Genomic DNA, 57,671 nt, shown 5'->3' with positions numbered 1-57,671 from the left:
GCCCATCACCAGCCAGATATCCAGCACGATGTTCAGCAGGTTGCCGACAATCAGCAGGATCACCGGCGCACGCACATACTGCACGCCGAGCAGCCAGCCCAGCAGCACCAGATTAGCCAGCGCCGCCGGCGCGCTCAGCCAACGGATCTCAAGAAAACGCCGCGCCTGTTCCAGCACCTCGCCATTACCACCGACGATCCGCAGCGCCAGTTCGATCAGCGGATAGCGCAACAGGACGATCGCCACCCCGGCCAGCAGCGCCAGCAGAAGCGGCTGCATAAAGGCGCGCGCCAGCGCCTGCGGGTTCTGTGCCCCCAGCGCCTGCGCCGCCAGGCCGGTGGTGCTCATGCGCAGGAACAACAGCAGCATGAACAGGAAGCTGGTCGCCACCGCGCCGATCGCGACGCCCCCCAGGTAGATCGGGCTGTCGAGGTGGCCGATCACCGCGGTGTCCACCAGCCCGAGCAGCGGTACGGTGATATTGGAGAAAATCATCGGCAGAGCCAGACGCCACAGGGCTTTATCGGTGTCGCTGGTGAAGGCGGAAATCAAGCGCATGATGAGATGTTCCCGTAGCAGTGGCGAAGGGCAAGGTCAGAAACAAAAACGCCCCAGAACAGGGGCGATTGATACAAGAGGCGGCACTGAGAGTGCGACGATTAAATCCAGTCACCGTTGCGGATCACGCCGACCGCCAGCCCTTCGATAGTGAAATTCTGCTGGCGCAGATCGACCACGATCGGTTGGAATTCGTTGTTCTCCGGCAGCAGCTCGACCACGTTGCCGTGTTTTTTCAGGCGCTTGACCGTCACTTCGTCTTCGATGCGCGCCACCACGACCTGGCCGTTGCGCACGTCTTGCGTTTTGTGCACCGCCAGCAGATCGCCGTCCAGAATGCCGATGTCACGCATCGACATGCCGTTCACCCGCAGCAGGAAATCGGCGCTCGGTTTAAACAGGGAAGGATCCACCTGGTAGTGCCCTTCGATGTGCTGCTGCGCCAGCAGCGGCTCGCCGGCGGCGACGCGGCCGATCAGCGGCAGCCCTTCTTCTTCTTCCATCAACAGGCGGATACCGCGCGAGGCACCGGAGACGATTTCGATCACGCCTTTGCGTGCCAGCGCCTTCAGGTGTTCTTCGGCGGCGTTAGGCGAGCGGAACCCCAGACGCATCGCGATCTCGGCACGCGTTGGCGGCATGCCCGTTTGCGAAATATGATCGCGAATCAGATCGTAGACCTCTTGCTGTCTGGTAGTTAGTGCTTTCATTCCGCCCCCTGTTTGTTTATACAGTCTTGCTGTGAGTATATACAGGTAAGCGCGGATTGGGAACCGAAGAATAAATAAAAATCAGTCAGTAGGCGCCTTTCGTCAGCCAAAATGCTGCCATAAGACCGTGCCCCAAACGAACAGCGCCAGCACGATCGCCAGCGACACCGCCGCCGATCCCATGTCCTTGGCCCGGCCGGACAGTTCGTGATGTTCGCTGCCGATGCGATCCACCACCGCCTCGATCGCGCTGTTCAGGATCTCGACGATCATCACCAGCGCTACCGATCCGATCAATAAAATGCGCGCTATCGCACCCACATCCAGCCAGACAGCCAGTATGATAGCCAGCAGGGTGACCACCAGTTCCTGGCGGAAAGCCGCTTCGTGCTGCCAGGCGGCGGAAAGCCCTTTATAGGAATAGCCGGCGGCCTTGATGATGCGGGTCAGTCCGGTTGCTTGGTTTGCCATGTTTTCGTGCCTTTCTCAGAGGTCGGTCATAATAAAAAGAGTCTAGAACAGTCCGCGCTGACGGCTCTCGGTTTTCGAACACCACAGATCTGCTACCCGGTTTCTGGTATGCTTGCGGCGCATTGCTAACAAGAGGCTTCACGTTGTTTATGTCAGGTTGGCGTAAAATTTATTATAAAATATTGAATTTACCACTTAAATTGTTGGTAAGAAGTAAGGTCATCCCTTCAGATCCGGTTACCGAGCTAGGGTTGGATCCCTCACGGCCGATTTTGTATGTTTTACCTTACAATTCCAAGGCGGATTTGCTGACGCTGCGCACCCAGTGCCTGGCGCAGGATCTGCCCGATCCGCTCAACTCGCTGGAGATCGACGGCACCGTGCTGCCGAGCTACGTGTTCATTCACGACGGCCCGCGCGTGTTCCGCTACTACACCCCGAAAGAAGAGTCGGTAAAGCTGTTCCACGACTATCTGGATCTGCACCGCAGCAATCCGGATCTCGACATTCAGATGCTGCCGGTTTCGGTGATGTTCGGCCGCTCGCCGGGCCGCGAAGGCCACGGCACGCCGCACCTGCGTCTGTTGAACGGCGTGCAGAAATTCTTCGCCGTGCTGTGGCTCGGCCGCGACAGCTTCGTGCGTTTCTCCAACACCGTTTCGCTGCGCCGCATGGCCACCGAGCACGGCACGGATAAAACCATCGCGCAGAAACTGGCGCGCGTGGCGCGCATGCACTTCTCGCGTCAGCGCCTGGCCGCGGTAGGCCCGAGCCTGCCGGCCCGCCAGGATCTGTTCAACAAGCTGTTGGCGTCCAAAGCGATCGAAAAAGCGGTCGAGGACGAAGCGCGCAGCAAGAAGATCTCGCACGAGAAAGCCCAGCAGAACGCCATCGCGCTGATGGAAGAGATCGCCGCCGATTTCTCCTACGAAACCGTGCGCCTGTCCGACCGCGTGCTGAGCTGGACCTGGAACCGGCTGTATCAGGGCATCAACGTCACCAACGCCGAGCGCGTGCGCCAGCTGGCGCAGGACGGCCACGAGATCGTCTACGTGCCCTGCCACCGCAGCCACATGGACTACCTGCTGCTGTCCTACGTGCTGTATCACCAGGGCCTGGTGCCGCCGCACATCGCCGCCGGCATCAACCTCAACTTCTGGCCGGCCGGCCCGATCTTCCGCCGCTTGGGCGCGTTCTTCATCCGCCGCACCTTCAAGGGCAACAAGCTGTACTCGACGGTGTTCCGCGAATACCTCGGCGAGCTGTTCACCCGCGGCTACTCGGTGGAATACTTCGTGGAAGGTGGCCGTTCCCGCACCGGGCGTCTGCTGGAGCCGAAGACCGGCACCCTGTCGATGACCATCCAGGCGATGCTGCGCGGCGGCACCCGTCCGATCACGCTGGTGCCGATTTACATCGGTTACGAACACGTGATGGAAGTGGGCACCTACGCCAAAGAGCTGCGCGGCGCCACCAAGGAAAAAGAGAGCCTGCCGCAGATGCTGCGCGGCCTGCGCAAGCTGCGCAATCTGGGCCAGGGTTATGTCAACTTCGGCGAGCCGCTGCCGTTGACCGCTTACCTCAACCAGCACGTGCCGCAGTGGCGCGAGTCTATCGATCCGATCGAAGCTCAGCGCCCAAGCTGGCTGACGCCGACGGTCAACGATCTGGCCGGCCAGATCATGGTGCGCATCAACAACGCCGCCGCGGCCAACGCCATGAACCTGTGTTCCACCGCGCTGCTGGCTTCGCGCCAGCGTTCGCTGACCCGCGAACAGCTGGTCGAACAGCTCGAGTGTTACCTGCAGCTGATGCGCAACGCGCCTTACGCGCATGACGTCACCGTGCCGACGCAAACGCCGGACGAGCTGCTGGATCACGCGCTGAACATGAACAAGTTCGAGGTGGAGAAGGACAACATCGGCGACATCATCATCCTGCCGCGCGAGCAGGCGGTGCTGATGACCTATTACCGCAACAACATCCACCACCTGCTGGTGCTGCCGTCGCTGATCGCCAGCATCGTGATGCATCATCGCCGGGTATCGCGCGCCGAGCTGCTGCGTCAAATCGGCATGATCTACCCGATGCTGAAAGCCGAGCTGTTCCTGCATAACGACAAGGAACAGCTGCCGGAGGTGCTGCAGCCGGTGATCGACGAGCTGATCCGCCAACAGCTGATCTGCGACAAAGGCGACGAGCTGGTGCTGAACCCGGCGCGCATTCGCCCGCTGCAGCTGCTGGCCGCCGGGGTGCGCGAAACCCTGCAACGCTACGCCATCACCATGTCGATCCTCAGCGCCAACCCGAGCATCAACCGCGGCGCGCTGGAGAAAGAGAGCCGCATCATGGCGCAGCGTCTGTCGGTGCTGCACGGCATCAACGCGCCGGAGTTCTTCGACAAGGCGGTGTTCTCCACCCTGGTGGCGACGCTGCGCGAAGAAGGCTATATCAACGATAGCGGGGATGCGATCCGCGAGCACACCCTTGAGGTGTACAACATGCTGAGCGATCTGATCACGCCGGAAATCAAGCTGACCATCGAAAGCGTCAACATGCCGGCAGAGACCAACGCCCTGCCGCAAGCCGACGCGGAAGAAGAGCAGGACGAGTGATGTCGTCCGGCACCGAAACACAAAAGGCACCCCCTGGGGTGCCTTTTTTCTTGCTTTGCGAAACCGTTACGCCGGCAGATAGCTCAGCGCGATGCCGATAAATACCACCAAGCCGACATAGTTGTTCTGCAGGAAGGCCTTGAAGCAGGCTTCGCGCTCGCGGCCGGCGATCTGTTTTTGCTGGTGAATGAACAGCGCGCCCGCCAGCAACAGCGACCAGTAAAACGCCCCGCCGAGCTGCGCCAGATAACCGACCCACACCAGCAGCAGCAGCGTCGCGAACTGCAGCAGCCCGACGATCAGCTTGTCATAACGGCCGAACAGGATAGCGGTGGATTTGATGCCGATCTTCAAGTCATCGTCGCGATCGACCATCGCATACAGCGTGTCGTAGGCCACCGTCCAGCAGATGTTGGCCAGCAGCAGCAGCCAGCAGCTGAGCGGCAGCGATTCGCTGACCGCCGCATACCCCATCGGAATGCCCCAGCCGAACGCGGCGCCCAGCACGAACTGCGGCAGGTTGGTCACCCGCTTCATGAACGGATACACCCAGGCCAGCGCCAGCGCCGCCAGCGACAGCCAGATGGTCATCGCATTGAGCGTCAACACCAGGCAGAACGAGATCAGCACCAGCACCGCAAACAGCACCTTGGCCTCTTTCGCGCTCACCCGACCGCTCGGCATCGGCCGCCCGGCGGTGCGTTTCACGTAGCCGTCCACCGCGCGATCGGCGTAGTCATTCACCACGCAGCCGGCGGCGCGCATCAGGAACACGCCGAGCACGAACACCAGCAAAATCGACAGCGGCGGCACGCCTTTCCCGGCCAGCCACAGCGCCCACAGCGTCGGCCACAGCAGCAACAGCGTGCCGATCGGTTTATCAATGCGCATCAAATGGCTGTAAGCCCGCCATTTACTTTGAGTCACGCTTCCCTCCAAGGTCTTGCTCTCCTCTCTTATGCAGGAACCGCTGAATACAGCGGCGAAGCCGGTAAAAACAATTCGGTCAGCAACAGCGGTTTGCCCGCCAGCCGCAGCCGTGAACGGCGCGCCCACAGCGCATCCTGTCGGCCGATATGGATATAGTCGCGGGTCAGATCGCCGCTGCTGAACAGGTAGCGCCCCAGCGGCAGCGTGCCCAGATCCACCAGCGCCTGGTCGGGGCCGGTCAGCGTATTTTCCGGGATCACCGTGCGCCCCAGCAGCCAGGGCTGGTCGTCGCCCAGCAGCACCACTTCGCGCAGCCAGTAGCGCGGGCTGTCGGGCAGGTGATTCGCCTCGTCGCCCAGCGCCTCGCGCGTGACGAAGCATTCGCGCTGCGGTTCGACGCGCACCTGGGCGCAATGGCGTTCAAATCGGCGGGTCATGGAGCCTAACTCCATCAGCCAGTCGCTGACGGCGGCGGGCGCCGGAGGATCCTGTTCGGACAACCACTCCAGCGGCGGCAGGATGGAATCCCTGATGCCAGACATTGCTTTACTCCTCGCCTGAACCGCGGCCGGTACGGCGCGCCAGACGATACAAACTGTTAACAGGCCCCCATTGTAGCGCAGAAATACGAAAGCGGCAGGCTGATTCGTGGCGAAAACGGCGGTGGCTTCCGCCGGAAAAACCGGGTTCCTGTCATCTTTTTGCCATCCGCGTTCTCTATCTTCGTTCCCCGGCACGATGACGATTCTGTGATCGCCTGCAAAGTTTCATCTTTGTCGCGTTGTTTTATCTACGCGCGTAGATACTCTGACACCGCAGCGTTGAATCGCCATGCGTCCGACATCATTTGTCGGCACACCTTTGTTGCCGGCACCAGGGAAACCATCTTTAACCGCGCCCCTCCAGGCGCAGAACAAAAGAGGATAGCACTGCCATGAGCGAAACAACGCTTGCCACTCCACAGACCGCCGACGCCGCGCTGGCGGCCGATGAACGCCTGGCAACCAAAGAGGGGCGCAGCCAATTTTGGCGCGCCACCTTCTCCTGCTGGCTCGGCACCGCCATGGAATACGTCGATTTCGCGCTGTACGGCCTGGCGGCCGGCATGGTGTTCGGCGACGTGTTCTTCCCCGAGGCCACGCCGCTGGTCGCCCTGCTGGCCAGCTTCGCCACCTACTCCGTCGGCTTCGTCGCGCGGCCGATCGGCGCGCTGGTGTTCGGTTGGATCGGCGATCGCAAAGGCCGCCGCGTGGTGCTGATCACCACCGTGGCGCTGATGGGCCTCTCCACCACGCTGATCGGCCTGATCCCGTCCTATGCGCAAATCGGCGTCTGGGCACCCACCTGCCTGGTGATCCTGCGCTTCGCGCAGGGGTTCGGCGCCGGCGCGGAGCTGTCCGGCGGCGCGGTGATGCTGGCGGAATACGCGCCGGCCAAACGGCGCGGGCTGGTGGCGTCGATCATCGCCATCGGCTCCAACAGCGGCACCCTGCTGGCGTCGCTGGTGTGGCTGCTGGTACTGCAGCTCGACAAGGAAGACCTGATGAGCTGGGGCTGGCGCATTCCGTTCCTCGCCAGCATTCTGATCGCCGGCGTGGCGCTGTACCTGCGCCGCCACGTGCGGGAAACGCCGGTCTTCGAGCGCGAGCTGCAGCAAAACCACCAGCGCATGCTGGACGCCGCCCAGGCCGCACCGGATACGCGCAGCTACCTGCAGCGCACCAAGGCGTTCTGGGTGATGCTCGGCCTGCGCATCGGCGAAAACGGCCCTTCCTACCTGTGCCAGGGCTTTATCGTCGGCTACGTCGCCAAGGTGCTGATGGTCGATAAATCGGTGCCGGCGCTGGCGGTGCTGATCGCCTCGCTGTGCGGTTTTCTGGTGATCCCGCTGGCCGGCTGGCTGTCCGATCGCTTCGGCCGCCGCGTCACCTACCGGTGGTTCTGCCTGCTGCTGGTGCTGTACGCCTTCCCGGCGTTCTGGCTGCTCGACAGCCGTGAACCGGCGATCGTCATCTCGGTGATCGTGGTCGGCATGTGCATCGCGTCGCTGGGGATCTTCGGCGTGCAAGCGGCCTATGGCGTCGAACTGTTCGGCGTGAAGAACCGCTACTCCAAAATGGCGTTCGCCAAGGAGCTCGGCTCGATCCTCTCCGGCGGCACCGCGCCGCTGATCGCCACCGCACTGCTGTCCGGTTTCGGTCACTGGTGGCCTGTCGCCTGCTATTTTGTTGTAATGGCGGGCATCGGCTTAATCACCACCTTCTTTGCTCCCGAAACCCGCGGCCGCGATCTCAACCTGCCGCAGGATGCCGCGTAGCGAGAAGGCGAACAGGACCTCAATGTGGATAATCACTCCGCGCGACGCGTTACCCGCGCCGACGTGGCTCGCGTAGCGGGCACCTCCGTCGCCGTAGTCAGCTATGTGATCAACAACGGCCCGCGCCCGGTGGCGGAAGCCACCCGGCTGCGCGTGCTGGCGGCGATCGAGCAGACCGGCTACCGGCCGAACGACATCGCGCGGGCGCTGGCCTCCGGCAGCACACAAACCTACGGGCTGGTGGTGCCGGATATTTCCAACCCGTTCTTCGCCACCCTGGCGCGGGCACTGCAGCAGGAAGCCTTCAGCCGCGGCCGTGTGCTGCTGCTGGGCGACGCCGGCGACGATCGTCAGCGCGAGTATGAACTTATCAACAACCTGCTGCGCCGCCAGGTCGAAGGCCTGCTGTACACCAGCGTCGATCGCCACCCGTGGTTCGATCTGATCCGCGCCTCCGGCACGCCCTGCGTAATGATAGACACCATCGACAGCCAGGCCGGCGTCTGCGCCATTCGCGTCGACGAGCGCGACGCCGCCTGCCAGGCAACCCGCCATCTGCTGCAACACGGCTATCGCGACATCGGCATTTTTATCGGCCCGCTGACCATGCTCAACGCGCAGGATCGCCTGAACGGCTGGCGCGATGCGCTGCTGGAGGCGGGTATCGCGCCACGCGACGAGTGGATTTTCGAAGTGCCCTACACCCGCCAGGGCGGTTACCAGGCCACCCAGCGCCTGGTGCAAGGCCCACGCCCGCGCGCCGTTTTCACCTCTAACGAGCAACAGGCGCTCGGCTGCCTGTCGGCGTTGGCGGAGCATGGGCTGCGCGCGCCGGACGATCTGGCGCTGATCTGTTTTAACGGCACGCAGCAATCCGAATTCAGCGTGCCGCCGCTCAGCGCGGTCGAGCAGCCGATCGACGCCATGGCCAAGCGGGCCATCGCCATGCTGGCCGCCGGTGCCGCGCCCGCCGAGCTGCATGAATTCGCTTTTCAACTGCGCATCCGCCGCTCCTGCGGCTGTTAGCGGTTTTTCAGGACACCTTATATATATGCGTTTAATCATTGATTGCGATCCCGGCAACGGCGTGCCCGGCGCCAACGTCGACGACGGCCTGGCGCTGGCCCTGGCGCTGGCGGCCAAACCGCAGCTGCAGCTGGAGCTGATCAGCATCGTGGCTGGCAACACCCCGCGAGAAGTGGGCTTCGCCGTCGCCACCGATCTGCTGGCGCAGAGCGGCTATCAGGTGCCGGTCGCCCTCGGCGCGGCGCGCGCCCTGAGCGAGCCGCCGGAGCCGTGGCGCGCACATCTGGACCGCCCGATCGCCGATCCGAAGCTGGCGGCGCTGTGGCGTGACCTGCCCGCGCCCTCGCTGGCCTACGCGCCCGCACCGGACGCCGCCATCGCCATCGGCGAGCTGATCTGCCGGCATCCCGGCGAGATCACGCTGGCGGCGATCGGCCCGCTGACCAACGTTGCGCACGCCATGCAGCTTTACCCGCAGATGGCGCAGGCGGTGAAAGAGATTGTGATCATGGGGGGCGTATTCAACGTCGACGGGTACATCAAGGACACCAATTTCGGTTTGGATCCGGAAGCGGCGCGGCTGGTGTTGAACAGCGGCGCCACCATCACGCTGGCACCGCTGGATGTCACCACCCAGACCATGCTGACCCAGGCGGATCTGGCCGAGTTGACCCAGCCGGACACCCCGCTGTGCCGCTATTTACGCGCCACCACGCGGCCGTGGATCGACTATTCGCGCCATACGCGGCACCTGCCGGGCTGCTGGATCCATGATGCGTTAGTGATCGCCTGGTTGCTGGCGCCGCAGCTGGTCACCACCGAGATGTTCCATGTGGATGTGGCGCTGGAAGGGGCGTTGACGCGCGGCAGCTCACGCCGCTGGCGGCCGGACAGTCTGCGCCTGACGGTCGGCATGCCGCCGCCGCAGGGCAAGCCGGTGCGTGTCATGCAGCAGGTAGACAACGCCCGTCTGTTGGCGTTGATCGGCGCAACGCTGGCCCGCGGATGAAAAAAGGTGCGCCAAAGCGCACCAATCATCGAGCCAGCATCGGCAGCGCCGGGTGTTACCCCTTGCCTTTAACGCTGCTGATAAACGTTTTACGCGCGGTGGTCGAGCCCAGTTTCTCGGCCTCATTCATCAGTTTCAGCGCCTTGTCGATATCGCCCGCCTTCACCGCCTGTTTGATGCCGTTATTGAAGTAGCTTTCGGTATCGTTGAGCATCGGCTCCGCCGGTTTCTCCGGCTCCGGTGCCGGTGCCGCCACGGCGGCAGGGGCGGTCGAGCCCACCACCACCGGCGCCACGGTCGGCGCAGGCTGCAGCATGCCGATCATCACGTTGCCGGTGCCCTGTTCAGCGGTGACCTTAAGCTTCAGCGTGCCGGTCGTCGCGTGGCCGGCGATCGGATCCGGGATATCCGGTACCGCGTTGCCCACGCCCTGCGCATAGGCCTTGGCCGGGTTGGTCAACTGCGTGGTTTTCGCCAAGTCCTGGCGGGTGGTGTACACCAGCAGGTAAATCTGTTTTTGGCCGAGCGCCGGCGTCAGTTTCAGCGTGCCTTCGAGGCGATCGGAGGACATCGCCCCCGGCGGCTGATACGGGAAGTAGCTGCTCGGGTAATACGCCGCCGGGCGCAGATGCTCGTCCAGCACCAGCACGCTCGGCGCATAAAGCGAATTGTTTTTGGCAAGGCTGCTCAGCGTCACTTCCAGCGAACCGCGATCGGCCGGCAGCGTATAGGCGGCGATCGCCCCCTGAATCTCGCCCTGATTGAGCTGCGGGCTGACGGCGTCGAGCTTCACCTCTTGCGACACCGGCGGCTGCAGCGGCTGCCACGGCAGGCTTTGCAGCGTGGCGGTGCTGATGGCCGGCGCGACGGAAACGTTGGCCGGCGTCTCGGCGTTGGCCGCCAAAGGCGCGCCGACGGTCAGCGCCAGCGACAGGCAGAGTGACAGCAGATTCTTTTTCATCGTTATATCCTCTTTCAGCGCTGCGGCGGATCAGGCAAGAGATCCGGCCGCGGCGAATGCGGTTGGGGGAGAGCCGCTGGCCCTCCCCGCCCTGTCGTCGTTACCACCAAATTTCCATCTGGGCGCCGAAGGTGACTTCGTCATCCTTGCCGCGGCTGAAGGTATGCATGCTGGTGTCGTTGTAAGCGGTGCCGGCGTTATACCCGGTGTCGTCACCGGTGGCGTAGCCCCACTTCTCATCCCACTTGGCGTAGGTGGCGAACAGACGGATGGCCGGGCGCGACCAGATGCTGTTGCCCGCCTGCCACTGCTGGGCCAGGGTCACTTTATACTGGCCGTTGCGATCGCCGGTGCGCTGGGATTTGACGTTGTCGTAGCCCGCTTCCAGCAGGGTGCTCATGATCGGCGTCCATTTGTACATCGGGCGCACGCCCACGGTGTACCAGGTGGTGCCGTTGTTGTTGTCGCGGTCGATGTCCTGGAACATGGCGACGTACATCAACGCCCATTGATCGTTGAAGTCGATGGCGCCGTGATCCAGCACGCGGATCATCTTGCCGTTGTTATCGATGGTGGCGCCTTCGTTGCGGCCGTTGTTCTGCGAGGTCATCGAGTCGGTGGCGTACTGCACCACAAACTTGTTGTAACCGTTCAGGATGCTTTGGGTGTGTTCCGCGGTGAACATCCAGCCGTCTTTGCTGGCGCCGTCGGCCAGGTGGTAGTGGTCCTGCGCATTGGCGCGACCGTAGTCCACGCCCAGCTCCAGGGTGCCGCCCGGGTTCAGCTCCAGGCCGGCCAAGCGCACGTCGAAGGTGTCGTTGACGGTCGGACGCTGTTTCCATTCGTTATCCAGGTAGCCGTAAGAGCCGCCGGACTCCGAGTTGCGGGTCACGGCAGCGGAAAGCTTGCCGAAGCCCAGATCGATGTTTTCCAGACCGGCGCCCGGGCCGGAGATATCCCAGTAGTAGAAGTCGATCATGTGAACGTCATGACGCTGATAGAAGCGCTTACCGGCCCACAGCGTGGAGCCCGGCAGCCAGTCGATCAGGTTTTTACCCTGCACGTTGACTTCGCGGAAGCCCGGAGTCACGTCTTCCCAGTCGGAACGTTGCGAGACCGAATAGGCCAGGTTGGTGTCGAAGTAGAAGCTCTTGTCGCCTTCTTTCCACACTTCCTGCCCCAGTTTGAGCTCGGCGTAGGTTTCGCATTCGTTGCCGAGACGGTATTTGCTCGCGGCACCGGTGGCCTTGAAGCACTGTTGCTCACCGCCGCTGCCGGTCCAGCCGATGCCGGAACGGGCGTAACCGTGGAAATCCACGGCCAGCGCCTGGGTAGAGAGAACACCGGCGGCGACAGCCAGTGCCAGAGGAAGTTTGCGCAGAGTAGTCATCATTATTCTCCTGTTATACCGACTTTGATGCTTTAAACGCCCGGCTCCTGGTGCAGCCGTTTACATGCCGTACCGTCTTCACGGAATAGGTGGCAGCGGTGAGGCGGCAGGCCGATGGCGAATGTGGCACCTTCTTCTACCAGCACCACGTCATTCTGGCGGTACACCAGGTTTTGACGGATAGCCGGGATTTGGATGTGGATTTGCGTCTCGTTGCCGAGTTGCTCCACCACCTGTACGTCGCCGGTAAGCCGCACTTCAGAGGCTTCGCCAGGCAGCAGATGTTCAGGGCGAATGCCCAGTGACAGGTTGGCGCCGGGCTGAACGCCCGCGCCTTCCACCGGCAGCCAGACCAGCTGGCGGTTGGGCAGTTCGACCTGCACCTGTTGCGGCTGCGCCGCGGTCACCTTGACCGGCAGGAAGTTCATCTTCGGCGAGCCGATAAACCCGGCGACGAAGCGGTTGGCCGGGTAGTGGTACAGTTCCAGCGGCTTGCCGACCTGGGCCACGCGACCGGCGTCGAGCACCACGATCTTGTCGGCCAGCGTCATCGCTTCGACCTGATCGTGGGTGACGTAAATCATGGTGCGCTGCAGGCGCTTGTGCAGACGGGAGATCTCGATGCGCATCTGCACCCGCAGCGCGGCATCGAGATTGGACAGCGGTTCGTCGAGCAGGAACACGTCCGGCTCAGCGACCAGCGTGCGGCCGATCGCCACGCGCTGACGCTGCCCGCCGGACAGCGCCTTCGGCCGCCGATCGAGCAGGTGTGCCAGCTGCAGCACCTCGGAAACCTGGTTCACCCGTTGATTGATTTCCGCTTTCCTGGCGCCGGCCAGCTTCAGGCCGAACGACATGTTGTCCGCCACCGACAGGTGTGGATACAGCGCATAGGATTGGAACACCATGCCGATGCCGCGCTCGGAAGGCGGCACCTCATTCATACGTTTCTCGCCGATCAGCAGCTCGCCGGAGGTGATGTCCTCCAGCCCGGCGATCATGCGCAGCAGCGTCGATTTACCGCAGCCCGACGGCCCGACAAACACCACAAACTCGCCGTCTTCGATGGTCAGATTGACGTCTTTGGAAATCACGGCCTCACCGAAGGCCTTATAAACGCTGCGCAGTGTGACGCTAGCCATGCGTTACTCCCCTGCTTTCGCAGTTAACATGTCGTGTGAAAATGGCGGAGGCAAAGCCCGCCAAAACCCATTGATGACCCTCTTGCTGCGCGCCGTGCTGCCATGCCAACGGCAAGGTCGCCTCAGACGGCGCGGCCGCCTGAGTATAAGGCTGCAGGTTTATCAGCGCTTCAAGGCATTGATCCTGATGGGTAATAAGTAAGCGCACCACGCCGTCTCGCTGGCTGACCGCGCTCAGCTCGCCGCGCTGAATTAGCGGCGAACGGCGCAGGGCCAACAGCGCCTGGCAGTAACGTAAGGTGGAGTGGCTGTCATGCTGTTGGCGGCTGATGGCCAGCGCGCGGTGTTCGATCGCCACCTGCTGATACCAGCTGATTTCGCCGGCGGTGACCTGTTCGGGGGCCTCATGCCACGGCATCGGCGTTTGCGCGCCGCGCGGATCCTGCAGGCCAGCGGCATGCGGCAGCCCCAGCTCTTCGCCCTGATACAGGCAGATCGGCGCCGGCAACATCGCCAGCAGCGTCAGAAAAGCGGCGGCGGAGCGCAAATCGCCCTGCCCCCAGCGGCTGACCACTCGGGGCTGATCCGCGTCGCCGGTGCTCCACAGGCTGTCCGCCAACGAGGCGCGGCGGGCATGCAGCACCGCCACCAGCTTCTCCGCGCTGAACGGCATCACGTCCAGCGCCAATGCGCCGTGGGCGAACCGCTGCGGCGCGGCCGCATTGCGAACGCGGTTGGCTTCATCGGCGTACCACAGCGTCAGCCCTTCGCCCGTCACCGTCGCCTCGGTCTCCGGCGCCAGCGTCTGCGGCAGCAACAGGCCGTCGATCGACAGCGCTTTCAGGTACGGCAGCGCCGCCAGCATGCCGTGCGCGTCGCCCACGCCGTCCCCGTTTCCGTCACGGAAACTGGCCGGATGGATCCGGTACAGGGTGGGCTGGGTGGCGATAGGCATTGACGACATAAATCCGGTATCCCTGCTGCGCGTGGCGTTGAAAATCAATGGGCCGATAGTGCGGGAGTCGCCGGAAAGGGTAATCATCCGTAACAGGATTTTTCATGGGGGAGGAGACGGGAGGATGAGAGAACGGCCACAGCGATGAGAAGTTCCGCGCTTAAGGCAAATCTGTGATCCGGCTGGCAAAAATCGCTCCCCTATTTTGTGCCTGACGCCACAGAATAGAGCGCAACGTTAACTGGATCACACTCCTCATCACAGGGGCGTAGAGGGGGGGAGGATGAGAATATGTCGCGTTGTGACCCACTATTACCGCGAAACGTCTCTCCTTGATTTATGTGCCCACAAAAAGAAGGACTGGATTATGACTCGCAGCATTACCCTCGCCCGCACGCTGGCGCTCTCGGCACTGGCCACCCTGGTACTCTCTTCTTCCGCCTTCGCCAAGATCGAGGAAGGCAAACTGGTTATCTGGATCAACGGCGACAAGGGCTATAACGGCCTGGCCGAAGTCGGCAAGAAATTCGAAAAAGACACCGGCATCAAGGTCACCGTCGAGCACCCGGACAAGCTGGAAGAAAAATACCCGCAGGTGGCCGCCACCGGCGACGGCCCGGACATCATCTTCTGGGCCCACGACCGCTTCGGCGGCTATGCGCAGTCCGGCCTGCTGGCCGAAATCCACCCGTCCAAAGCCTTCCAGGACAAGCTGTTCCCGTTCACCTGGGACGCCGTGCGCTATGACGGCAAGCTAATCGGCTACCCGATCGCCGTCGAAGCGCTGTCGCTGATTTACAACAAAGACCTGGTCAAACAGCCGCCGAAGACCTGGGAAGAGATCCCGGCGCTGGACAAGCAGCTGCGCGCCAGCGGCAAAAGCGCCATCATGTGGAACCTGCAGGAACCCTACTTCACCTGGCCTATCATCGCCGCCGACGGCGGTTATGCCTTCAAGTATGAAAACGGCAAATACAACATCAAGGATGTCGGCGTCGCCAATGCCGGTTCGCAGGCCGGTCTGCAGTTCATCGTCGATCTGGTGAAAAACAAGCACATCAACGCCGATACCGACTACTCGATCGCCGAAGCCGCGTTCAACAAAGGCCAGACCGCGATGACCATCAACGGGCCGTGGGCCTGGAACAACATCGAGCAGAGCAAAATCAACTACGGCGTGACGCTGCTGCCAACCTTCAAAGGCAAACCGTCCAAGCCGTTCGTCGGCGTGCTGACCGCCGGCATCAATGCCGCCAGCCCGAATAAAGAGCTGGCGACCGAGTTCCTCGAGAACTACCTGCTGACCAACGAAGGGCTGGCGGACGTCAACAAAGACAAGCCGCTGGGCGCGGTGGCGCTGAAGTCCTATCAGGAAGCGCTGGCCAAAGATCCGAAGATAGCGGCCACCATGCAGAACTCGCAAAACGGGGAAATCATGCCGAACATCCCGCAGATGAGCGCCTTCTGGTACGCCGAACGCAGCGCGGTGATCAACGCCGTCAGCGGCCGTCAGACGGTGAAAGCCGCGCTGGACGACGTGCAGACCCGTATCACCAAGTAACGACGTCGTGCGGGATTAACATCCCCGAAATAATTGGAGTTACACCGCGACGGCAAGTACGCACATCCCCGGGAGCATAGATAACTATGTGACCGGGGTGAGCGGACGCAGCCAACAAAGGTGTAGCTTCAAGTATGAAGGGGACAAGTGCCCCGCCGTTGCTTCACAGAAAGGAACGCCCTATGCAATTCGCTCACGCCGGGACGCCTGCGCGTAAAAAATCGAAGTGGTGGCAAAGCGACGCGCTGAAATGGCTGGTGGTCGGCCTGTTCAGCCTGGTGACCTGCTACCTGATTGTGTTGATGTATGCACAGGGTGAATACCTGTTCGCCATCCTGACGCTGATCCTGGTCAGCGCCGGGCTTTACGTCTTCGCCAACCGCCGCGCCTATGCCTGGCGCTATGTGTATCCCGGCGTCGCCGGCATGGGGCTGTTCGTCCTGTTCCCGCTGATCTGCACCATCGCCATCGCCTTTACCAACTACAGCAGCACCAACCAGCTGACTTTTGAACGCGCGCAATCGGTGCTGATGCAGCGCCAATTCCAGAGCGGAAAAACCTTTACCTTCGGCCTCTACCCGGCGGAAAACCAACAGTGGCGCCTGCAGCTGACGCCACCGGACAGCGAACAGCCGCTGATCTCCGAACCTTTCCGCCTCGACGCCGCCGCGCCGCAAACCCTGAAGCTGACGGCGCAGAGCGCCGCGCTGCAGGGCGAACGCGCCACGCTGCGGGCGATCACCCAGAACCGGCAGGCGCTGAGCCAGCTGGTGGCGCAGCTGCCCGACGGCGGGGAATTGCGCATGAGCTCCCTGCGCCAGTTCTCCGGCACCCGCCCGCTGTATGCGCTGGACAAAGACGGCAGCACGCTGACCAATAACCAGACTCAGGTGCGCTACCGGCCGAACGGCGACACCGGCTTCTATCAGGCGATCAACGCCGACGGCGGCTGGGCGCAGGAAACACTGAGCCCAGGCTATACCGTCACCACCGGCTGGAAGAACTTCCTGCGGGTGCTGCAGGACGAGGGCATCAAGAAACCGTTCGTGTCGATCTTCATCTGGACCATCGTGTTCTCGGTGATGACGGTGATCCTCACCGTGGCGGTCGGCATGGTGTTGGCCTGCGTGGTGCAGTGGGAGGCGCTGAAAGGCAAGGCGATCTACCGCGTGCTGCTGATCCTGCCCTATGCGGTGCCGTCATTCATCTCGATCCTGATCTTCAAAGGTTTGTTCAACCAGAGCTTCGGCGAGATCAACATGATGCTCAGCCATCTGTTCGGCATCAAACCGGCCTGGTTCAGCGATCCGCTCACCGCCAAGAGCATGATCCTGATCGTCAACACCTGGCTCGGCTACCCGTACATGATGATCCTGTGCATGGGGCTGCTGAAGGCCATCCCGGACGATCTGTACGAGGCCTCGGCGATGGACGGCGCCAACCCGTGGCAAAACTTCTTCCGCATCACCTTACCGCTGCTGATCAAGCCGCTGACGCCGCTGATGATCGCCAGCTTCGCCTTCAACTTTAACAACTTCGTGCTGATCCAGCTGCTGACCAACGGCGGCCCGGACATGATCGGCACCACTACGCCGGCCGGCTATACCGATCTGCTGGTCAGCTACACCTACCGCATCGCCTTCGAAGGCGGCGGCGGGCAAGACTTCGGGCTGGCGGCCGCCATCGCCACGCTGATATTCCTGTTGGTGGGCGCGCTGGCGATCCTGAATTTGAAAGCCAGCAAGATGAACTTCGATTAGGGAGAATAACGATGGCCATGGTTCAACCCAAGTCCCAGCGCCTGCGCCTGTGGATCACCCATATTTTGATGCTGTGCTTTATCGCCCTGATCATGTTCCCGCTGCTGATGGTAGTGGCCATCTCGCTGCGCTCCGGCAACTTCGCCACCGGCAGCCTGATACCGGAAACCCTCTCCTGGGATCACTGGCGGCTGGCGCTCGGCTTCAGCGTCACCCACGCCGACGGCAGCGTGACGCCGCCGCCGTTCCCGGTGCTGCTGTGGCTGTGGAACTCCATCAAGATAGCGGCAATCACCGCCATCGGCATCGTGACGCTATCCACCACCTGCGCCTACGCCTTCGCCCGCATGCGTTTTCGCGGCAAGAGCACGCTGCTGAAAAGCATGCTGATATTCCAGATGTTCCCGGCGGTGCTGTCGCTGGTGGCGCTGTACGCGCTGTTCGATCGCCTGGGCCAGTACATTCCGTTTATCGGCCTGAACACCCACGGCGGCGTGATCTTCGCCTACATGGGCGGCATCGCGCTGCACGTCTGGACCATCAAGGGCTATTTCGAAACCATCGACAACTCGCTGGAAGAGGCGGCGGCGCTGGACGGCGCCACGCCGTGGCAGGCCTTCCGTCTGGTGCTGCTGCCGCTGTCGGTGCCAATTCTGGCGGTGGTGTTCATTCTGTCGTTTATCGCCGCCATCACCGAAGTGCCGGTAGCGTCGCTGCTGCTGCGCGATGTGAACAGCTACACGCTGGCGGTGGGGATGCAGCAATATCTCAACCCGCAGAACTACCTGTGGGGTGACTTCGCCGCCGCCGCGGTGCTGTCGGCGATACCGATTACCGCCGTGTTCCTGCTGGCGCAGCGCTGGCTGGTGGGCGGCCTGACGGCCGGCGGCGTGAAGGGGTAATTTGTGCCACTGCAGTGCGTTTGATGTCTTTCCTTATCTTTTACCCTATGGATTTCAAGTTACAGCGAGTACAGTCAACAACGCTGTAGCTTGAAAGACGACGGGTAATGATATCCTGTGTCTTTGGCGGCCATTGGCCGCCATTTTTATCTCCGCTATTCCCGTTTCAGCCGATCGGTGTTGGCCAGATAGAGCGTCACCACCAGTACCAATATCGCCGCGGCGTAGATCAGGGTATCGATGGGATTCTTGTGGTCCACAATAATCAAACGAATAATCGCGGTAATGCCGATATAAATAAAATAGCGCAGCGGGAAATGATAACCCGACTCAAAATACTTGACGATCAAGGCGATAAATTCAAAGTACAAGAAATAAATCACGATGCCTTCAATCAACAGGTATGAAGAAGACTCTTCGTTGTTGATAAATAACACCTTCGCCAGGTGGAGGGTCTCCTTGACCAGAAACACCACCAGAATTGCCGCCAGCAGCAGCAAACCTACGTTCAGTACCCGCTGCAGCCCTTTCGCTATCATGATCGAACGCGACGTTTTTGCCATAAAACCTCTCTCTGAATACCGCTAATATGATTCAACCGTGCCAATATAGGCATTGTCTTAAAAATTATGCCCCGCGCGAAAGCACTTTAAACCCCATTTAATTCATAAAGTTATAATAAGATGTTTCTGGCTTATAGATTTGTAGCAAATCGAAATGTCAACTATCATGGGTCACAGAGATCTTTACATAAAACTAATAACCTCGAATTAACAAGGGAATTCTTTATGCGCGCTAAACTTAACGGACTGGTCGCTGCGGGCCTGTTTACCTGTGCATTGTCCGGCCACGCCGCCGGCCTGGTAACCCCTGACAACGATCTGCGTAACGATCTCGCCTGGTTGTCTGACCGCGGCGTCATCAACGTCAGCCTGTCCACCTGGCCGCTGAGCCAGGAAGAGATCAGTTCCGTTATCGCGCAGGCCAAACCGGTGACCAATACCGAGAAAAACGTCATCGACCGCGTGCAGCGCCGTGTCGATGCCTTGAAAGCCAACATCCGCGTCAGCGGTTACGCGTCGACGGATAAACCCGGTACCCCGCAGGGCTTCGGCCAAAATGAGTACGCCGACGATCGCCTGACCATCGGCGCCGGCGCCAACGGCGAGTTCTGGGACGTACGTCTGCAGGGCTCGGTGGAAGGCGATCAGCGTGTCAGCGACGGCTCCAAATTCAATATGAACGGCTCCTACGGCGCGGTGAAAATCTGGAACCAGTGGCTCTCCTTCGGCGAAGTTTCCCAATGGTGGGGCCCTGGCTACGACGGCAGCCTGATCCGCTCCGATGCCGCACGCCCGGTGGCGGGCTTCATGCTGCAGCGAGCCGACCAATCGCCGTTTGAAACCCCGTGGCTGTCGTGGATCGGCCGCTGGCAATACCAGCTGACCGCCGGCCAGCTATCGCAGTACAGTTCAGTACCGCACACCAAACTGATCGGCGGTCGTTTCACCATGATGCCGACCGATTTCCTGGAATTAGGCGCCTCACGCATCATGCAGTGGGGTGGTGAGGGCCGTCCGCAATCCTGGAGTTCGTTCTGGAAAGGCGTTAGCGGCCGTGATAATGATGATTCCGGCAAGGGCAACGATCCGGGCAACCAGCTCGCCGGCTTCGACTTCAAACTGAAGATGCAGCCGCTGATCGGCCTGCCGGTCAGCCTGTACGGTCAGCTGGTGGGGGAAGATGAAGCGGGCTATCTGCCTTCGCAAAATACCTATCTGCTCGGCCTGGAAGGCCACCCGGAATGGGGCCCGACGACCATCAACTGGTATATCGAAGGGGCGGATACCCGTTCCGATATGAGTCGGGAACGTTATGTCTACACCCACTATATCTATAAGGGTGGGTATTATCAGCAAGGTTACCCGCTGGGCCACGCCATGGGCGGCGACGGCCAGATGCTGTCCGGTCGCGTAGAGCTGGTGCTGGACGACAGCCAGCGCTGGAGTACCCGCCTGGTATACGCCAAAGTGAACCCGAACAATCAGGCGATCAACCAGGCGTTCCCGAAATCCGATACGCTGAAGGGCATTCAGGTCGGTTGGGGTTACACCTTCCCGTCTCAGGTTAAGTTCGATACCAGCCTGTGGTACACCGATAACGATCACAGCACCGCCGATGACGTGGGCGCGGGCGTCAGCTTCGAAGTACCGATCAATCTGTAATTTGTTGCAGACGTAAAAAAACCCGCCGCGGCGGGTTTTTTATTGGCTTCAGCTCAGGCGATTAGCGCCATTCCTTGAAGCGGTTGATCAGCGCATTGGTCGAGCTGTCGTGGCTGCTGATTTTCTCGCTGCCCGCCAGCTCAGGCAGGATGCGGTTAGCCAGCTGTTTGCCCAGCTCCACGCCCCACTGATCGAAGGTGAAGATGTTCAGGATCGCGCCCTGAGTGAAGATTTTGTGCTCGTACAGCGCGATCAGGCTGCCCAGGCTGAACGGGGTGATTTCGCGCAGCAGGATCGAGTTGGTCGGACGGTTGCCTTCAAACACTTTGAACGGCGCCACGTGCTTGACCTGCTCAGGAGTTTTACCCTGCGCCGCGAACTCGGCCTCCACCACTTCCAGCGACTTGCCGAACGCCAGCGCTTCGGTCTGGGCGAAGAAGTTGGACAGCAGTTTGGCGTGGTGATCGCCCAGCGGGTTATGGCTGATGGCCGGCGCGATGAAGTCGCACGGCACCAGCTTGGTGCCCTGGTGGATCAGCTGGTAGAACGCGTGCTGGCCGTTGGTGCCCGGCTCACCCCAGATGATCGGCCCGGTCTGGTAATCCACCGGATTGCCGTTGCGATCGACGTACTTGCCGTTGGACTCCATGTTGCCCTGCTGGAAGTAAGCGGCAAAACGGTGCATGTACTGATCGTACGGCAGAATGGCTTCGGTTTCGGCGCCGAAGAAGTTGTTGTACCAGATACCGATCAGCGCCAGCAGCACCGGCAGGTTTTTCTCCGCCGGCGTTTCGGCGAAGTGCTTATCCATGGCGTGCGCGCCGCTCAGCAGCTGCTCGAAGTTGTCATAACCGATGGACAGCGCGATCGACAGACCAATCGCCGACCACAGGGAGTAACGGCCCCCTACCCAGTCCCAGAACTCGAACATGTTGTCGGTATCGATGCCGAATTCGGCCACCGCTTTGCCGTTGGTAGACAGCGCGGCGAAGTGCTTGGCTACGTGCTGTTGATCGGCGGCGCTGCTCAGGAACCAGTCGCGCGCGCTGTGGGCGTTGGTCATGGTTTCCTGCGTGGTGAAGGTTTTGGAGGCCACCAGGAACAGCGTGGTTTCCGGGTTCAGCGGCTGCAGCGTTTCGGCGATATGGGTGCCGTCGACGTTGGAGACGAAGTGCATGTTCAAGTGATTTTTATATGGGCGCAGCGCTTCGGTCACCATGTAAGGGCCGAGATCCGAACCGCCGATGCCGATGTTCACCACGTCGGTGATCGGCTTGCCGGTGTAGCCTTTCCACTCGCCGCCGATGACTCGCGCGCAGAACTGTTTGATCTTGGCCAATACCGCGTTCACTTCCGGCATCACGTCTTTGCCGTCGACCAGGATCGGGCTGTTGCTGCGGTTGCGCAGGGCAATGTGCAGCACCGCGCGATCTTCGGTGCGGTTGATTTTCTCACCGGCGAACATCGATTTGATGGCGCCTTGCAGATCGGTTTCTTTCGCCAGCGCCTGCAGCTTCTCCAGGGTTTCCTGCGTGATACGGTTCTTGGAATAGTCCACCAACATTTGGTCGTTGAAGGTCGCGGAGAACCGGGAGAAACGATCGCTGTCCTGGGAGAACAGGTCGGCGATCCGTACGTCTTTCATCTGTGCATAATGTTGCTGCAGGGCTTGCCAAGCAGCGGTTTGACTAGGATTGATATTTTTCATAGCAACACTCTTAGGCTTGAGAATAAAAATGACGCGTTTGTCCGATTGTAGCCTGTTCGACTGTGATTATGATCTCTTTTCTTGCGATAGGCGCTAACTGTCAACGCATTGCCGCCTCGTTTCAGCTTTCACTCTATACTTTGGGCTAACGGCCTGTTATCGGGGTTGCCGAATTGTCATCAGGCTGTGTCATCGTTGCTTATTTCGTCATTTGAAAGGGATCTCGCTTATGGAATTATCCGCCCCGCTCATGTTGGTGCTTATCGGCCTGGCGTCGCTGCTGGCGCAGTGGCTGGCCTGGCTGCTGCGCCTGCCGGCCATTTTGCCGCTGTTGCTGTTCGGCATCGTGCTCGGCCCGACGGTGCATCTGGTGCAGCCGGATCTGCTGTTCGGCGATCTGCTGTTTCCGCTGGTGTCGCTGTCGGTGGCGATCATCCTGTTCGAGGGGGCGTTGACGCTGCGTTTCGAGGAGATACGCGGCCTCGGCGGCGTGGTACGCAATCTGGTCACCGTCGGCATGCTGGTTACCTTTCTGGTCATCAGCCTCGCCAGCTGGTGGCTGCTGGATTTCCCGCCGGAGCTGGCGGCGCTGATCGGCGCGGTGACGGTGGTGACCGGGCCGACGGTGATCGCCCCGCTGATGCGCGTGGTGCGGCCGAACGCCAACATTAACCAGGTGCTGCGCTGGGAAGGGATCGTCATCGATCCGGTCGGCGCCATCTTCACCCTGCTGGTGTTCGAATTCATCGTGCTGAAACAGAATGCGGAGTCCTATACCCACCTGTTTTGGACGCTGGGCGTGACCGCCGCCGTCGGCCTGATCGCCGGCGCGCTGTTCGGCTACCTGCTCGGCCTGGCGCTGCGCCGCGTCTGGCTACCGCGCTACCTGCAGAACCTGGCGGTGCTGGCGATCATGCTGGCCGCCTTCGGCGTTTCCAACGCCATCGCCGACGAATCCGGCCTGCTGACCGTCACGGTGATGGGCATCTGGCTGGCCAACATGCGCGACGTCGATACCAGCGATATTCTGGCGTTCAAAGAGGAGTTGTCGGCGATCCTGATCTCGGCGCTGTTCATCATTCTGGCGGCGCGGCTCGACATCCAGGCGCTGTGGAACATGGGCTGGCCGCTGCTCCTGCTGCTGCTGGCGGTGCAGTTCATCGCCCGGCCGCTGTGCATCGCGGTGTCGACCTGGCGCTCTTCCCTGCACTGGCGCGATCGGCTGCTGCTGTGCTGGATCGCCCCGCGCGGCATCGTCGCCGCGGCGGTCAGCTCGCTGTTCGCGCTGACGCTGCAGCGCAGCGGCTATCAGGGCGCGGACCGGCTGGTCACCGTGGTGTTCGCCATCATCATCGGCACCGTGGTGCTACAAAGCCTGACCAGCGGCATGATGGCGCGCTGGCTGCGGGTACAGCAGCAAAAGCCGCGCGGCGTGCTGATCGTCGGCGCCAACAGCGTGGCGCGCATGCTGGCGCAGGCGCTGATCAAGCTGAACGTGCCGGTGATCGTCACCGACAGCAGTTGGGAATACTACCGCCAGGCGCGCATGGACGGCATTCCGGCCTACTATGGCCACGCCTACTCCGAACACGCCGAGAACTATCTCGACCTGAGCAATATCGCCCAGGTGTTGGCGCTGTCGCCCAATCGCCACCAGAACGCGCTGGCGGTCTACCACTTCGGCCATCTCTTCGGTGAGGATCACGTGTTTGCCATCCGTTCGGGGGCGCCGCTGAAAGGGCGCGGCGCCAGCGCGGAAAGTTCGCGTTTCCGCCGGCATGAAATTTTATTTAATCAGGAAGCCACCTACGGCCGCCTGAGCAGCCTGCTCGCCAGGGGGGCCACCATCAAGGCGACCAAATTGAACGAAAATTTCGGTTGGCTGGAGTATTTGGAGAAACATCAGGGCGTTATCCCGTTATTCAGCCAAAAGGAAGACGGTTCTCTGCAACCGATTGGCGCCGGTTCCACGCCCGCGATGCCCTGTACGCTTATCGCGCTGGTACAAGATGAAAATCCCTCACCGTCTGTACGTTGACAGAATGGCGATAACCGGCTATTCCTAACAGCCTACTTGCGCACCCGGTGCGCAAGCCAGAAGAGGCGCGTCGCCCAGGTAGAGTGTCAGAGGAGCCGTTTCTCCGTTGACGGCACCCGAGGGGGAGCGACGCCGAGGTACGATAATGGCCGGCCATTATCGTATCGACTACAGGGGCTGAATCCCCTGGGTTGTCACCAGGGGATCGCCCACAGGGCGATCGACAAGGTGGGGCGCTTCTGGGTGTATCGTAGCCTGACCTCTACGCCTGCCCCCTGTTTACCGCTCTCCCCTTGTGCCAAGGCTATGGAATTACAGTGCCCCCAAACGGGCATCCCTGACACGAGGTTTCTAGATGAACCAAGCAGCACCCCAGAATTCCACCGTGGTAGCCAAGTTCGGCGGCACCAGCGTCGCCGACTTTGAAGCCATGAACCGCAGCGCCGACGTCGTGCTGGCCAACCCGCAGGTCCGCCTGGTGGTGTTGTCCGCTTCGGCGGGCGTCACCAACCTGTTGGTCGCCCTGGCCGAGGGTTGCGAGGCCGACAAGCGCAATTACCAGCTTGATGAAATTCGCCGCATCCAGTACGCCATCCTCGATCGCCTCACGGCGCCGGCGGTGATCCGTGAAGAGATCGACCGGCTGCTGGAAAACATCGCCATGCTGTCGGAGGCCGCGTCGCTGGCCACTTCGACGGCGTTGACCGACGAGCTGGTCAGCCATGGGGAGCTGATGTCCACCCTGCTGTTCGTTGAAATCCTGCGCGCCCGCAACGTGCAGGCCGAATGGTTCGACGTGCGCAAAGTGATGCGCACCGACGATCACTTCGGCCGCGCCGTGCCGGACAGCGCCGCGCTCAGCGAACTGGCCCGAGCGCAGTTGCAGCCGCGCCTGCAGGAAGCGCTGGTGGTCACCCAAGGCTTTATCGGCAGCGAGCCGAAGGGCCGTACCACCACGCTCGGCCGCGGCGGCAGCGACTATACCGCCGCGCTGCTCGGCGAGGCGCTCGGCGTTGGCCGGGTGGATATCTGGACCGACGTGCCGGGCATCTACACCACCGATCCGCGCGTGGTGCCGGCGGCCAAGCGCATCGACAAAATCGGTTTCGAAGAGGCGGCGGAAATGGCCACCTTCGGCGCTAAAGTCCTGCACCCCGCCACCCTGCTGCCGGCGGTGCGCAGCGATATTCCGGTATTCGTCGGCTCCAGCAAGGATCCGGCGGCCGGCGGCACGCTGGTGTGCAACACCACCGAAAACCCGCCGCTGTTCCGTGCGCTGGCGCTGCGCCGCAAGCAAACGCTGCTGACGCTGCACAGCCTGAACATGCTGCACGCGCGCGGTTTCCTGGCCGAGGTGTTCAATATTCTGGCGCGCCACAACATCTCCGTCGATCTGATCACCACCTCGGAGGTCAGCATTGCGCTGACCATGGACACCACCGGTGCCACCTCCGTCGGCGGCAGCCTGCTGACCACCTCGCTGCTGACCGAGCTGTCGTCGCTGTGCCGGGTGGAAGTGGAAGAAAACCTGGCGCTGGTGGCGATCATCGGCAACCAGCTGTCGCGGGCCTGCGGCGTAGGCAAAGAGGTGTTCGGCGTGCTCGATCCGTTCAATATCCGCCTGATCTGCTACGGCGCCAGCAGCTATAACCTGTGCTTCCTGGTCCCGGGCGAAGAAGCCGAGCAGGTGGTGCGCGCCCTGCACCACAACCTGTTCGAATAAGTCATTATCCCTGATTGCGGGCGCAGCACGCTGCGCCCCTGCGTCTAAAAAATTCGTTCAAAACCTGCAGGGGTTCAGCATGTTGAACCCGCAAAAAACACAACCACACCCACCGTTCTCAATCTGGCTAAGGAAAACCTGCATGTTGGCACTCTTCACGCGCTTATTCCCCCTGTGGGCGATACTGCTGTCCGTCACCGCCTATTACACGCCGACCTCCTTTACCGGCATCGGCCCCTACGTCAGCCCGCTGCTGATGCTAATCATGTTCGCCATGGGCGTCACGCTGCGGCTGGACGACTTCAAACGCGTGCTGGCGCGCCCCGGCCCGGTGGCGGCCGGCATCTTCCTGCACTATCTGATCATGCCGCTGGCGGCCTGGATCCTGGCGATGCTGTTCCGCATGCCACCGGATCTGTCCGCCGGCATGGTGCTGGTGGGCAGCGTGGCCAGCGGTACCGCGTCCAACGTAATGATCTACCTGGCCAAGGGTGACGTGGCGCTGTCGGTGACCATCTCAGCGGTCTCGACGCTGGTGGGGGTGTTCGCCACGCCGCTGCTGACCCGCCTGTATGTCGACGCCAAGATCAGCGTCGATATCATGGGCATGCTGCTGAGCATTCTGCAGATCGTGGTGATCCCGATCGGCCTTGGGCTGATCGTCCACCACACCCTGACCAAGGCGGTGAAACGCATTGAGCCGCTGCTGCCGGCGCTGTCGATGGTGTGTATCCTCGCGATCATCAGCGCGGTGGTGGCGGGCAGCCAAAGCCACATCGCCTCGGTCGGTTTGGTGGTGATCGTCGCGGTGATCCTGCACAACGGCATCGGTTTGCTCAGCGGCTACTGGGGCGGCAAGCTGTTCGGCTTCGACGAATCCACCTGCCGCACGCTGGCGATCGAAGTCGGCATGCAGAACTCCGGGCTGGCAGCCACGCTGGGTAAAATCTACTTCTCACCGCTGGCCGCTCTGCCGGGCGCACTGTTCTCGGTCTGGCACAACCTCTCCGGTTCGCTGCTGGCGGGGTATTGGTCCGGCCGCCCTATCAAGAAAAAATAAACCGCCTGTAGGGACGCAAACAATTGCGTCCCCGTTCTTCTCTGCGAAATTTCGTATTTCCCACTGGTCGGATTGTCATAATTCCTCTCATCCCCTATCATCCGTGAAAAATAAAAATTCAGATTCTTCCTAACCATGCCGATAATGTTGGCAAGAGGAAGAGACGTTCTACTTTTTTTAATTAATTAAGTCACCAGGGTTGCCCACCATAAAAGAAGCAGCCTAATTATTATTTAGATCTATACCCACCGTCTTATTTGCCGCGGCAAATCAAGATACCTCGCAATGTGCATGTCGCTCATTATTTCGGGCCGGCCGTCGGCCGCCCGTGGTTAACCTCATGGATTGGGCGGGCTGCCCCGGCGGCCTCTCATAATGGATTACAATGATAAAAAAAATAACCGCCTTGACGCTGTTGGTCAGCACGGCCCTTTCCGCCGAAACCCTGCCGGACGCCCACATGATGCGGGATATGTCGATGGGGGAGTCGCGCCGTGCGTTGCAAGACAGCACGCGTGAAGTCAACCAGTTGATTGAGCAACGCCGCTACCAGCAGCTGAAGCAGCAACGTTTGCTGGCGGAGCCGGAACCGCCCGCGCCCGCCCTGCCGCAGTCCGCGCAGTGCCTGCCGATCGCCGGCGTTTATCTGCAGGGCGTCACCCTGCTCTCGCCGACCGATTTATCCGCCCTGAGCGCGCTGCCGGAAAACTGCATCAGCAGCAATGATATCAATCGCCTGACCCGCGAATTAACGCGCCTTTATGTGCAGAAAGGCTATATCACCGCGCGCGTGCAAATTGTTCGCCCTAATTCACAGGGAGAATTGGGGTTAAGCGTTACCGAAGGATTCATCGAGAAAATAGAAGGCGGCGATCGCTGGGTCAACAGCCGTTTATTATTTCCGGGGCTGGAAGGCAAGCCGTTGAAATTAACCGAGCTCGACCAGGGATTGGATCAGGCCAACCGTTTGCAATCGAATACCACCAAGCTGGATATATTGCCCGGCCACCAGGTTGGCGGTTCGGTCATTCGTTTGCGCAATCAACATGCCAAGCCCTGGCTGATTACCGCCGGCACGGATAATTACGGCCAAAAAAGCACCGGCCAGTGGCTGGCGCGCACCACCGCCACGCTGGACAGCCCGTTCGGCCTGTCGGACTTCGTCAGCCTGAACGCCAGCAGCACGCTGGAAAACCCGGCTCACCGCTATAACCGCGCCTATACCCTGCTCTATTCGCTGCCGTACGGCGCGTTCACCTTCAGCGGGTTCGCCAGCTTCTCGTCCTATGAGAACCACCAGCAACTGCCGCACAACGTGGTCAAACTGCACGGCCAGACCCAACAGTACGGGCTGCGCAGCGACTATGTGTTTTACCGCGATCGCGATCAGATAGACAGCCTGAGCGGCCAGTTGACCTACAAGCGCATCGACAGCTACTTCGAAAGCGTGCGCCTCGAAGTCAGCAGCCCCACGCTGACCCTGGCCGAGCTGAGCGCCAGCCACCTGCAGATTCTGCCCAACGGGGTGTTCAGCGCCAATCTCAGCGTCGAACAGGGTCTGCCGTGGTTGGGGGCCGATCGCCACCCGAGCTCGGTGCACCTCGACAGCCAGTTCACCAAGGGCAAGCTGTTCGCCAACCTCAGCCAGCGCCTTCACCTGGGCGAGGCGACCTATCAGCTCAACAACCTGTTCTATGGCCAGTACAGCCGCGACCCGCTGCCCGGCGTGGAATGGCTGAGCCTTACCGATCGCAGCGCCGTGCGCGGCTTTAGCCGCAGCACCCAGTCCGGCGACAACGGCTGGTATCTGCAGAACACGCTGTCGCGCAGCTTCAATCTGGGCGCCACCACGCTGACGCCGCGCCTCGGCGCCGACGTCGGCCGCATTTTGCCGCGCCAGGACAACTCGGGGTGGCGCAGCAGCACCGGCCTGAGCAGCGGCGCCACGTTGCGCTATCGGCAGGCGCTGGTCGATCTCGAGGTCAGCCGCGGCTGGATCTTGTCAAATCACGCCACGCCGGAAGATCCCGTTCAGGTACTGGCGCGCTTTTCTTACACCTTTTAATTAATCAGCAGTTTTGCAGGACCCCACGGCAATATACGGAGAGACATGGATGAAAAATAATAACTTCAGGCTTTCAGCAGCGGGCAAACTGGCCGCCGCGCTGGCGATTATTCTCGCCGCTTCCGCCGGCGCCTATGCCGCGGAGATCGTGGCGGCCAACGGCGCCAACGGCCCCGGCGTTTCCACCGCCGCAACCGGCGCGCAGGTGGTCGACATCGTCGCGCCGAACGGTAACGGGCTGTCGCACAACCAGTATCAGGACTTCAACGTCAACCAGCCCGGCGCGGTGCTGAACAACTCCCGCGAGGCAGGGCTGTCGCAGCTGGCCGGTCAACTGGGCGCCAACCCCAATCTGGGCGGGCGCGAAGCCAGCGTCATTCTCAACGAAGTGATCGGCCGTAACCCTTCTCTGCTGCACGGCCAGCAAGAGATCTTCGGCATGGCGGCCGACTACGTGCTGGCCAACCCGAACGGCATCAGCTGCCAGGGCTGCGGGTTCATCAATACCAGCCGCTCCTCGCTGGTGGTCGGCAACCCGCTGGTGGAGAACGGCCTGCTGCAGGGCTACAGCACCCTGGACAACCGCAATACCCTGAGCCTCAACGGTACCCTGAACGCCGGCGGCGTGCTGGATCTGATCGCACCGAAGATAGACAGCCGCGGTGACGTGATCGTACAAGACTTCACCCACCGCAACGGCAGCGTAACGCCGGCGGCGATCAACGCCATCAGCGGCCATAACCGCGTGGCGCGCGACGGCAAGGTGCTGGCCAGCGTACAGCCGACCACCGCGCTGGACAGCTACTACCTCGGCAGCATGCAGGCCGGACGCATCAACATCATCAACACCGCGCAGGGCAGCGGCGTGAAGCTGGCGGGCACGCTGGCCGCCCGCGACGATCTCAAGGTGAAAGCCTACGATATTCGCAGCGAAAGCCGGGTTGACGACGCCAGCAGCAACCGCAACGGCGGCGACAACTACCAGAACTACCGCGGCGGCATCTACGTCAACGACCGCAGCAGCAGCCAGAAGCTGACCCGCACCGAGCTGAAAGGCAAGAACATCAGCCTGGTGGCGGATAACCACGCGCACCTCACCGCCACCGATATTCGCGGCGAAGACATCACCCTCCAGGGCGGCAAGCTGACGCTCGACGGCCAGCAGCTGAAACAGACCCAGGGCCACACCGACGACCGCTGGTTCTACTCCTGGCAATACGACGTCACCCGTGAGCGCGAGCAGCAGCAGCAGGCAGGCAGCACCGTCGCCGCCAGCGGCAGCGCCAAACTCGTCAGTACCCGGGAAGACGTGAACCTGTTGGGCGCCAACGTCAGCGCCGATCGGGCGCTGAGCGTCAAGGCGGCGCGCAACGTGCACCTCGCCGGACTGGTGGAGAAGGATAAGTCCACCGAACGCGGCTACCAGCGCAATCACACTTCCAGCCTGCGCACCGGCAGCTGGAGCAGCAGCGACGAAAGCGAAAGCCTGAAGGCCAGCGAACTGCGCAGCCAGGGGGCGCTGACGCTGGAGGCCGGCAACAACGTCGCGACCCAGGGCGCCAAGCTGCACGCCGGCCGCGATTTGACGGTCAATGCCGGCAACCAAATCCAGATCGGGGTGCAGAAAACCGCCAACGCCAAAGCGGTGCGCGATGACAAAACCTCCTGGGGCGGCATCGGCGGCGGCGACAACAAAAACAACAGCAACCGTCGCGAGGTCAGCCACGCCTCCGAACTGACCAGCGACGGCACCCTGCGCCTGAACGGCCAGCAGGGCGTCACCATCACCGGCAGCAAGGCGCGCGGCAAGGAAGGCGGCCTGGTCACCGCCACGCAAGGTGGCCTGCGCATCGACAACGCGCTGAGCACCACCGTGGACAAAATCGACGCGCGCACCGGCACCGCCTTCAACATCACCAGCAGTTCACACAAGGCCGACAACAGCTACCAGAGCAGCACCGCCAGCGAGCTGAAGTCTGATACCAACCTGAAGCTGGTCAGCCGTAAGGATACCGACGTCATCGGCAGCCAGGTCACCAGCGGCGGTGAGCTGAGCGTGACGTCACAGACCGGCAACATCAACGTCAAGGCCGCCGAACAGCAGCAAAAAATCGATGAGCAGAAGACCGCGCTGACCGTCAACGGCTACGCCAAAGAAGCCGGCGACAAGCAATACCGTGCCGGTTTGCGCATCGAACACACCCGCGACAGCGAAAAAACCACCCGCACCGAAAACCGCGCCTCGACCCTCAGCGGCGGTAGCGTGAAGCTCGAGGCGGAGAAGGACGTGACCTTCAGCGGCTCCAAACTGGTCGCCGACAAAGGCGACGCCAGCGTCAGCGGCAACAAGGTCTCGTTCCTGGCGGCCGACGATAAAACCACCTCGAACACCGAGCAGACCAAGATCGGCGGCGGTTTCTACTACACCGGCGGCATCGACAAGCTCGGCAGCGGCGTGGAAGCCGGCTACGAGAACAGCAAAACGCAGGCGCAGAGCAGCAAGGCGGTCACCTCCGGCAGCGACGTCAAAGGCAACCTGACTGTCAACGCCCGCGACAAGCTGACCCAGCAAGGCGCGCAGCACAGCGTCGGCGGCACCTACCAAGAGAACGCCGCCGGCGTCGATCATTTGGCCGCCGCCGACACCGCCAGCAGCAGCACCACCAAAACCGACGTCGGCGTGAACATCGGTGCCAACGTCGATTACAGCGCCGTGACCCGCCCGGTCGAGCGCGCGGTCGGCAAGGCGGCCAAGCTGGACGCCACCGGCGTCATCAACGACATCGGCGGCATCGGCGCGCCTAACGTCGGCCTGGATATCGGCGCACAGGGCGGCAGCAGCGAAAAACGCAGCAGCAGCTCGCAGGCGGTGGTCAGCTCGGTGAAAGCCGGCAGCATCGACATCAACGCCAAAGGCGAAGTGCGCGATCAGGGCACGCAATATCAGGCAAGCAAAGGCGCGGTCACGCTGACGGCGGACAGCCACCGCAGCGAAGCTGCAACGAACCGCCAGGAAGAGCAGAACCGCGATACCCGCGGCAGCGCCGGCGTGCGCGTCTACACCTCCACCGGCAGCGATCTGACCGTGGACGCCAAGGGCGAAGGCGGCACCCAGCGCAGCAACAGCAGCGCCAGCCAGGCGGTGACCGGCTCGATCGACGCGGCCAACGGCATCAACGTCAACGTGAAAAAAGACGCGGTCTATCAGGGTACCGCGCTGAACGGCGGCAGCGGTAAAACCACCGTCGACGCCGGCGGCGATATCCGCTTTGATCAGGCCAGCGACAAACAGAGTGAGAACCACAGCGGCTTTAACGTCAAGGCCTCGGCGAAGGGCGGCTTCACCGCCGACAGTAAAAACTTCGGCGCCGGCTTCGGCGGCGGTACCAACAAAGGCGAAAGCAGCGGCAGTACCGCACAGGTCGGCAACGTCAGCGGCCAACAGGGCGTTGAACTGAAGGCGGGCCGCGATCTGACGCTTAAAGGCACCGACGTTAAAAGCCAGGGCGACATCACCCTGAGCGCGGGCAACAAGGTCGCGCTGCAGGCGGCGGAATCGACCCAAACGCGCAAGGAAAGCCAGCTGTCCGGCAATCTCGATCTGGGCGCCGGCAGCAGCGACAGCAAGGAAAAAACCGGTGGCAGTCTCTCCGCCGGCGGCGCGTTCGACATCGCCAAGGTGAATGAGTCCGCGACCGAACGCCAGGGCGCTACGCTCGCCTCAGACGGCAAGGTCACCCTGTCCGCCGGCGGCAAAGGCGATGACGCGCTGCATCTGCAGGGCGCCAAGGTCAGCGGCGGCAGCGCCGTGCTCGAGGCGAAAAACGGCGGTATCCTGCTGGAGTCCGCCAAGAACGAGCAGCATAAGGACAACTGGAGCCTGGGCATTAAAGCCAACGCCAAAGGCGGCCAAACGTTCAACAAGGACGCCGCCGGCAAGGTCGATCCGAACACCGGCAAAGACACCCATACGCTGGGCGCCGGTCTGAAGGTCGGCGTGGAACAGCAGGATAAAACCACCCACGCCAACACCGGCATCACCGCGGGCAATGTGGCGCTCAACAGCGGCAAGGACACCCGCCTCGCCGGGGCGCGCATCGATGCCGACAGCGTACAGGGCAAGGTGGGCGGCGATCTGCACGTTGAAAGCCGCAAAGACGTCGAGAAAGGCGTGAAGGTGGATGTGGATGCCGGTCTGAGCCACAGCAACGATCCGGGCAGCAGCATCACCTCCAAGCTGTCGAAGGTGGGCACGCCGCGCTACGCCGGGAAAGTGAAAGAGAAACTGGACGCCGGGGTGAACAAAGTGGCCGACGCCACCACCGACAAGTACAACAGCGTGGCGCGTCGCCTCGATCCGCAGCAGGACACCACCGGCGCGGTCAGCTTCAGCAAAGCCGACGGTAAAGTGACGCTGCCGGAAACGCCGGCCGGCGAGAAACCGCAGGGCCCGCTGTGGGATCGCGGTGCACGCACCGTCGGCGGCGCAGTGAAAGACAGCGTCACCGGGCCGGCGGGCCGCCAGGGGCAGCTCAAGGTCAATGCCGAGGTGGTGAACAACAACGCGGTCGGCGAGCAATCGGCGATTACCGGTAAGCACGGCGTGGCGCTGCAGGTCGGCGGCCAAACCCAACTCACCGGCGGCGAGATCCGCAGCCAGCAGGGCAAGGTGGAACTGGGCGGCAGCCAGGTCAGCCAGCAGGACGTCAGCGGCCAACGTTATCAGGGCGGCGGCCGCGTCGATGTGGCGGCCACGGTAGGCGGCCTGGCCGCCGGTGCGGCGAAACAGGGCGTTGACGGCAACGTGCCGTTCGCCAGCGGCCATGCCTCAACGAAACAGGCGGACGCCAAAGCCGGCGTGTTCAGCGGCAAATAACGCACCTCTCCTAGGCAATGCCCCCGGTGAAAACCGGGGGCATTTTTTTACAGCGTGCTTGGGGTGTCTTCCCAGTCGCGATCGTCGTCCTTCGCATCCTGATCCAACACGTTGTAAGCCACGGCGCAAAACAGCGAGTTCAGGCGCTTCATGTCCCCCAACAACCCCAAATGCAGCGAACTGGTCTCGATGCTCTGCACGTTTTGCTGGTGCAGGCGATCGACGTGCGCGTGCGCGTAGCGGCGATCCAGAATGCGGAAGCGGTGCTTGGAACGGCGCAGGCGCTTGGCGCTGGTAACGTCGCCGGACAGGAACACCGACAGCCCCAGACGCAGGTTGCCGATCAGCCGCTCGTGCAGCCCATCCAGCTCCGCCAGCCCTTCCGTCGAGAAGGCCCGGCGCGCGGCGTGCGACTTGGCGCCCACGTCGCCGGCCATGCGTTCGATGATGTCGCCCGCCTGTTCCAGGTTGAGCGCCATTTCGATGATCTCCGCCCAGCGGCGCGAATCTTCCTCGCCCAGATCCTCCTTCTGGATCTGCGCCAGATACAGCTTGATGGCGGTGTACAGCACGTCGACGTCGTCATCCAGACGCCGCACCTCTTTATCCACCCCTTGCTTGCCGTGCAGCACTTCGCGCTGCAGGATCATCATGTGTTCCACCACGTCGCCCATCCGCAGCGTTTCGCGCGCCGCGTTGGCCAGCGCCAGCGTCGGCGTGTCCAGCGCGCTGGCGTCCAGATGGCGCGGCCGCATGCGCGGATCGTCGGCCGCCACGTCGACGATCAGTCGCTCGCACAGCGTCGCCATCGGCCCGGCCAGCGGGATCATCACCAGACAGCGGATCAGGTTGTAGAACACGTGGAAATAGATCACCAGTTCTTCGCTGCCGCCAGGCAACTGAGCCATCACATCCGCCAGATAGGCGACGAACGGCAGCACCAGCACGCACCCCACCAGCTTGAACAGCAGGCTGCCGAGCGCTACGCGCCGTCCGGCGGCGTTCTGGCCGCTGGCGTTGATCATCGCCAGCAGGCCGCTGCCGAGGTTGGCGCCGATCACCAGGCAGAGCGCCACCTTCAGCGAAATCACGCCGGACGCGGTCAGGGTAGCGGTCAGCAGCACCGCCGCCAGGCTGGAATAACTAACGATGGCAAATAACGCGCCGGTCAGGGCGTCCAGCATCACGTCGCCGGTCAGCGACGAGAACAGCACTTTGACCCCGGCCGCCTGGGTGATCGGCGTGGCGGCGGCCACGATCAGCTCCAGCGCCAGCACGATCAGCCCAAGGCCGATCAGGACGCGCCCGATCTGGCCGATCCGCATCTGTTTGCGGCTGAGGAACAGGAAGACGCCGACCAGGATCAGCAGCGGCGACAGCCAGGAAAGATCGAAGGTCAACACGCGCGCCATCAGCGCGGTGCCGACGTCGGCGCCGAGCATGATCACCAGCGCAGGCGCCAGCCCCACCAGCCCCTGAGCGACGAAAGAGGTCACCAGCAGCGCCGTGGCGTTGCTGCTTTGCACCAGCGCGGTCACGCCAATGCCGGAAACGAACGCCAGCGGCTTTTTCTCAACGCTGTCGCTCAACACGCGCCGCAGATTGGCGCCGTAAACCCGCATGATCCCGGTGCGCACGATGTGGGTACCCCACACCAACAGCGCCACGGAGGAAAGCAGGTGAAGAAGGGTCAGCACGGAAGATACGCTCCATTAACGCCCGGCCAAAGGAGGCTGATACCCGATGCCAGTCAGGCGGTGCGGACGGACGGAACGGTTCTGTTCGCCTTAGCCGCAGCCGGTAGGCCAAAAGATGACGGGTACAGCGCGCGGTCCCGCCTGCCGGGCGTAGGTCTGGCAGGACAGCGAGCGGGCGGCAGACCGCAGAAGAGAAGGGTTAATGCGGCGGCGGAAAGGCCCCGGCGCCGCGCTGCGAAGTCATGCAACTTCCCGCAATACAACAGGTTCCAAGTGTAGCCCAATTTCCGCGCCGTCGGGCCGCAGGTCGGCCACCGACCGGTTGAGCACGTCAACCAGCAATTCTACACCGCGAACCTGAATCCGATAGCGTACCACATTCCCGAGCAAACTGTGGCCCAGGATCACCCCGCCGATCCCCTGCCCGGCCGGCAACAGGCCGATAGACTCGGGCCGGATCGCCACCTTGCCGGCATAGCTGCGCCCGGTCAGCTGGGCGGCCTGTTCGGCGGTCAGCAGGTTATAGTTGCCGATAAACCCGGCGGCGAAGGCGTCCGCCGGCTGGGTATACAGGGTTTCCGCATCGCCGCTCTGCACGATCTGCCCCTTGTTCATCAGCACGATGCGATCCGACAGGGTCAACGCCTCTTCCTGATCGTGGGTAACGAAGATCGCCGTCAGGTTCAGCTCGCGTTGAATGCGCCGAATCTGCTCGCGCAGGTGTTTGCGGATACGCGCGTCCAGCGCCGACAGCGGTTCGTCGAGCAGCAGCAGCCGCGGGCGGGTGACCAGCGATCGCGCCAGCGCCACGCGCTGACACTGGCCGCCCGACAGCTGATGCGGATAGCGCTTCGCCAGATCGCTCAGCTCCACCAGCGCCAGCACCTCCTGCACCCGCTGGCCGATCTGCCCGGCCGCCAGCTTCTGCATTTTCAGCCCGAAGGCCACGTTGCCTTCCACCGTCATATTGGGAAACAGCGCATAGCTTTGGAACACCATGCCGATGCCGCGCTTTTGCGGCGCCAGCGGCACCAGATCCTGGCCCTGCAGCAAAATGTGCCCGCTGTCGACCGGGGTCAGGCCGGCCAGGCAGCGCAGCAGCGTCGATTTGCCGCAGCCGCTCGGCCCCAGCAGGGTGACGAACTCCCCCTCTTCGGCGGTGAAATCGATATCCTGAAACACCTGGGTCTGGCCATAGTGTTTGTTCAGGCGGGTGACGTTGAGATAAGCCATCGGGTTAACCCTTGTTTTTATTCAGCAGGTTCGCCAGCCAGGTGACGAGCAGTACCACGGCGAAATAGGAGATGACCAGCGCGCTGGTGAAATGCCCGCTGCCGTTGCGCATGTTGAACAGGTAGACCTGCAGCGTTTCATACTGGCTGCCCACCAGCAGGTTGGCGAACACGAACTCGCCGATCAGAAACGAGAACGACAGCAGCACGGCGATCGTTCCGCCCTTGCGCAGGTTCGGCAGCACCACCAGCAGCGCCGCCTGCCAGGTGCTGGCGCCGAGCAGGTGCGCGGCGTCCATCAGATCGCGCAGATTGATCGCCTGCATGTTATTGCTGATGGCGCGGTAGATAAACGGCAGCGCGATGGTGAAATAGCAGCCCACCAAAATCCACGGAGTGCCGAGCAGCGGCAGCGGATCGGCGGCGAACAGCTGCATCAGCCCCACCGCCGACACCACCGGCGGCACGGCGAACGGCAGCAGAATCAGCACGTTCATCACCGCGTCCAGCTTGGGAAAGTAGTAAGCGATCACAAACATCGCCGGCAGGATCACCACCACCGACAGCAGCAGCGTGCCGAAGCAGATCAACAGCGAGTGCCACAGCGCCTGCAAAAAGCGCGGGTCGCTCCACAGCGCCGTCAGCCACTTCAGGGTAAAACCGTCCGGCAAAATGGTGGCGCCCCACTGGGTGGCCAGCGCATAAATCAGCGTCGCCGCCAGCGGCAACAGCAGGATCAGCAGCAGCAGGCCGGTCACCGTGCGATGGTACAGGCGTTCAGCACGCGACATGAGCATTCTCCATCCGATTATGAGCGCGCATTGAGGTAGCTCCTGCGCAGCATCCATTGGTGGATCACCGTGATAAACGCCATCATCACCACCAGCAGCATCGCCAGCGCGCTGGCCAGGTTCGGATCGAGGGAGATGTCCCCCGCCACCAGCGCCGAGATACGGATCGGGATCACGTTGAAGTTGCCGGTGGTCAGCGCGTAGACCGTAGCGTAGGCGCCCAGCGCATTAGCCAGCAGAATGACGAAGGTGCCCATCAGCGCCGGCGCCAGCACCGGCAGGCCGATATGCCGCCAGTAGCGCCAGGGGCCGGCGCCGAGCAGCGCCGCCGACTCACGCCAATCGGCGCGCAGCGCGTCGAACGCCGGATACAGCAACAGCACCCCCAGTGGGATCTGGAAGTAGGTATACAGCACGATCAGGCCGCTCTTCGAATAGAGGTTGAAACTCTCCATCAGACCGTATTTGCGCAGCAGCAGCGTCAGGCAACCGTTCAGCCCCAGCAGGATGACGAAGGCAAACGCCAGCGGCACCCCGGCGAAGTTGCTGGTCATGTTGGTGAACGACATCACGAAGTCATGAAATCGGGTTTGGCCGAGCTGGCGCAGCGAGTAACTGCCCACTAACGCAATCAGCAAGCCGTAGACGCTCGACCACAGCGAGATCTCCAGCGAGAACTGAAAGGCCTGCAGGTAGAACGGCGACGTGAGGATATCGACATAGTTGCCCCATCCCCAGCCGCTGCTCTCGCTGAAAAAGCTGTGAACGGCGATCCATACCAGCGGGGCGATCTGAAACGCGCCGAACAGCACGATAAACGGCAGCAGGCACAGCGCGGCGATCCATTTGTTTTTGCCGTTCATCGCGCATCCTGCGCCAGCAGCGCGCGGCAGCGCGGCTTGTCGTGCGGCGCCTGCAGCAGATCGCAAATCGTGCCGCACAGCTCGGTTTGCTGCGGATCGGCGTCGTCCAGGCTGAAGCCCGTGCCGAACACGAACAGCGGCACCTGGCGCTCTTCCGGCAACACACCGCCGTGGCTGCGATCGTCGTTCATGCCGTGGTCGGCGGTAACCAGCACCTGATAACCGGCGGCCAGCCACTCGGGCAGATAGCGCGACAGCGAACCATCGGCGCGGCGTGCCGCATTGCGGTACTGCGGCGAAGAGAGGCCGAAGCGGTGCCCGGCGTCGTCGATGTTCATCGGATGGACCAGCAGAAAGTCCGGCTGATGACGCAGGCGCAAGCTTTCGGCGTCGTCGAACAGATGGCTGTCGGGATAGCCGTCGTCGTAATAGAAATGCCCGTGCTGGATCGGCAGCTCAGGCGCGTCGGTATGGCGGTCGCGCGCGGCGTCGAACGGCGTGCGGTTATACAATTCGCTGAACCAATGATACGCGGCGGCGGCGGTGGTCAGCCCGGCGGCGCGCGCGTAATGAAACACGCTTTGTTGATGAGAAAGGCGCGAGACGTGGTTGTGCACCACGCCGCTCTCCACCGGCGTGACGCCGGTGAGGATGCATTCATACAGCGGCCGGGAGAGCGAGGGCAGCTCGCTCTCCAGCAGGTACAACCGTCCGCGTCCCGCCGCGCATTCGGCCTGCAGATAGCCCATGGCGTCGTGCGCCACCCGGTAGTTGAGGCCGTCCAGCAGCACGAGGATCGTTTTCATGGTGCGTTAACTCACTGCTGCATAAACATAATGACGTTTTCCTGCCACAGACGCGGCAGCGCTTTGGCGCTCTGTTCCCAGGCCGCCGGATCGGCGATCGGGTGCGCGTTCTTGTACTGCTCGGCCGGCAGCAGCTTGGCTTTGACGTCGTCCGGCAGCGTCAGATGTTCGGCGCGGATCGGGCGGGCATAGCCGCGCGCCAGGTTGATCTGGCCAGCGTCGGAGAAGATGTATTCGCGCGCCAGCTTGGCGGCGTTCGGGTGCTTGGCGTATTTGTTGATGATGGTGGTGTAGCCGGAGGTGATCGAGCCGTCCGACGGGATCAGCACTTCAAAGCGGGTTTTGTCGATCTGGTCGCGGTAGTTCAGGCCGTTGAAGTCCCACACCACGCCGACCTGCACTTCCCCTTTCTCCAGCGATGCGATCACCGGGTTACTCAGGCTCAGGCGGCCGGCCTTGGCCAGCTTGCCGAAGAATTCCAGGCCCGGCTTGAGGTTTTTCTCGTTGCCGCCCATGGCGTAGGTGGCCGCCAGCACGCCGCTGGCCGCCTGCGACGCAGTGCCGACGTCGCCGATGGTGACCTGATAGCTGCCCTTCAGCAGATCGGCCCAGCTGTGCGGGATATCTTTCACCTGCTGTTTATTGATGATGAAGGCGATGGTGCCGGTGTAAGCCAGCGCCCAGTGGCCGTCTTTGTCTTTCGCCCAGTCCGGCACCTGATCCCAGGTGGAGGGTTTGTACGGCTGCGTTACGCCCTTCTGCACCGCCACCGGGCCGAAGGCCGCGCCGACGTCACCGATGTCCGCCGTGGCGTTGTTCTTTTCCGCATCGAATTTGGCGATCTCCTGTGCGGAGCTCATGTCGGTATCGACATGCTTCAGGCCATATTTGCTCAACAGATCTTGCCAGGTGCCTTTCCAGTTGGCCCAGCTGTCCGGCATGCCGACGCTGTTGACTTCGCCTTCTTTTTTAGCGGCCTGCTCCAGCGCCGCCAGATCGGTATCCGCGGCCCAGCTCATCTGGCTGGATAACACGATGGCACTGGTTAACACAGAAGCGCACAAACGTTTCATAACTGATGCTCCAGGTGGTAGTGTGGGGATGGCTGGACTAGTCCAGCAAGGACCAAACCAATCTAACGGACGAATGTGATAATTATATGTCAGCTTAAAAAAGCGACAGTTTTATCACCCATTGCAACGGCGAAAACGCGACGCTGGTCTACCTTAAGGGAGGCCAAACGCACTGAAACGGGACACCCGCTGTATGAGTGAAGCACCGACGACCGTAGCGACCATCTGCCAAACGCTGAACGCCCGCATCACCGCAGGCGAGTTTGCCGTGGGCGGCAAGCTGCCCTCCGAACGCGCCCTGAGCGAACAGTTCGCCACGACCCGCATTACCTTGCAGGAGGCGCTCGGTCAACTGGAGGCGCAGGGCGTCATCTACCGCCAGGTGCGGCGCGGCTGGTTCATCTCGCCCCCGCGTCTTATCTACAACCCGCTGCAGCGCAGCCATTTTCACGCCATGGCGCAGCAGCAGGGGCGCGCCGCCCATACCGAGGCGATCGACAGCGCGCTAGTCACGCTCGACGCGCCGCTGGCCGGCCGCCTGGCGCTACCCCCCGGCGCCGAGGCCTATCGCATTCGCCGGCTGCGCTATATCGACGGGCGCGCGGTGCTGTACTGCGAGCACTACCTCAACCCGGCCTATTTCCCCGGCATTCTGGAGGAAGACCTGACCCAGTCGCTGACCGCGCTGTACGCCGCGCGCTACGGCATCCACTACGGGCGGGTGCGTTTCGACATGCTGCCCACCCTGCTGCCGCAGCAGGCCGCCGCCATGCTGAAGGTGACCTACGGCAGCCCGGCGCTGTTCATTACGCGGGTGAACCGCGATCAGCACGACCGGGTGATCGATTGCGACCTGGAGTATTGGCGTTACGATGCGCTGCACATCGACGTGGAAGCGCAGTAAATGACAAGGGCGCATCGCTGCGCCCTTAAAGAGGAAATCAGTCGCCGTCGTAGCCGAGGTTAGGTGCCAGCCAGCGCTCGACCTCGCTCACGCTCATCCCTTTACGCACCGCGTAGTCTTCCACCTGATCGCGCTGGATCTGCGCCACCGCGAAGTACTTGCTTTCAGGATGGCTGAAGTACCACCCGGACACCGCCGCCCCCGGCCACATGGCGAAGGACTCCGTCAGCTCCATGCCGGTGTGGCGGTTGACGTCCAGCAGCTGCCAGATGGTCGCTTTTTCGGTGTGCTCCGGGCAGGCCGGGTAACCCGGTGCCGGCCGGATGCCCTGATAGTTTTCGCGGATCAGCTCTTCGTTGCTCAGGCTCTCGTCGGCGGCATAGCCCCAGTGCAGCTTGCGCACCTGCTCATGCAGGTATTCGGCGAAGGCCTCCGCCAAGCGATCCGCCAGCGCTTTGACCATGATTTTGTTGTAATCGTCGTGCTGCGCGTCGTAGGCCGCCGCCAACGCGTCCTCCTCCAGCCCGCCGGTCACCGCGAAGGCGCCGAAGTAGTCGGCCTTGCCGCTGCTTTTCGGCGCCACGAAGTCCGCCAGGCAGTAGTTCGGGAAGTCGGTTTTTTCCGTCTGCTGACGCAGATGGCGGCTCACCGCCAGCACCTCGTCACGCCGTTCGTCGCGGTATACTTCCACGTCGTCGCCGACGCGGTTGGCCGGGAACAGGCCGTAAACGCCGCGCGGGTTGAGGCTGCGCTCGGCGGCCAGCCGATCCAGCATCTGATTGGCGTCGTGGAACAGGCGCTTGGCCTCTTCCCCCACCACCTCGTCTTCCAGGATGCGCGGGTATTTGCCCGCCAGCGACCAGGTCATGAAGAACGGCGTCCAGTCGATGTAGTGGCGTAGCGTCTCGATGCCGGCCGCCACCGGGAACACGCCGAGCTGCCGCGGCGCCGGCGGCTGATAATCGGCCCAGTCCAGCGCCATGGCGTTGGCACGCGCCTTCTGCAAATCGACCGGCGGCGTGCGCGGCTTTTTACGCGCATGCTGAATGCGCACCGTTTCATACTCTTTGCGGGTGCGCGCCACAAACTCGTCGCGCTGGGTGGCGGACAGCAGCGCCGACACCACGCCCACGGTGCGCGAGGCGTTTTGCACGTAGGTGGTCGGGCCGCTGTAGTTCTGCTCGATTTTCACCGCGGTGTGCGCCTTGGAGGTGGTGGCGCCGCCGATCAGCAGCGGCAACGTAAAGCCCTGGCGCTCCATCTCTTTCGCCACGTTGACCATCTCGTCGAGCGACGGCGTGATCAGCCCAGACAGGCCGATGATGTCCACGTTCTCCTCGCGCGCGGTGCGCAGGATTTTCTCCGTCGGCACCATCACGCCGAGATCGACGATTTCATAGTTGTTGCACTGCAGCACCACGCCGACGATGTTCTTGCCGATGTCATGCACGTCGCCCTTCACCGTCGCCAACAGGATTTTCCCCGCAGAGGTGCCCTGTTGCTTGCTGGCCTCGATGTACGGTTCCAGATAGGCCACCGCCTGCTTCATCACGCGGGCGGATTTCACCACCTGCGGCAGGAACATCTTGCCCTCGCCGAACAGATCGCCGACCACGTTCATCCCCGCCATCAGCGGCCCTTCGATCACTTCGATCGGGCGTTCGGCCTGCTGCCGCGCTTCTTCGGTGTCCAGCTCGATAAACTCGGTGATACCCTTCACCAGCGAATATTCCAGCCGTTTCTCCACCGGCCAGCCGCGCCATTCGGCCTGCTGCACCGCCACGTCATTATCTTTGCTGCCGCGGTACTTTTCCGCCAGCTCCAGCAGGCGTTCGGTGCCGTCTTCGCGACGGTTGAGGATCACGTCCTCTACCGCCTCGCGCAGCTCGGTAGGCAGATCGTCATAAATCGCCAGCTGCCCGGCGTTGACGATGCCCATGTCCATGCCGTTGCGAATGGCGTGATACAGGAACACCGCGTGGATCGCTTCACGCACCGGATCGTTGCCGCGGAACGAGAACGACACGTTAGACACGCCACCGGAGATCATCGCGTGCGGCAGGTGGGTTTTGATATCGGCGCAGGCTTCGATAAAGTCGACGGCGTAGTTGTTGTGCTCTTCAATGCCCGTAGCGACAGCGAAAATGTTCGGGTCGAAAATGATGTCTTCCGGCGGGAAGCCGACGCGCTCGGTCAGAATGTTATAGGCGCGGCGGCAGATCTCGAACTTGCGCTCGCGGGTGTCCGCCTGCCCCACTTCGTCGAACGCCATCACCACCACCGCGGCACCGTAGCGGCGCACCAGTTTGGCGTGGTGGATAAAGGCCTCTTCGCCCTCCTTCATCGAGATCGAGTTGACGATGCCCTTGCCCTGAATGCACTTCAGGCCTTTCTCGATAACGGACCACTTGGAGGAGTCGATCATGATCGGCACCCGGGCGATATCCGGCTCGCCGGCGATCAGGTTAAGGAAGCGCACCATCGCCGCTTCGGCGTCGAGCATCCCCTCGTCCATGTTGATGTCGATGATCTGCGCGCCGCTCTCGACCTGCTGGCGCGCCACGTCGAGCGCCTCGTTGTATTTCTCTTCTTTGATCAGGCGCTTGAATCGCGCCGAACCGGTGACGTTGGTGCGCTCGCCGACGTTGACGAACAGGGTGTTGGCGTCGATGGTCAGCGGCTCCAGGCCCGCCAGGCGGCAGGCGACCGGGATCTCCGGCAACCGGCGCGGCGGCACGCCCTCCACCGCGTTGGCCATCGCGGCGATATGTTCCGGTGTGGTGCCGCAGCAGCCGCCGATGATATTGAGGAAGCCGGCCTGCGCCCACTCCCCGACCTGGCGCGCCATCTCGGCCGCATCCAGATCGTACTCGCCGAAGGCGTTCGGCAAGCCGGCGTTCGGGTGCGCGGTGACGTAGGTCTCCGAGATGCGCGCCAGCTCGGCGACGTACTGACGCAGTTCGTCCGGGCCCAGGGCGCAGTTCAGGCCGAATGTCAGCGGCTTAACGTGGCGCAGCGAATTGTAAAACGCTTCGGTGGTCTGGCCGGACAAGGTGCGGCCGGAGGCGTCGGTGATGGTGCCGGAAATCATGATCGGCAGTTCCACCCCCAGCGCTTCGAATTCGGTTTCCACCGCAAAAGCGGCGGCCTTGGCATTCAGGGTGTCGAAGATGGTTTCGATCATGATCAGATCGACGCCGCCCTCCACCAGCGCACGCGTCGATTCGCGGTAAGCCGCCACCAGCTCATCGAACGAAATGTTGCGGAACGCCGGATCGTTGACGTTCGGCGAGATGGAGGCGGTGCGGTTGGTCGGCCCCAGCACCCCGGCGACGTAGCGCGGTTTTTCCGGCGTGCGCGCCGTCCACTCATCGGCGCAGGCGCGCGCCAGACAGGCGGCCTGATAGTTAATCTCGGCGGACAGCGACTCCATGTGGTAGTCGGCCATGGCGATGGAGGTGGAGTTGAAAGTATTGGTCTCAAGGATATCGGCGCCCGCCTCGAGATAGGCGTAATGAATGGCGGTGATCACTTCCGGCTTGGTCAGCACCAGCAGATCGTTATTGCCTTTCAGATCGCTGCGCCAGTCGGCGAAACGCTCACCGCGGAAATCGCGCTCGTCCAGACGGTAGCTCTGGATCATGGTACCCATGCCGCCGTCCAACACCAAAATGCGCTGCGCTAACTGGCGGCGCAGTTGTTCTACTCGATTCGTCACTGTAACCCCTTCCATTGCCATCCAGCCCATCGCTCAACTGCCGCAAAAACCAACGAGTCATCCTAGCACAGCTTGTAGGGACAAAGGGCCAGGCGACAATTGAGAGTTTTTCAGGTTGTGCGCCAACACCTCCGATGAGCTGGCGGCGACTTGCAATTCATCGACAAAAAACGAAAATGAATTCCATCATACGGAAAAAGGAATCTCACCCATGGCCACCCCTGCTCCCGCCAAACGCGGCAAGAAGCCCCGCGCAGCAGCCCCGGCCGCCAGTGCGGCGACCGGCCAGGTACAATCGTTGACCCGTGGCCTGAAGCTGTTGGAATACATTTCGGAAGCCCAGGGCAACGTGGCGCTGACCGATCTGGCGCAGCAGGCCGGCCTGCCGAATTCCACCACCCACCGCCTGCTCACCACCATGCAGCAGCAGGGATTCGTGCGTCAGGTCGGCGATCTCGGCCTGTGGACCATCGGCTCGCACGCCTTTGTGGTCGGCAGCAGCTTCCTGCAAAGCCGCAACCTGCTGGCGATGGTGCATCCGACGCTGCGGCGCCTGATGGAAGAGTCCGGCGAAACCGTCAACCTGGCGGTGCTGGATACCAGCGAGTACCAGGCAATCATCATCGATCAGGTGCAGTGTACGGCGCTGATGCGCATGTCGGCGCCGATCGGCGGTAAACTGCCGATGCACGCCTCCGGCGCCGGCAAGGCGTTCCTCGCCACCCTGCCGGACGATCAGGTGACCAAACTGCTGCACAAGAAAGGCATGCATACCTACACGCCGCACACCCTGACGCCGCACAACCTGAAAGAGGGGCTGGCGCAGATCCGCAAACAGGGCTTCTCCTTTGACGACGAAGAGCACGCGCTCGGCCTGCGCTGCGTGGCGGCCTGTATCTTCGACGAGCACCGTGAAGCCTTCGCCGCCATCTCCATCTCCGGCCCGGTGTCGCGCATCACCGACGATCGCGTGATCGAACTGGGGGCGCTGGTGATCCACGCGGCGAAAGAGATCAGCCTGGCCTACGGCGGCGTGCGCTGATCCTACCCCTCCGAGGGCGCCCCTGCGCGCCCTCTCTCCCGATTCCTTGCTCTGTTGTCAGCATGTAACAGGCTATCGGCATCCTGTTTAGCACACGGGAAAAAAGCTTGAAGCCGATCACAGTTAACGATCCTCACGGCGAAAGCCCATTGCAACCGCTCACACTTCCTTCGACAATGTTACCGATAACATGTTACCGGTAACAATCAAGCTGAACGAAGGTAACGTCACCCGGTGTTTTGGAGCCAAGCCATGACCAACAATCAAAATCGCATTTACGTCGTTATGGGCGTTTCCGGCAGCGGCAAGTCCGCCGTCGCCGCCGCCGCGGCCCGCCAACTCTCCGCCGGTTTCCTCGACGGCGACTTCCTGCATCCGCGCAGCAACATCCTGAAGATGGCCGCCGGCGACGCGTTGAACGACGACGACCGCGCGCCGTGGCTGGCCGCGCTCAACGACGCCGCCTTCGCCATGCAGCGCACCAACAACGTGTCGATCATCGTCTGCTCGGCGCTGAAAAAGCAGTATCGCGACCGCCTGCGCGCCGGCAACGGCAACCTGTCGTTTATCTACCTGCACGGCGAGTTCCCAGTGATCGAATCCCGCCTGGCGGCGCGTAACGGCCACTTCTTCAAACCGCAGATGCTGGTCACCCAGTTCGCCGCGCTGGAGCAACCGGGCGCCGACGAAAGCGACGTGATGGCGATCGACATCAACCAACCGCTGGACGCGGTGATCGCCGATACCGTGCGCCATATCCAGAGCTTCCTGCCGCAGGACGTGTGCGCGTGAGTACCGTTACGCTGGTCGGTACCGCAGTCGGCTCGGTTTTACTGCTGTTATTCCTGGTGATGAAGGCGCGCATGCACGCCTTCGTCGCGTTGATGCTGGTGTCCATCGCCGCCGGCATTTTCTCCGGCATGCCGCTGGACCATATCGCAGACACCATGCAAAAAGGCATGGGCGACACGCTGGGCTTTCTGGCGATCGTGGTGGCGCTGGGGGCGATGTTCGGCAAGATCCTGCATGAGGTCGGCGCGCTCGATCAAATTGCGGCGCAATTGCTGAAACGATTCGGACAAAGCAAGGCGCACTATGCGCTCGGCATCGCCGGCCTGATCTGCGCGCTGCCGCTGTTCTTCGACGTGGCGGTGGTGCTGCTGATCGGCATCGTGTTCGCCGTGGCGCGCCGCACCGACGGCAATATCGTCAAGCTGGCGATCCCGCTGTTCGCCGGCGTGGCCGCCGCCGCCTCCTTCCTGCTGCCGGGGCCGGTGCCGATGCTGCTGGCTTCGCAGATGAAGGCCGACTTCGGCTGGATGATCGCCATCGGCCTGGTGGCGGCGGTGATCGGCATGCTGATCGCCGGCCCGCTGTACGGCAGCTTTATCAGCCGCTTCGTCAACTGGCCAATGCCACCGGAAGAGAACGAGCCGACGCTGACCAAGGGCAATCTGCCGTCATTCGGCTTCAGCCTGGCGCTGGTGCTGTGCCCGCTGGTGCTGGTCGGCATGAAAACCATCGGCGCGCGGCTGGTCACTCCGGGTTCACAGCTGCAGCAGTGGCTGGAGTTTATCGGCCACCCGTTTACCGCCATTCTGCTGGCCTGCCTGATCGTGATTTACGGCCTGGCGAAACCGCGCGGCATGAGCAACGAACAGACGCTGGCCATCTGCTCCGCCGCGGTGCAACCGGCCGGGATCATCCTACTGATGACCGGCGCCGGCGGGGTGTTCAAACAGATCCTGGTGGATTCCGGCGTAGGGCCGGCGCTGGGTGACGCCATGATCGGCGCCGGCCTGCCGATCGCCGTGGCCGCCTTTGCGCTCTCCGCCATGGTGCGGGTGATTCAGGGCTCGGCCACCGTCGCCTGCCTGACCACCGTCGGCCTGGTGCTGCCGGTCACCAGCCAGCTCGGATTGAACGGCGGGCAGCTGGCCGCGCTGGCTATCTGCATCGCCGGCGGCTCCATCGTGCTGAGCCACGTCAACGACGCCGGTTTCTGGCTGTTCGGCAAATTCACCGGCGCCAACGAACTGCAAACGCTGAAAACCTGGACGGTGATGGAAACGATTCTGGGCAGCGTCGGCGGCGCTATCGGCATGATGGCATTCACGATGTTTTAAAATCCCAAATCGCCCCCGGCCTTGCACACCAGGGCTGCAAATCACCACCGGGGGCACCGCCACAGGCGGCGACTATAACAACAGCAATGTGAGGAAGGCATGATTAACCCAACCTTGTCCCGTGTCACACAGCGCATCACCCACCGTTCCCAGGCCAGCCGTGCCGCCTATCTGGCGCGTATCGAAGCGGCCCGTTCCCAAACCGTCCACCGCGCGCAGCTGGCCTGCGGCAACCTGGCCCACGGCTTCGCCGCCTGTCAGCCCGATGACAAGACGGCGCTGAAAAACATGGTGCGCAGCGATATCGCCATCATCACCGCCTATAACGACATGCTGTCGGCCCACCAGCCGTACGAACACTACCCGCAGCGGCTGAAACAGGCGCTGCAGGCGGTGGGCGCCGTGGGCCAGGTAGCCGGCGGCGTGCCGGCGATGTGCGACGGCGTGACGCAGGGGCAGGACGGCATGGAGCTGTCGCTGATGAGCCGTGACGTGATCGCCATGTCGGCCGCCGTCGGCCTGTCGCACAACATGTTCGACGGCGCGCTGTTCCTCGGCATCTGCGACAAGATCGTGCCCGGGCTGGTGATGGCCGCCCTCTCCTTCGGCCACCTGCCCGCGCTGTTCGTGCCGGCCGGCCCGATGAGCAGCGGTTTACCCAACAAGGAAAAGGTACGCGTGCGCCAGCTGTACGCCGAGGGCAAAGCCGACCGCTTGGCTCTGCTGGAAGCCGAGGCCGCGTCCTATCACGGCATCGGCACCTGCACCTTCTACGGCACCGCCAACACCAACCAGATGGTGATGGAAGTGATGGGCCTGCACCTGCCGGGCTCCTCTTTCGTACATCCGGACACGCCGCTGCGCGATGCGTTGAACGACGCCGCCGCGCGCCAGGTGACGCGACTGACCGACACCGCCGGCAACTACCTGCCGATCGGCCGCCTGGTGGACGAGAAAGTGGTGGTAAACGGCATCGTCTCGCTGCTGGCCACCGGCGGCTCCACCAACCTGACCATGCATCTGGTGGCGATGGCGCGCGCAGCAGGCATCATCATTACCTGGGACGATTTCTCGGAACTGTCGGAGGCGGTGCCGCTGCTGTGCCGCATCTATCCGAACGGCCCGGCCGACATCAACCAGTTCCAGGCCGCCGGCGGCGTGCCGCTGGTGGTGCGCGAGCTGCTGCAACATGGGCTGCTGCACGAAGACGTGCACACCGTGGCCGGTTTCGGCCTGCACCGCTACACCCAGGAACCCTGGCTGGATAATGGCCAGCTGGTGTGGCGTGAAGGCGTGGCCGGTTCGCTCGACACCAGCGTGATCGCCAGCGTCGCTCAGCCGTTTGAGCATCACGGCGGCACCAAAGTGATGGCCGGCAATCTGGGCCGTGCGGTGATGAAAACCTCGGCGGTGCCCGCCGACAACCAGATTATCGAAGCGCCGGCGGTGGTGTTCGACAGCCAGCACGACATCGTGCCGGCGTTCGAAGCCGGCAAGCTGGATCGCGATTGCGTGGTGGTGGTGCGCTTCCAGGGGCCACAAGCCAACGGCATGCCGGAGCTGCACAAGCTGATGCCGCCGCTGGGCGTGCTGATAGATCGCGGCTTCAAAGTGGCGCTGGTGACCGACGGCCGCCTGTCAGGCGCCTCCGGCAAGGTGCCTTCCGCCATCCACGTCACCCCGGAAGCCTATACCGGCGGCCTGCTGGCGAAAGTGCGCGACGGCGATCCGATCCGCGTCAACGGCCGCAGCGGCGAGCTGCAGGTGCTGGTCGACGCCGACGAACTGGCCCAGCGCGCGCCATGCCAGCCCGATCTGAGCGCAGAACACATCGGCTGCGGCCGCGAGCTGTTCGGCGCGCTGCGCAGCCAGCTGTCCGGCGCCGAGCAGGGCGCCTGCTGCATCAAATTTTAATCGATAGCCTGGCCGCATCGCCGCCTGGCGGCGGCCACAGAGGAGAACGTCATCATGAACCAATGGAAAACAAGCGCCGAGCAGATCCTGACGGCGGGGCCGGTGGTGCCGGTCATCGTGATCAACAAGCTGGAACATGCGGTACCGCTGGCGAAAGCGCTGGTCGCCGGCGGCGTGCGGGTGCTGGAAGTGACGCTGCGCACCGCCTGCGCCATGGACGCCATTCGCGCCATCGCCCAAGAAGTGCCGGAAGCGATCATCGGCGCCGGTACCGTGATCAATCCCCAGCAGCTGCGTGAAGTGACCGAGGCCGGTGCGCAGTTCGCCATCAGCCCGGGGCTGACCGACGAGCTGCTCAAGGCGGCCACCGCCGGGTCCATTCCGCTTATTCCGGGCATCAGCACCGTTTCCGAGCTGATGCTGGGCATGGATTACGGCCTGCGCGAGTTTAAATTCTTCCCGGCGGAAGCCAACGGCGGCGTAAAAGCGCTGCAGGCGATCGGCGGCCCGTTCCCGCAGGTGCGCTTCTGCCCGACCGGCGGTATCTCGCCGGACAATTACCGCAGCTATCTGGCGCTGAAAAGCGTGCTGTGCATCGGCGGCTCCTGGCTGGTGCCGGCGGACGCGCTGGAAAGCGGCGACTACGCCCGCATCACCGAACTGGCGCGCGCCGCCGTCGCGGGCGCCCAGGCCTGATTTACATCGCAGCGGTGGCGGCCGGCAGCGCCGCCCCGCTGCGCTGGCTGAACCGCTGCTTCTTGCGGTAAGCGAACACGTCTTCCACGTGCCCCTCGCGGATGCGCTGCTGCAACCCGCGCCAATACTCAGCGGTAAACAGATCGCTGTGCAACTCCTCAAACACCTGCCGAATGCGCCGATCGCCGCACAGGAAGTGACGGAACTCCTCCGGGAACACGTCATTGGGCGCGATGCTGTACCACGGCTCACTGGCCAGCTCGTCCTCCGGATAACGCGGCGGCGGAATGTCGCGGAAGTTAACCTCGGTCATGTAGCAAATTTCGTCGTAGTCGTAGAACACCACCCGCCCGTGGCGCGTCACGCCAAAGTTCTTGAACAGCATGTCGCCGGGGAAGATATTGGCGGCGGCCAGCTGCTTGATGGCATTGCCGTACTCTTCGATCGCATCGCGCATCTGCTGGTCGTTGGCCTGCTCCAGATACAGGTTCAGCGGCGTCATGCGCCGTTCCATATACAGGTGCTTGATCACGATGCGATCGCCGAGATCTTCCAGTTTGCCCGGCACTTCGCGCTGCAGTTCCGCCAACAGCGCCGGACTGAGGCGCGCCTTGTCGACGACGAAATTCTCGTACTCCTGGGTATCCGCCATGCGCCCGACGCGATCGTGCTCTTTCACCAGCTGATAGCAGGCCATCACCTGCGCCTGCGTCACCTCTTTTTGCGGGGCGAACTCGTCCTTGATCACTTTGAATACCCGGTCGAAAGACGGCAAGGTGAACACCAGCATCACCATGCCCTTCACCCCCGGCGCGATGATAAATTGCTCCTGCGACTGCGCCATAAAGGTCAGGTATTCGCGATAGCATTCGGTTTTGCCATGCTTCTGGCAGCCGATCGCCATGTACAGCTCGGCGGTGGTTTTGCCCGGCAGGATCTCACGCAGCCACTCCACCATCGCCGCCGGCAGCGGCGCGTAGACCATGAAATAAGAACGGGCGAAGCCGAAGACGATGCTGGCCTCAGCCTTACCGGTCAGGCAGGCGTCGATAAACAGCGCGCCCGATTCGCTGTGGTGGATAGGCAGCAAGAACGGATAAACGCCGTCGGCCAGGCGCAGCTTGCCGACCAGCCAAGCGGCCTTGTTGCGGTAGAACAGTTCGTTGGCGATCTGGAAGGTTGCCCCCGCCAGCTGCTGTGCGCTGAAGGCGCGTTGCAGCGCCTGAGTGATGTAGCGAATATCGCGCGTCAAATCCTCCCACGGCAGACGCAGCGGCAGATCGCTCAGTACGCTGCGCAGCATCGCCGGCAGATCGCCATTGGGCGTGAAATCGCGCGCCAGCGGACGCGGAATATCGCGAAAGCGCCGCTCCGGCTGCGAACTGAAGACGAACAGCTTGTCCGGCGTCAGATCGCGGTGCTTGAACAGCCGGCAGTAGACCGAGTTAAAAAAGCTTTCGGCGATCTCGAAACGCGGATAGTCCGGCAGCAGGTCGATATAGACCGCTTTGACCCGGCTGGGGAAGTCGGCGTCGAAGTATTTCTGCCCGGTGATGCATTTGAGCTGCTCCACCACCAGGCCGACGTGATGGTCGTACAGATGGATGCGCTTTTTCATCGCCTGCTGCACCGCCGGCCAGTCCGCCTGCTCGAAGCGCTGCTGCGCGCCGGCGGTCACTTCCAGAAAGCGGCCGTACTGCGCATCGAAGCCCTGCAGGATCGTCTGTGCGATCAACAACTCCAGTTTTGCCGCCATCCTTACCCCCGCCAGAAAAAGAAGCCTGCGCATGCAGGCTCCGGGTGAAACGTCTTCAAGCTTGCCGCATCAGAACTGCTGTTCTTCCGTCGAACCGGTCAGCGCGGTGACCGAAGAGGCGCCGCCCTGAATGATGGTGGTGACCTTGTCGAAGTAGCCGGTACCCACCTCTTGCTGGTGCGACGCGAAGGTGTAGCCGCGATCCACCGCGGCGAACTCCGCCTGCTGCACCTTCTCGACGTAGTGTTTCATGCCCTCGCCCTGCGCATAGGCGTGCGCCAGGTCGAACATGTTGAACCACATGCTGTGGATGCCCGCCAGCGTAATGAACTGATACTTGTAGCCCATGTCCGACAGCGCCTGCTGGAAGCGGGCGATGGTCTGGTCGTCGAGGTTCTTCTTCCAGTTGAACGACGGCGAGCAGTTGTAGGCCAGCAGCTTGCCCGGGTATTTGGCGTGGATGGCGTCGGCGAAGCGCTGAGCGGCATCCAGATCCGGCGTTGAGGTTTCGCACCACACCATATCCGCGTAAGGGGCGTAAGCCAGGCCGCGGCTGATCGCCTGCTCGACGCCGGCATGGGTACGGAAGAAGCCTTCCGCCGTGCGCTCGCCGGTGACGAAGGCGCTGTCATACGGATCGCAATCGGAAGTCAGCAGATCGGCCGCATCGGCGTCGGTGCGGGCGATCACCAGCGTCGGCACGCCGAGCACGTCGGCCGCCAGGCGCGCGGCGACCAGTTTCTGGATCGCTTCTTGCGTCGGCACCAGCACTTTGCCGCCCATATGGCCGCATTTCTTCACCGCCGCCAGCTGGTCTTCAAAGTGCACCCCGGCGGCGCCAGCGGTGATCATCGCTTTCATCAGCTCGAAGGCGTTCAGCACGCCGCCGAAGCCGGCTTCCGCATCGGCGACGATCGGCAGGAAATAATCGGTGTAGCCTTTGCTGCCCGGCTCAATCTGGTTAGCCCATTGGATCTGATCGGCGCGGCGGAAGGTATTGTTGATGCGCTCGACGACCTTCGGCACCGAGTCCACCGGATACAGCGACTGGTCAGGGTACATGGCCGCCGCGCTGTTGGCGTCCGCCGCCACCTGCCAACCGGACAGGTAGATAGCCTCGACGCCGGCTTTGGCCTGCTGCAGCGCCTGGCCGCCGGTCAGCGCGCCCAGGCAGTTCACGTAGCCTTTGCGCGCCTTGCCGTTCAACAATGCCCACAGTTTGGCGGCGCCGTTTTGCGCCAGGGTGCATTCCGGGTTGACCGAACCGCGCAGGTTGATCACGTCTTCGGCGCTGTAAGGGCGGGTAATGCCTTCCCAACGGGCCGATTTCCATTCCTGTTCCAGCTGCTGGATCTGTTGAGAGCGAGAGGTAGACATAATTTTTATCCTTTCAGTCGTGTAGGGTTAATTGGGAAAACTCAGGCCAGCAGCTCATAGCCGGGCAGCGTCAGGAAATCGATTAATTCATCTTGCGTGGTGATGCGCTCCATCAGGCGCGCCGCCTCTTCGAACCGGCCGGCGTTAAAGCGCGCTTCCCCCACTTCTTCACGCACCACCAACATCTCTTCTTGCAGCATTTGGCGGAACAGCGCCTTGGTGACCGGACGCCCGTCGCTCAGGCTCTTCTCGTGGTGGATCCACTGCCAGATTGACGTACGGGAGATTTCCGCCGTCGCCGCATCTTCCATCAAACCGTAAATCGGTACGCAACCGTTGCCGGAGATCCAGGCTTCGATGTACTGCACCGCCACGCGGATATTGGCGCGCATCCCCGCCTCGGTGCGTTCGCCGTCGCACGGTGCCAGCAGCTGTGCGGCGCTGATCGGCGCGTCTTGCTCACGCAGCACCTCCAGCTGGTTTTGGCGATCGCCCAATGCTTTGCCAAATACCTCCATCACCGTATCCGCCAGCCCCGGGTGCGCCACCCAGGTGCCGTCGTGGCCGTTGCTGGCCTCCAGCTCTTTGTCCGCCCGTACCTTATTCAACACCCAGTCATTTTTCTCGGCGTCTTTGCTCGGGATAAACGCCGCCATACCGCCCATGGCGAACGCGCCGCGCTTGTGACAGGTTTTGATCAACAGACGCGAATAGGCGCTGAGGAAAGGTTTCTCCATGGTCACCGACTGACGATCCGGCAGCACGCGATCGCCATGATTCTTCAGCGTTTTGATGTAGCTGAAGATGTAATCCCAGCGGCCGCAGTTCAGGCCGACGATGTGGTCGCGCAGGTGGTAGAGAATTTCGTCCATCTGGAACACCGCCGGCAGGGTTTCGATCAGCACGGTCGCTTTGATGGTGCCGCGCGGCAGATCGAAACGATCCTCGGTAAAGCTGAAGACATCACTCCACCAGGCCGCCTCTTCCCAGGACTGGGTTTTCGGCAGATAGAAATACGGCCCGCTGCCCTTGGCCAGCAGCTGGCGATAGTTGTGGTAGAAGTACAGCGCGAAATCGAACAGGCCGCCGGGAATGGCTTCATCACGCCACAGCACGTGTTTTTCCGGCAAATGCAGGCCGCGCACGCGAGCGATCAATACCGCCGGGTTCGGTTTCAGCTGGTAGATTTTGCCTGCTTCATTGGTGTAGGAAATGGTGCCGTTAACCGCATCGTGCAGGTTAATTTGGCCGTCGATGACTTTGTCCCAGCTTGGCGCCAGCGAGTCTTCGAAGTCCGCCATGAATACTTTTACGTTGGCATTAAGCGCATTGATCACCATCTTGCGCTCAACCGGCCCGGTGATCTCGACCCGGCGGTCACGCAAATCTTGTGGAATGCCGCGGATCTGCCAGTCACCTTCACGAATGGAAGTGGTTTCCGAAATAAATCCCGGCAGTTCGCCGCGATCGATATTTTGCTGCCAGCGGACACGCGCCGCCAGCAGCTCGTTGCGCCGCAGCGTGAATTTCCCCACCAGTTCCGCCAGGAATTCAACCGCCTCATCGGTCAACACCTGGCGCTCCGCTGCGGCGAAACCCTGCGTAAACCTTAACTCCGTGCCTGCTATCTGTTGTGTCATGACCTTGCTCCTTCCCATCGTTGCGCTCGCGCGACCGGCGCATTTTCATCAGAAATCACTGTGGATCAGGGCGGATGAAACGATCCTCAACTGGTCAGATCTCATCCCGATAGCTCTAAGAATACTCAACAAAAAATAAAAATCAAAAACCATTTCCATTTTATTATTAAATATTTTATTAACACTTTATTATCAATTGGTTAGATAAAATAACAATAATGACAGGTAAGGAAATCGCTTCCATCAGAGTGATAAAGATGCGCTAACGCCTTGTTTAACAATGGACTTTAAGGAGGTGTGACGGAGAAAAAGAGGATCGTTCAGAGGATCAACGGCGCGGCGGCCTCGATTCAGCCGCCGGCGAGCAGAAAAAATCAGTCGAGCGTCGGATTCATATGGCGCAGATCATACGGCGTGATCTGGTAGACGTAATAGTTGAGCCAGTTGGAGAACAGCAGATGGCCATGGCTGCGCCAGGTGGCTTTCGGTGTCAGTGCGGGGTTGTCATCGGGGAAGTAGTTGAGTGGAACGGCGGGATCGAGGCCGGCTTCGTTATCGCGACAATACTCTCCTGCCAGGGTCAGCGTATCGTATTCCGGATGGCCGGTGACAAACGCCAGGCGCTTGTCCCTGCTGGCAAACAGGTAGGCGCCGGCCTGCTCGGATTCGGCCAGAACATCCAGGTCGGTATATTGACGGATCACCTCGGTCGGGAAATCGGCATAGCGTGAATGCGGCGCCAGGAAGCTTTCGTCGAAGCCGCGTGTCAGCAACGCATGCTGCTGCAGCGTTTGGTGCGGATAAACGCCGGAGAGCTTCACCTCGCGCGTCATCTTGGGAATGCCATACAGAATATTCAACGCCGCCTGTACCGCCCAGCACACGAACAGCGTGGAGGTAACGTGGTGCTTGGCCCAGTCGATCACGCGCTCGATCTGCGGCCAGTAGGCAACATCGCAGAAATCGACCAGCCCCAGCGGCGCGCCGGTAACGATCAAACCATCGAAGTTCTCGTTCTGGATATCCTCGAAGTCGCAGTAGAAGTTATTCAGATGCTCGGCCGGCGTGTTCTTCGATTCGCGGCTATCGATACGCAGCAGCTGGATATCAATCTGCAGCGGCGAGTTGGACAGCAGGCGCAAAAACTGGTTTTCCGTTTCGATCTTCTTTGGCATCAGGTTGAGGATCAGCACTTTCAGTGGCCTGATTTCCTGTGTTTTTGCCCGCGAGGATGTCATCACGAAGACATTCTCACCGCGCAAGAAATTGACCGCAGGTAACTCATCAGGAACACGAATCGGCATTGCTTAACCCTCACACATCCATTTATACGTTTAGACTTCTAGATGCCCGAAGATAGCGTTTTTTTCCGTCGATGTCGAGCATTCGGCGGAAAGGTGAAAATGTTTCATTGCGCGCTCTGCGCCAAGATATGAGGAGGGGGAGTAAAGGGACTGAAAAGCAAAAAGGCCATCCTTTCGGATGGCCTCTTGGCTTATTTGATGCTTGGCAGTGTCCTACAGTATTCGTCTCATCCTGAGACTCTCCCCTGCGGGGCCGCCGCAAGCGGCGTTAAGGCCCGTTCCCGACGGGCCTTTCGCATGCCCATGCTCGAGCAGAACACCAAATAACAGACAAAACAAAAAGCCCCATGCTTTCGCATGAGGCTTGTTGTTTTATTTGATGCTTGGCAGTGTCCTACTCTCGCATGGGGAGACCCCACACTACCATCGGCGCTACGGCGTTTCACTTCTGAGTTCGGCATGGGGTCAGGTGGGACCACCGCGCTATTGCCGCCAAGCAAATTCTTTTTTCTGCCGAACTTCTAAACCCACTTTAAATAAAGTGGTGCTGATACCCAGAGTCGAACTGGGGACCTCACCCTTACCAAGGGTGCGCTCTACCAACTGAGCCATATCAGCACGCTTAATTTGATGCCTGGCAGTGTCCTACTCTCGCATGGGGAGACCCCACACTACCATCGGCGCTACGGCGTTTCACTTCTGAGTTCGGCATGGGGTCAGGTGGGACCAC

At 62.0% G+C, this 57,671-nt stretch carries 41 protein-coding genes, 1 tRNA gene, 2 rRNA genes and 1 riboswitch (1 of these 45 running past the window's edge); of the genes, 19 read left to right on the top strand and 25 right to left on the bottom strand.

Annotated elements, in window-relative coordinates; translation table 11 throughout:
• The 3 genes from dinF to QOL81_RS17250 form a co-directional block, all read right to left on the bottom strand.
• On the bottom strand, positions 1–558 hold the start of the coding sequence (gene dinF, locus QOL81_RS17260) for an MATE family efflux transporter DinF (protein ID WP_060425155.1). It extends 780 nt beyond the left edge of the window; the window shows 558 of its 1,338 coding nt (coding positions 1–558); its start codon is at positions 556–558; its stop codon lies beyond the left edge, outside the window.
• A gap of 101 nt (positions 559–659) precedes the next feature.
• A complete protein-coding gene (gene lexA, locus QOL81_RS17255) occupies positions 660–1,268 on the bottom strand; it encodes a transcriptional repressor LexA (RefSeq protein WP_025160136.1) in 609 nt (202 codons plus the stop codon).
• A 102-nt stretch (positions 1,269–1,370) separates the two neighbouring features.
• Positions 1,371–1,739 carry a diacylglycerol kinase gene (locus QOL81_RS17250; protein WP_015379225.1) on the bottom strand — a complete coding sequence of 123 codons (369 nt, stop codon included), beginning with the start codon at positions 1,737–1,739 and terminating at the stop codon, positions 1,371–1,373.
• Positions 1,740–1,888: 149 nt separating this feature from the next.
• On the opposite strand from QOL81_RS17250, the gene plsB reads away from it, so the two are divergent.
• Entirely contained in the window at positions 1,889–4,354 is a 2,466-nt protein-coding gene (gene plsB / locus QOL81_RS17245; RefSeq protein ID WP_060425184.1) for a glycerol-3-phosphate 1-O-acyltransferase PlsB, read from the top strand.
• A 66-nt stretch (positions 4,355–4,420) separates the two neighbouring features.
• On the opposite strand, the gene ubiA is transcribed toward plsB, so the two are convergent.
• Both ubiA and ubiC read right to left on the bottom strand, forming a co-directional pair.
• Positions 4,421–5,293, bottom strand: a complete 873-nt coding sequence (gene ubiA / locus QOL81_RS17240; protein WP_049201503.1) for a 4-hydroxybenzoate octaprenyltransferase — start codon at positions 5,291–5,293, stop codon at positions 4,421–4,423.
• A 17-nt stretch (positions 5,294–5,310) separates the two neighbouring features.
• Positions 5,311–5,826, bottom strand: coding sequence for a chorismate lyase (ubiC, locus tag QOL81_RS17235; protein ID WP_038874327.1), 516 nt, complete (start codon positions 5,824–5,826; stop codon positions 5,311–5,313).
• Positions 5,827–6,218: 392 nt separating this feature from the next.
• Here ubiC and QOL81_RS17230 point away from each other — a divergent pair, with 392 nt between their 5' ends.
• From QOL81_RS17230 to QOL81_RS17220, 3 genes are read left to right on the top strand one after another with little or no spacing between them, the layout of a single operon-like run.
• Positions 6,219–7,601: an MFS transporter gene (locus tag QOL81_RS17230; protein ID WP_060425154.1), complete on the top strand. Its 1,383-nt coding sequence runs from the start codon at positions 6,219–6,221 to the stop codon at positions 7,599–7,601.
• Between the two features lie 24 nt (positions 7,602–7,625).
• Entirely contained in the window at positions 7,626–8,627 is a 1,002-nt protein-coding gene (locus QOL81_RS17225; protein WP_197757937.1) for a LacI family DNA-binding transcriptional regulator, read from the top strand.
• 25 nt (positions 8,628–8,652) lie between these two features.
• Positions 8,653–9,636, top strand: a complete 984-nt coding sequence (locus QOL81_RS17220) for a nucleoside hydrolase (protein WP_070913899.1) — start codon at positions 8,653–8,655, stop codon at positions 9,634–9,636.
• Between the two features lie 55 nt (positions 9,637–9,691).
• On the opposite strand, the gene malM is transcribed toward QOL81_RS17220, so the two are convergent.
• The 4 genes from malM to QOL81_RS25770 form a co-directional block, all read right to left on the bottom strand.
• On the bottom strand, positions 9,692–10,597 hold the full coding sequence (gene malM, locus QOL81_RS17215; protein WP_197757938.1) for a maltose operon protein MalM: 906 nt from the start codon (positions 10,595–10,597) through the stop codon (positions 9,692–9,694).
• Positions 10,598–10,697: 100 nt separating this feature from the next.
• Positions 10,698–11,990, bottom strand: a complete 1,293-nt coding sequence (locus tag QOL81_RS17210; RefSeq protein WP_049288181.1) for a maltoporin — start codon at positions 11,988–11,990, stop codon at positions 10,698–10,700.
• A 29-nt stretch (positions 11,991–12,019) separates the two neighbouring features.
• Positions 12,020–13,129 carry a maltose/maltodextrin ABC transporter ATP-binding protein MalK gene (gene malK / locus QOL81_RS17205; protein ID WP_038874339.1) on the bottom strand — a complete coding sequence of 370 codons (1,110 nt, stop codon included), beginning with the start codon at positions 13,127–13,129 and terminating at the stop codon, positions 12,020–12,022.
• Positions 13,122–14,093, bottom strand: a complete 972-nt coding sequence (locus QOL81_RS25770) for an alpha-amylase family glycosyl hydrolase (protein WP_060425181.1) — start codon at positions 14,091–14,093, stop codon at positions 13,122–13,124. The genes malK and QOL81_RS25770 overlap by 8 nt, the downstream gene beginning before the upstream one ends.
• Positions 14,094–14,451: 358 nt before the next feature.
• Between QOL81_RS25770 and malE the strand changes: the two genes are divergently transcribed.
• The 3 genes from malE to malG all read left to right on the top strand — a co-directional run bounded on the left by malE (position 14,452) and on the right by malG (position 18,307).
• Positions 14,452–15,645 carry a maltose/maltodextrin ABC transporter substrate-binding protein MalE gene (gene malE, locus QOL81_RS17190; RefSeq protein WP_019453233.1) on the top strand — a complete coding sequence of 398 codons (1,194 nt, stop codon included), beginning with the start codon at positions 14,452–14,454 and terminating at the stop codon, positions 15,643–15,645.
• 182 nt (positions 15,646–15,827) lie between these two features.
• The gene (gene malF, locus QOL81_RS17185; protein WP_141960390.1) at positions 15,828–17,405 is read left to right on the top strand and encodes a maltose ABC transporter permease MalF; all 1,578 of its coding nucleotides are present in this window, start codon (positions 15,828–15,830) and stop codon (positions 17,403–17,405) included.
• 11 nt (positions 17,406–17,416) lie between these two features.
• A complete protein-coding gene (gene malG, locus QOL81_RS17180) occupies positions 17,417–18,307 on the top strand; it encodes a maltose ABC transporter permease MalG (RefSeq protein ID WP_004936696.1) in 891 nt (296 codons plus the stop codon).
• Positions 18,308–18,462: 155 nt separating this feature from the next.
• Here malG and psiE read toward each other — a convergent pair whose 3' ends face one another.
• Positions 18,463–18,870: a phosphate-starvation-inducible protein PsiE gene (gene psiE / locus QOL81_RS17175; RefSeq protein WP_004936694.1), complete on the bottom strand. Its 408-nt coding sequence runs from the start codon at positions 18,868–18,870 to the stop codon at positions 18,463–18,465.
• Between the two features lie 225 nt (positions 18,871–19,095).
• On the opposite strand from psiE, the gene QOL81_RS17170 reads away from it, so the two are divergent.
• The gene (locus tag QOL81_RS17170) at positions 19,096–20,532 is read left to right on the top strand and encodes a capsule assembly Wzi family protein (protein ID WP_060425147.1); all 1,437 of its coding nucleotides are present in this window, start codon (positions 19,096–19,098) and stop codon (positions 20,530–20,532) included.
• A gap of 61 nt (positions 20,533–20,593) precedes the next feature.
• Here QOL81_RS17170 and pgi read toward each other — a convergent pair whose 3' ends face one another.
• Entirely contained in the window at positions 20,594–22,240 is a 1,647-nt protein-coding gene (gene pgi, locus QOL81_RS17165) for a glucose-6-phosphate isomerase (RefSeq protein ID WP_197757939.1), read from the bottom strand.
• Between the two features lie 229 nt (positions 22,241–22,469).
• On the opposite strand from pgi, the gene QOL81_RS17160 reads away from it, so the two are divergent.
• The 5 genes from QOL81_RS17160 to QOL81_RS17140 all read left to right on the top strand — a co-directional run bounded on the left by QOL81_RS17160 (position 22,470) and on the right by QOL81_RS17140 (position 34,002).
• Positions 22,470–24,278, top strand: a complete 1,809-nt coding sequence (locus QOL81_RS17160) for a cation:proton antiporter (RefSeq protein WP_060425143.1) — start codon at positions 22,470–22,472, stop codon at positions 24,276–24,278.
• Positions 24,279–24,330: 52 nt separating this feature from the next.
• Positions 24,331–24,525: riboswitch (Lysine riboswitch) on the top strand.
• A 108-nt stretch (positions 24,526–24,633) separates the two neighbouring features.
• Positions 24,634–26,001 (top strand): lysine-sensitive aspartokinase 3, encoded by a 1,368-nt coding sequence (lysC, locus tag QOL81_RS17155; protein ID WP_060425141.1) that lies wholly within the window; start codon positions 24,634–24,636, stop codon positions 25,999–26,001.
• A 142-nt stretch (positions 26,002–26,143) separates the two neighbouring features.
• Positions 26,144–27,061 (top strand): ketopantoate/pantoate/pantothenate transporter PanS, encoded by a 918-nt coding sequence (gene panS, locus QOL81_RS17150; protein WP_049201525.1) that lies wholly within the window; start codon positions 26,144–26,146, stop codon positions 27,059–27,061.
• A 385-nt stretch (positions 27,062–27,446) separates the two neighbouring features.
• Positions 27,447–29,126, top strand: coding sequence for a ShlB/FhaC/HecB family hemolysin secretion/activation protein (locus QOL81_RS17145; protein ID WP_070913898.1), 1,680 nt, complete (start codon positions 27,447–27,449; stop codon positions 29,124–29,126).
• Positions 29,127–29,175: 49 nt separating this feature from the next.
• On the top strand, positions 29,176–34,002 hold the full coding sequence (locus tag QOL81_RS17140) for a hemagglutinin repeat-containing protein (protein ID WP_070913897.1): 4,827 nt from the start codon (positions 29,176–29,178) through the stop codon (positions 34,000–34,002).
• 47 nt (positions 34,003–34,049) lie between these two features.
• On the opposite strand, the gene QOL81_RS17135 is transcribed toward QOL81_RS17140, so the two are convergent.
• The 6 genes from QOL81_RS17135 to QOL81_RS17110 all read right to left on the bottom strand — a co-directional run bounded on the left by QOL81_RS17135 (position 34,050) and on the right by QOL81_RS17110 (position 40,464).
• On the bottom strand, positions 34,050–35,699 hold the full coding sequence (locus tag QOL81_RS17135; protein WP_049201530.1) for a Na/Pi cotransporter family protein: 1,650 nt from the start codon (positions 35,697–35,699) through the stop codon (positions 34,050–34,052).
• Between the two features lie 240 nt (positions 35,700–35,939).
• Complete coding sequence (locus QOL81_RS17130; RefSeq protein WP_038874358.1) at positions 35,940–36,932, bottom strand: ABC transporter ATP-binding protein; 993 nt, start codon at positions 36,930–36,932, stop codon at positions 35,940–35,942.
• A gap of 4 nt (positions 36,933–36,936) precedes the next feature.
• Positions 36,937–37,722: an ABC transporter permease gene (locus tag QOL81_RS17125; protein ID WP_049201534.1), complete on the bottom strand. Its 786-nt coding sequence runs from the start codon at positions 37,720–37,722 to the stop codon at positions 36,937–36,939.
• Positions 37,723–37,739: 17 nt separating this feature from the next.
• On the bottom strand, positions 37,740–38,585 hold the full coding sequence (locus tag QOL81_RS17120) for an ABC transporter permease (protein ID WP_070913896.1): 846 nt from the start codon (positions 38,583–38,585) through the stop codon (positions 37,740–37,742).
• Positions 38,582–39,391, bottom strand: a complete 810-nt coding sequence (locus tag QOL81_RS17115; RefSeq protein ID WP_038874364.1) for an alkaline phosphatase family protein — start codon at positions 39,389–39,391, stop codon at positions 38,582–38,584. The genes QOL81_RS17120 and QOL81_RS17115 overlap by 4 nt, the downstream gene beginning before the upstream one ends.
• Positions 39,392–39,402: 11 nt before the next feature.
• Entirely contained in the window at positions 39,403–40,464 is a 1,062-nt protein-coding gene (locus tag QOL81_RS17110; RefSeq protein WP_004936660.1) for an ABC transporter substrate-binding protein, read from the bottom strand.
• Positions 40,465–40,657: 193 nt separating this feature from the next.
• Between QOL81_RS17110 and QOL81_RS17105 the strand changes: the two genes are divergently transcribed.
• Positions 40,658–41,368, top strand: coding sequence for a UTRA domain-containing protein (locus tag QOL81_RS17105; protein ID WP_060425131.1), 711 nt, complete (start codon positions 40,658–40,660; stop codon positions 41,366–41,368).
• A 37-nt stretch (positions 41,369–41,405) separates the two neighbouring features.
• Here the strand turns inward: QOL81_RS17105 and metH are convergent, their stop codons facing one another.
• Positions 41,406–45,101, bottom strand: a complete 3,696-nt coding sequence (gene metH, locus QOL81_RS17100) for a methionine synthase (protein ID WP_139159296.1) — start codon at positions 45,099–45,101, stop codon at positions 41,406–41,408.
• A gap of 196 nt (positions 45,102–45,297) precedes the next feature.
• On the opposite strand from metH, the gene iclR reads away from it, so the two are divergent.
• The 5 genes from iclR to QOL81_RS17075 all read left to right on the top strand — a co-directional run bounded on the left by iclR (position 45,298) and on the right by QOL81_RS17075 (position 50,864).
• Positions 45,298–46,128, top strand: coding sequence for a glyoxylate bypass operon transcriptional repressor IclR (gene iclR, locus QOL81_RS17095; RefSeq protein WP_004936648.1), 831 nt, complete (start codon positions 45,298–45,300; stop codon positions 46,126–46,128).
• 252 nt (positions 46,129–46,380) lie between these two features.
• Entirely contained in the window at positions 46,381–46,920 is a 540-nt protein-coding gene (gene gntK, locus QOL81_RS17090; RefSeq protein WP_038874371.1) for a gluconokinase, read from the top strand.
• Entirely contained in the window at positions 46,917–48,254 is a 1,338-nt protein-coding gene (gene gntU / locus QOL81_RS17085) for a gluconate transporter (protein ID WP_060425180.1), read from the top strand. Before gntK ends, gntU begins: the two co-directional genes overlap by 4 nt.
• Positions 48,255–48,353: 99 nt before the next feature.
• The gene (edd, locus tag QOL81_RS17080; RefSeq protein ID WP_197757941.1) at positions 48,354–50,168 is read left to right on the top strand and encodes a phosphogluconate dehydratase; all 1,815 of its coding nucleotides are present in this window, start codon (positions 48,354–48,356) and stop codon (positions 50,166–50,168) included.
• A gap of 54 nt (positions 50,169–50,222) precedes the next feature.
• A complete protein-coding gene (locus tag QOL81_RS17075) occupies positions 50,223–50,864 on the top strand; it encodes a bifunctional 4-hydroxy-2-oxoglutarate aldolase/2-dehydro-3-deoxy-phosphogluconate aldolase (protein ID WP_049201544.1) in 642 nt (213 codons plus the stop codon).
• 1 nt (position 50,865) lies between these two features.
• Here QOL81_RS17075 and aceK read toward each other — a convergent pair whose 3' ends face one another.
• The 7 genes from aceK to rrf (QOL81_RS17040) all read right to left on the bottom strand — a co-directional run.
• Entirely contained in the window at positions 50,866–52,620 is a 1,755-nt protein-coding gene (aceK, locus tag QOL81_RS17070) for a bifunctional isocitrate dehydrogenase kinase/phosphatase (RefSeq protein WP_060425122.1), read from the bottom strand.
• A gap of 69 nt (positions 52,621–52,689) precedes the next feature.
• Complete coding sequence (aceA, locus tag QOL81_RS17065; protein WP_004936630.1) at positions 52,690–53,997, bottom strand: isocitrate lyase; 1,308 nt, start codon at positions 53,995–53,997, stop codon at positions 52,690–52,692.
• Positions 53,998–54,038: 41 nt separating this feature from the next.
• A complete protein-coding gene (gene aceB / locus QOL81_RS17060; RefSeq protein ID WP_060425119.1) occupies positions 54,039–55,637 on the bottom strand; it encodes a malate synthase A in 1,599 nt (532 codons plus the stop codon).
• Positions 55,638–56,011: 374 nt separating this feature from the next.
• Positions 56,012–56,941 (bottom strand): homoserine O-acetyltransferase MetA, encoded by a 930-nt coding sequence (gene metA / locus QOL81_RS17055; protein ID WP_060425115.1) that lies wholly within the window; start codon positions 56,939–56,941, stop codon positions 56,012–56,014.
• 381 nt (positions 56,942–57,322) lie between these two features.
• Positions 57,323–57,438 (bottom strand): 5S ribosomal RNA (gene rrf, locus QOL81_RS17050).
• Between the two features lie 45 nt (positions 57,439–57,483).
• Positions 57,484–57,559, bottom strand: a tRNA-Thr gene (locus tag QOL81_RS17045).
• A 14-nt stretch (positions 57,560–57,573) separates the two neighbouring features.
• Positions 57,574–57,671: ribosomal RNA gene (gene rrf, locus QOL81_RS17040) — 5S ribosomal RNA — on the bottom strand; the annotation flags it as partial.

It is taken from the genome of Serratia sp. CC22-02 (assembly GCF_900182895.1).
In the GTDB taxonomy this organism is placed as follows: domain Bacteria; phylum Pseudomonadota; class Gammaproteobacteria; order Enterobacterales; family Enterobacteriaceae; genus Serratia; species Serratia nevei.
This window is presented reverse-complemented; position numbering and strand designations above follow the sequence as displayed.

Excerpts from the sequence above, each read along its gene's own strand:
- aceA (WP_004936630.1), bottom strand. The coding sequence starts at position 53,997 with ATGTCTACCTCTCGCTCTCAACAGATCCAGCAGCTGGAACAGGAATGG.
- QOL81_RS17130 (WP_038874358.1), bottom strand. The coding sequence starts at position 36,932 with ATGGCTTATCTCAACGTCACCCGCCTGAACAAACACTATGGCCAGACC.
- malF (WP_141960390.1), top strand. The coding sequence starts at position 15,828 with ATGCAATTCGCTCACGCCGGGACGCCTGCGCGTAAAAAATCGAAGTGG.
- QOL81_RS17145 (WP_070913898.1), top strand. The coding sequence starts at position 27,447 with ATGATAAAAAAAATAACCGCCTTGACGCTGTTGGTCAGCACGGCCCTT.
- psiE (WP_004936694.1), bottom strand. The coding sequence starts at position 18,870 with ATGGCAAAAACGTCGCGTTCGATCATGATAGCGAAAGGGCTGCAGCGG.
- gntK (WP_038874371.1), top strand. The coding sequence starts at position 46,381 with ATGACCAACAATCAAAATCGCATTTACGTCGTTATGGGCGTTTCCGGC.
- aceK (WP_060425122.1), bottom strand. The coding sequence starts at position 52,620 with ATGGCGGCAAAACTGGAGTTGTTGATCGCACAGACGATCCTGCAGGGC.
- QOL81_RS17160 (WP_060425143.1), top strand. The coding sequence starts at position 22,470 with ATGGAATTATCCGCCCCGCTCATGTTGGTGCTTATCGGCCTGGCGTCG.
- malE (WP_019453233.1), top strand. The coding sequence starts at position 14,452 with ATGACTCGCAGCATTACCCTCGCCCGCACGCTGGCGCTCTCGGCACTG.
- malK (WP_038874339.1), bottom strand. The coding sequence starts at position 13,129 with ATGGCTAGCGTCACACTGCGCAGCGTTTATAAGGCCTTCGGTGAGGCC.
- QOL81_RS17110 (WP_004936660.1), bottom strand. The coding sequence starts at position 40,464 with ATGAAACGTTTGTGCGCTTCTGTGTTAACCAGTGCCATCGTGTTATCC.
- QOL81_RS25770 (WP_060425181.1), bottom strand. The coding sequence starts at position 14,093 with ATGTCGTCAATGCCTATCGCCACCCAGCCCACCCTGTACCGGATCCAT.
- panS (WP_049201525.1), top strand. The coding sequence starts at position 26,144 with ATGTTGGCACTCTTCACGCGCTTATTCCCCCTGTGGGCGATACTGCTG.
- QOL81_RS17250 (WP_015379225.1), bottom strand. The coding sequence starts at position 1,739 with ATGGCAAACCAAGCAACCGGACTGACCCGCATCATCAAGGCCGCCGGC.
- QOL81_RS17210 (WP_049288181.1), bottom strand. The coding sequence starts at position 11,990 with ATGATGACTACTCTGCGCAAACTTCCTCTGGCACTGGCTGTCGCCGCC.
- QOL81_RS17075 (WP_049201544.1), top strand. The coding sequence starts at position 50,223 with ATGAACCAATGGAAAACAAGCGCCGAGCAGATCCTGACGGCGGGGCCG.
- QOL81_RS17170 (WP_060425147.1), top strand. The coding sequence starts at position 19,096 with ATGCGCGCTAAACTTAACGGACTGGTCGCTGCGGGCCTGTTTACCTGT.
- malG (WP_004936696.1), top strand. The coding sequence starts at position 17,417 with ATGGCCATGGTTCAACCCAAGTCCCAGCGCCTGCGCCTGTGGATCACC.
- QOL81_RS17230 (WP_060425154.1), top strand. The coding sequence starts at position 6,219 with ATGAGCGAAACAACGCTTGCCACTCCACAGACCGCCGACGCCGCGCTG.
- QOL81_RS17140 (WP_070913897.1), top strand. The coding sequence starts at position 29,176 with ATGAAAAATAATAACTTCAGGCTTTCAGCAGCGGGCAAACTGGCCGCC.
- malM (WP_197757938.1), bottom strand. The coding sequence starts at position 10,597 with ATGAAAAAGAATCTGCTGTCACTCTGCCTGTCGCTGGCGCTGACCGTC.
- QOL81_RS17105 (WP_060425131.1), top strand. The coding sequence starts at position 40,658 with ATGAGTGAAGCACCGACGACCGTAGCGACCATCTGCCAAACGCTGAAC.
- metA (WP_060425115.1), bottom strand. The coding sequence starts at position 56,941 with ATGCCGATTCGTGTTCCTGATGAGTTACCTGCGGTCAATTTCTTGCGC.
- QOL81_RS17220 (WP_070913899.1), top strand. The coding sequence starts at position 8,653 with ATGCGTTTAATCATTGATTGCGATCCCGGCAACGGCGTGCCCGGCGCC.
- QOL81_RS17120 (WP_070913896.1), bottom strand. The coding sequence starts at position 38,585 with ATGAACGGCAAAAACAAATGGATCGCCGCGCTGTGCCTGCTGCCGTTT.
- lysC (WP_060425141.1), top strand. The coding sequence starts at position 24,634 with ATGAACCAAGCAGCACCCCAGAATTCCACCGTGGTAGCCAAGTTCGGC.
- metH (WP_139159296.1), bottom strand. The coding sequence starts at position 45,101 with ATGGAAGGGGTTACAGTGACGAATCGAGTAGAACAACTGCGCCGCCAG.
- pgi (WP_197757939.1), bottom strand. The coding sequence starts at position 22,240 with ATGAAAAATATCAATCCTAGTCAAACCGCTGCTTGGCAAGCCCTGCAG.
- ubiC (WP_038874327.1), bottom strand. The coding sequence starts at position 5,826 with ATGTCTGGCATCAGGGATTCCATCCTGCCGCCGCTGGAGTGGTTGTCC.
- aceB (WP_060425119.1), bottom strand. The coding sequence starts at position 55,637 with ATGACACAACAGATAGCAGGCACGGAGTTAAGGTTTACGCAGGGTTTC.
- plsB (WP_060425184.1), top strand. The coding sequence starts at position 1,889 with ATGTCAGGTTGGCGTAAAATTTATTATAAAATATTGAATTTACCACTT.
- QOL81_RS17115 (WP_038874364.1), bottom strand. The coding sequence starts at position 39,391 with ATGAAAACGATCCTCGTGCTGCTGGACGGCCTCAACTACCGGGTGGCG.
- lexA (WP_025160136.1), bottom strand. The coding sequence starts at position 1,268 with ATGAAAGCACTAACTACCAGACAGCAAGAGGTCTACGATCTGATTCGC.
- edd (WP_197757941.1), top strand. The coding sequence starts at position 48,354 with ATGATTAACCCAACCTTGTCCCGTGTCACACAGCGCATCACCCACCGT.
- iclR (WP_004936648.1), top strand. The coding sequence starts at position 45,298 with ATGGCCACCCCTGCTCCCGCCAAACGCGGCAAGAAGCCCCGCGCAGCA.
- QOL81_RS17125 (WP_049201534.1), bottom strand. The coding sequence starts at position 37,722 with ATGTCGCGTGCTGAACGCCTGTACCATCGCACGGTGACCGGCCTGCTG.